At 59.9% G+C, this 57671-nt stretch carries 41 protein-coding genes and 4 tRNA genes (1 of these 45 running past the window's edge); 35 read left to right on the plus strand and 10 right to left on the minus strand.

Annotated elements, in window-relative coordinates; genetic code table 11:
* Positions 1-1358: 1358 nt before the first annotated feature.
* From KGA88_RS03570 to KGA88_RS03645, 15 genes are all read left to right on the plus strand, one after another.
* Complete coding sequence (locus tag KGA88_RS03570) at positions 1359-2543, plus strand: flavin-dependent monooxygenase (RefSeq protein WP_110661850.1); 1185 nt, start codon at positions 1359-1361, stop codon at positions 2541-2543.
* Between the two features lie 124 nt (positions 2544-2667).
* Complete coding sequence (locus KGA88_RS03575) at positions 2668-3792, plus strand: LLM class flavin-dependent oxidoreductase (protein WP_110661851.1); 1125 nt, start codon at positions 2668-2670, stop codon at positions 3790-3792.
* A gap of 442 nt (positions 3793-4234) precedes the next feature.
* Entirely contained in the window at positions 4235-4735 is a 501-nt protein-coding gene (locus tag KGA88_RS03580) for a DUF4822 domain-containing protein (protein WP_110661852.1), read from the plus strand.
* Between the two features lie 106 nt (positions 4736-4841).
* On the plus strand, positions 4842-5282 hold the full coding sequence (locus tag KGA88_RS03585; protein ID WP_110661853.1) for a hypothetical protein: 441 nt from the start codon (positions 4842-4844) through the stop codon (positions 5280-5282).
* 662 nt (positions 5283-5944) lie between these two features.
* On the plus strand, positions 5945-6835 hold the full coding sequence (locus KGA88_RS03595; RefSeq protein ID WP_223589020.1) for a VOC family protein: 891 nt from the start codon (positions 5945-5947) through the stop codon (positions 6833-6835).
* A gap of 11 nt (positions 6836-6846) precedes the next feature.
* Positions 6847-7728 (plus strand): CoA transferase subunit A, encoded by an 882-nt coding sequence (locus KGA88_RS03600; RefSeq protein ID WP_223589023.1) that lies wholly within the window; start codon positions 6847-6849, stop codon positions 7726-7728.
* Positions 7729-7739: 11 nt separating this feature from the next.
* On the plus strand, positions 7740-8528 hold the full coding sequence (locus KGA88_RS03605) for a CoA-transferase subunit beta (RefSeq protein ID WP_223589025.1): 789 nt from the start codon (positions 7740-7742) through the stop codon (positions 8526-8528).
* A 23-nt stretch (positions 8529-8551) separates the two neighbouring features.
* Complete coding sequence (locus KGA88_RS03610) at positions 8552-9424, plus strand: enoyl-CoA hydratase (RefSeq protein WP_046043072.1); 873 nt, start codon at positions 8552-8554, stop codon at positions 9422-9424.
* A 2-nt stretch (positions 9425-9426) separates the two neighbouring features.
* Complete coding sequence (locus KGA88_RS03615; protein WP_223589027.1) at positions 9427-10494, plus strand: NAD(P)H-dependent flavin oxidoreductase; 1068 nt, start codon at positions 9427-9429, stop codon at positions 10492-10494.
* Between the two features lie 10 nt (positions 10495-10504).
* Positions 10505-11260 carry an enoyl-CoA hydratase family protein gene (locus KGA88_RS03620; protein WP_223589029.1) on the plus strand — a complete coding sequence of 252 codons (756 nt, stop codon included), beginning with the start codon at positions 10505-10507 and terminating at the stop codon, positions 11258-11260.
* Positions 11261-11270: 10 nt separating this feature from the next.
* On the plus strand, positions 11271-12437 hold the full coding sequence (locus KGA88_RS03625) for an acyl-CoA dehydrogenase family protein (RefSeq protein ID WP_223589132.1): 1167 nt from the start codon (positions 11271-11273) through the stop codon (positions 12435-12437).
* A gap of 10 nt (positions 12438-12447) precedes the next feature.
* Positions 12448-13503 carry an acyl-CoA dehydrogenase family protein gene (locus KGA88_RS03630; protein WP_223589031.1) on the plus strand — a complete coding sequence of 352 codons (1056 nt, stop codon included), beginning with the start codon at positions 12448-12450 and terminating at the stop codon, positions 13501-13503.
* A gap of 71 nt (positions 13504-13574) precedes the next feature.
* Positions 13575-14723 carry an acetyl-CoA C-acetyltransferase gene (locus KGA88_RS03635; protein ID WP_223589033.1) on the plus strand — a complete coding sequence of 383 codons (1149 nt, stop codon included), beginning with the start codon at positions 13575-13577 and terminating at the stop codon, positions 14721-14723.
* Positions 14724-14867: 144 nt separating this feature from the next.
* Positions 14868-15743, plus strand: coding sequence for an SDR family oxidoreductase (locus tag KGA88_RS03640; protein ID WP_223589035.1), 876 nt, complete (start codon positions 14868-14870; stop codon positions 15741-15743).
* 239 nt (positions 15744-15982) lie between these two features.
* Positions 15983-16492 (plus strand): DUF1993 family protein, encoded by a 510-nt coding sequence (locus KGA88_RS03645; protein ID WP_110659938.1) that lies wholly within the window; start codon positions 15983-15985, stop codon positions 16490-16492.
* Between the two features lie 172 nt (positions 16493-16664).
* Here the strand turns inward: KGA88_RS03645 and sstT are convergent, their stop codons facing one another.
* Positions 16665-17897 carry a serine/threonine transporter SstT gene (sstT, locus tag KGA88_RS03650; protein ID WP_223589038.1) on the minus strand — a complete coding sequence of 411 codons (1233 nt, stop codon included), beginning with the start codon at positions 17895-17897 and terminating at the stop codon, positions 16665-16667.
* Between the two features lie 465 nt (positions 17898-18362).
* Between sstT and KGA88_RS03655 the strand changes: the two genes are divergently transcribed.
* Entirely contained in the window at positions 18363-19523 is a 1161-nt protein-coding gene (locus KGA88_RS03655; RefSeq protein ID WP_223589040.1) for an MFS transporter, read from the plus strand.
* On the opposite strand, the gene nhaR is transcribed toward KGA88_RS03655, so the two are convergent.
* Entirely contained in the window at positions 19510-20409 is a 900-nt protein-coding gene (gene nhaR / locus KGA88_RS03660) for a transcriptional activator NhaR (protein ID WP_223589042.1), read from the minus strand. The genes KGA88_RS03655 and nhaR overlap by 14 nt on opposite strands.
* 135 nt (positions 20410-20544) lie before the next feature.
* On the opposite strand from nhaR, the gene KGA88_RS03665 reads away from it, so the two are divergent.
* Positions 20545-20781: a hypothetical protein gene (locus tag KGA88_RS03665; RefSeq protein ID WP_223589045.1), complete on the plus strand. Its 237-nt coding sequence runs from the start codon at positions 20545-20547 to the stop codon at positions 20779-20781.
* A 29-nt stretch (positions 20782-20810) separates the two neighbouring features.
* Complete coding sequence (locus KGA88_RS03670; protein ID WP_110659932.1) at positions 20811-21560, plus strand: TerC family protein; 750 nt, start codon at positions 20811-20813, stop codon at positions 21558-21560.
* 70 nt (positions 21561-21630) lie between these two features.
* Here the strand turns inward: KGA88_RS03670 and KGA88_RS03675 are convergent, their stop codons facing one another.
* Entirely contained in the window at positions 21631-21792 is a 162-nt protein-coding gene (locus tag KGA88_RS03675) for a hypothetical protein (protein ID WP_181432046.1), read from the minus strand.
* Between the two features lie 177 nt (positions 21793-21969).
* Here KGA88_RS03675 and KGA88_RS03680 point away from each other — a divergent pair, with 177 nt between their 5' ends.
* The 3 genes from KGA88_RS03680 (at position 21970) to KGA88_RS03690 (ending at position 23238) form a co-directional block, all read left to right on the plus strand.
* On the plus strand, positions 21970-22704 hold the full coding sequence (locus KGA88_RS03680) for a peptidase C39 family protein (RefSeq protein WP_110659931.1): 735 nt from the start codon (positions 21970-21972) through the stop codon (positions 22702-22704).
* A gap of 94 nt (positions 22705-22798) precedes the next feature.
* Positions 22799-23005, plus strand: a complete 207-nt coding sequence (locus KGA88_RS03685; protein WP_015094297.1) for a DUF6021 family protein — start codon at positions 22799-22801, stop codon at positions 23003-23005.
* Between the two features lie 17 nt (positions 23006-23022).
* On the plus strand, positions 23023-23238 hold the full coding sequence (locus tag KGA88_RS03690; RefSeq protein WP_223589048.1) for a hypothetical protein: 216 nt from the start codon (positions 23023-23025) through the stop codon (positions 23236-23238).
* A 238-nt stretch (positions 23239-23476) separates the two neighbouring features.
* Here the strand turns inward: KGA88_RS03690 and pbpG are convergent, their stop codons facing one another.
* Positions 23477-24412: a D-alanyl-D-alanine endopeptidase gene (gene pbpG / locus KGA88_RS03695; RefSeq protein WP_110659928.1), complete on the minus strand. Its 936-nt coding sequence runs from the start codon at positions 24410-24412 to the stop codon at positions 23477-23479.
* A gap of 236 nt (positions 24413-24648) precedes the next feature.
* Positions 24649-25503, minus strand: a complete 855-nt coding sequence (gene folD / locus KGA88_RS03700; protein ID WP_223589051.1) for a bifunctional methylenetetrahydrofolate dehydrogenase/methenyltetrahydrofolate cyclohydrolase FolD — start codon at positions 25501-25503, stop codon at positions 24649-24651.
* 273 nt (positions 25504-25776) lie between these two features.
* On the opposite strand from folD, the gene KGA88_RS03705 reads away from it, so the two are divergent.
* The 11 genes from KGA88_RS03705 (at position 25777) to KGA88_RS03755 (ending at position 36210) form a co-directional block, all read left to right on the plus strand.
* Positions 25777-25853, plus strand: a tRNA-Arg gene (locus KGA88_RS03705).
* 32 nt (positions 25854-25885) lie between these two features.
* A tRNA-His gene (locus KGA88_RS03710) sits at positions 25886-25961 on the plus strand.
* Between the two features lie 57 nt (positions 25962-26018).
* Positions 26019-26103: transfer RNA gene (locus KGA88_RS03715), tRNA-Leu, on the plus strand.
* A 77-nt stretch (positions 26104-26180) separates the two neighbouring features.
* Positions 26181-26256 (plus strand) — tRNA-His (locus tag KGA88_RS03720).
* Positions 26257-26641: 385 nt separating this feature from the next.
* Positions 26642-27952, plus strand: coding sequence for a trigger factor (gene tig, locus KGA88_RS03725; protein ID WP_223589054.1), 1311 nt, complete (start codon positions 26642-26644; stop codon positions 27950-27952).
* 93 nt (positions 27953-28045) lie between these two features.
* Positions 28046-28681 (plus strand): ATP-dependent Clp endopeptidase proteolytic subunit ClpP, encoded by a 636-nt coding sequence (gene clpP, locus KGA88_RS03730; RefSeq protein WP_015094302.1) that lies wholly within the window; start codon positions 28046-28048, stop codon positions 28679-28681.
* A gap of 111 nt (positions 28682-28792) precedes the next feature.
* Positions 28793-30076, plus strand: coding sequence for an ATP-dependent Clp protease ATP-binding subunit ClpX (gene clpX, locus KGA88_RS03735; protein ID WP_007982210.1), 1284 nt, complete (start codon positions 28793-28795; stop codon positions 30074-30076).
* A 160-nt stretch (positions 30077-30236) separates the two neighbouring features.
* Positions 30237-32633, plus strand: coding sequence for an endopeptidase La (gene lon / locus KGA88_RS03740; protein WP_110657419.1), 2397 nt, complete (start codon positions 30237-30239; stop codon positions 32631-32633).
* A 150-nt stretch (positions 32634-32783) separates the two neighbouring features.
* Positions 32784-33056 carry an HU family DNA-binding protein gene (locus KGA88_RS03745; protein WP_002552737.1) on the plus strand — a complete coding sequence of 91 codons (273 nt, stop codon included), beginning with the start codon at positions 32784-32786 and terminating at the stop codon, positions 33054-33056.
* A gap of 233 nt (positions 33057-33289) precedes the next feature.
* Positions 33290-35161: a SurA N-terminal domain-containing protein gene (locus KGA88_RS03750; protein WP_110657417.1), complete on the plus strand. Its 1872-nt coding sequence runs from the start codon at positions 33290-33292 to the stop codon at positions 35159-35161.
* Positions 35162-35364: 203 nt separating this feature from the next.
* Positions 35365-36210 carry a DUF2242 domain-containing protein gene (locus tag KGA88_RS03755; RefSeq protein ID WP_223589056.1) on the plus strand — a complete coding sequence of 282 codons (846 nt, stop codon included), beginning with the start codon at positions 35365-35367 and terminating at the stop codon, positions 36208-36210.
* Positions 36211-36572: 362 nt separating this feature from the next.
* Here KGA88_RS03755 and KGA88_RS03760 read toward each other — a convergent pair whose 3' ends face one another.
* From KGA88_RS03760 to KGA88_RS03780, 5 genes are all read right to left on the minus strand, one after another.
* On the minus strand, positions 36573-37622 hold the full coding sequence (locus KGA88_RS03760; RefSeq protein ID WP_223589058.1) for an AraC family transcriptional regulator: 1050 nt from the start codon (positions 37620-37622) through the stop codon (positions 36573-36575).
* 3 nt (positions 37623-37625) lie between these two features.
* On the minus strand, positions 37626-38756 hold the full coding sequence (locus tag KGA88_RS03765) for a nitrilase-related carbon-nitrogen hydrolase (protein WP_110657411.1): 1131 nt from the start codon (positions 38754-38756) through the stop codon (positions 37626-37628).
* Positions 38757-39001: 245 nt separating this feature from the next.
* Complete coding sequence (locus KGA88_RS03770; protein WP_223589060.1) at positions 39002-40330, minus strand: TolC family outer membrane protein; 1329 nt, start codon at positions 40328-40330, stop codon at positions 39002-39004.
* Position 40331: 1 nt separating this feature from the next.
* Entirely contained in the window at positions 40332-41672 is a 1341-nt protein-coding gene (locus KGA88_RS03775; RefSeq protein ID WP_110657407.1) for an HlyD family type I secretion periplasmic adaptor subunit, read from the minus strand.
* Between the two features lie 6 nt (positions 41673-41678).
* Complete coding sequence (locus KGA88_RS03780) at positions 41679-43415, minus strand: type I secretion system permease/ATPase (protein WP_223589062.1); 1737 nt, start codon at positions 43413-43415, stop codon at positions 41679-41681.
* Positions 43416-44086: 671 nt separating this feature from the next.
* Here KGA88_RS03780 and KGA88_RS03785 point away from each other — a divergent pair.
* The 3 genes from KGA88_RS03785 to KGA88_RS03795 all read left to right on the plus strand — a co-directional run.
* The gene (locus tag KGA88_RS03785) at positions 44087-55348 is read left to right on the plus strand and encodes a peroxidase family protein (protein WP_223589064.1); all 11262 of its coding nucleotides are present in this window, start codon (positions 44087-44089) and stop codon (positions 55346-55348) included.
* A 171-nt stretch (positions 55349-55519) separates the two neighbouring features.
* Complete coding sequence (locus KGA88_RS03790) at positions 55520-56095, plus strand: hypothetical protein (RefSeq protein WP_110662393.1); 576 nt, start codon at positions 55520-55522, stop codon at positions 56093-56095.
* Between the two features lie 168 nt (positions 56096-56263).
* Positions 56264-57671 carry the 5' portion of an FAD-dependent oxidoreductase gene (locus KGA88_RS03795; RefSeq protein WP_223589066.1) on the plus strand. It continues 632 nt past the right edge of the window, so the window shows 1408 of its 2040 coding nt (coding positions 1-1408); its start codon is at positions 56264-56266; its stop codon lies off the right edge, out of view.

Consider the following 57671-nt stretch of genomic DNA (forward strand, 5'->3'; position numbering starts at 1 on the left):
CAATCTCTTTCAGACGCACTCAATCCTTGTAGGAGCTGGCTTGCCAGCGATGGCGGCCTACCAGCCGCCCAATCTCTTTCAGACGCACTCAATCCTTGTAGGAGCTGGCTTGCCAGCGATGGCGGCCTACCAGCCGCCCAATCTCTTTCAGACGCACTCAATCCTTGTAGGAGCTGGCTTGCCAGCGATGGCGGCCCACCAGCCGCCCAATCTCTTTCAGACGCACTCAATCCTTGTAGGAGCTGGCTTGCCAGCGATGGCGGCCCACCAGCCGCCCAATCTCTTTCAGACGCACTCAATCCTTGTAGGAGCTGGCTTGCCAGCGATGGCGGCCCACCAGCCGCCCAATCTCTTTCAGACGCACTCAATCCTTGTAGGAGCTGGCTTGCCAGCGATGGCGGCCCACCAGCCGCCCAATCTCTTTCAGACGCACTCAATCCTTGTAGGAGCTGGCTTGCCAGCGATGGCGGCCCACCAGCCGCCCAATCTCCTTCAGACGCACTCAATCCTTGTAGGAGCTGGCTTGCCAGCGATGGCGGCCTACCAGCCGCCCAATCTCCTTCAGACGCACTCAATCCTTGTAGGAGCTGGCTTGCCAGCGATGGCGGCCTACCAGCCGCCCAATCTCTTTCAGACGCACTCAATCCTTGTAGGAGCTGGCTTGCCAGCGATGGCGGTGTTTCAGGTGCAGCAGGGTTGGCTGGTGTGGCGTCATCGCCGGCAAGCCAGGCTCCTACAGGGAGCCGTGTACAACCTCACGATCAGGCCGGCCGGTAGGCCGCCTCGGTTTGGCTTTTGCGGTGCGCGCCCCCTCGAGAGGCCGAGTGCAGGTTCTGCGCAGTGGGCAACCCGGCATGGATGCCGGGTTAGCCACCCCCCGGCCATGGATGGCCGATGGCGGCGGGCCCACGGAGCAGGACCGGAGCGAGGGTATGCCGAGCCACAGCGAGGCACCGAACGAAAGGGGCAAAGCGCTTTGGTTACTTTCGCGCTCTTCGAAAGTGACCCGCCGTAAGGGCGGAGCCTTATTTGGCCGTTACCGCAGCAACGGATATGTACACCTACAAAATAATCATCACCTGATGCAAAGCCTTCGCGAGCAAGCCCGCTCACACAGGGATCTTCAGTTGCCACAAGTCCCGAGTAAAACCCAGGGCCCAATGCGCGAGCGAAGACAGCCTGTCACCCAACACATCCCTCTCAGATGCCCCCCTGATACCTGTTCCCCAAAACCACATGGTCCGTTTGAGGGATGTCCCCTGCGTTGCGCATTGTTTGAATGCCAGTGTAGGGGCGCTACACCCGCCCCGCTGCACGCGCGCCCCGGCGGATGGGGTGAACAAAGGAGAACAATAAAAATGCTCAACCAAGACCTGATTCGCCAGCGTCTGAGCCAACGTGCCCGCGAGCTGGTGCCGATCCTGCGTGAACGCGCCCTGAACGCCGCGCAAGCCGGCCAGTTGCCTGAAGAAACCCTGAAGGATTTCCAGGACGCCGGGTTCTTTCGCATCCTGCAACCGTCCCGTTGGGAAGGCTATGAGCTCGAGCCCAAGGATTTTTTCGACGTACAGATGACCCTCGCCGAGGGCTGCATGTCCTCGGCCTGGGTGCTGGGAGTGGTGGCGATCCACAACTGGCAGTTGGCGCTGTTCGACGATCGCGCGGCCCAGGATGTCTGGGGTAGTGATTCCAGTGTGCTGATTTCCTCTTCCTATATGCCAGTGGGTAAGGTCGAGCGGGTCGACGGTGGCTTCAAATTGAGTGGACGCTGGGGTTTTTCTTCCGGCAGCAAGCATTGCGACTGGGCGTTCCTCGGTGCGTTGGTACCGCCGGCAGAGGCGGGCGGGGCGCCGGATTACCGGACGTTCCTGGTGCCGCGCAGTGACTATCAGATTCTCGACAACTGGAACGTCATGGGCCTGGAAGCCACTGGCTCCCACGACATTCTGGTGGAAAACGCCTTCGTTCCCGAGTACCGCACCCATCGCGCGTTCGACGGTTTCATGCAGAACAGTCCGGGCAATGCGGTGAACACAGCACCGTTGTTCCGCCTGCCGTTCGGGCAGATTTTCGTGCGTGCGGTGTCGTCGTCCGCCATCGGTGCCCTGCAAGGCGCGGTGGATCAGTTTGTCGAGCACAACCGCGCCCGGGTCGGGGTCAATGACGGTCGCAAGATGGTCCAGGACCCGGCTGCGCAAACGTCACTGGCCAACGCCATGGTTTGCGTCGACGAGTGCAAGACCGTGCTGCATCGCAACTTCGCCCTGATGCTGGAGCGTGCGCAGAAGGGCGAGCCGTTGAGCATGCCCGAGCGAGTGAAGATGCGTTACGACTCGGCTCTGGTGGCTGACAAGTGCGCCAAGGCCGCTGGCGATCTGATGTTCAACAGCGGCGCCTCGACGATCTTCCGCAGCCATCCGATCAACCGTGCGTTCCGCGACATTCACACCGGTCGCGCCCACGTCGCCAACAGTCCGGCCAAGTACGCCTGGAACCTCGGCGGGGTGAGCATGGGCCAGGACAGCAGCGACTTTTTCCTCTGACCCTTCAGTACAAATCGGCTAGTCCGTTTGCGTGATTCGAGCGCCCCGCCGATGCACGAGCATTGGCGGTAAGGCGAAGGTCTACGGCGCCGACTGCGCATCCAAATAAGCACAAGGATCAACCATGAAATTTTCCCTGATTTACGAAGCCCAGACGGTGGACTCCAGTCGCGAAGGCGACCGCAAGATTTTTGAAGACACCGTCGAGCAGGCTGTACTCGCCGACAAGCTTGGCTTCGACACCTTCTGGTGTGTTGAGCACACGGCGCTGAGCAACTATTCGCACATGTCCGCACCGGAAACCATGCTGGCTTTCGTTGCCGGTAAAACCGAACGCATCGGCATCGGCCACGGCGTGGTCTGCCTGCCACCGGCGATGAACCACCCGGTGAAAGTCGCCGAGCGCATCGCTACCCTCGACCTGCTGTCCAAGGGCCGTGTGCACTTTGGTGTGGGCAAGGGCGGCACCCAGCAGGAAGCCGGCACTTTCGGCTACGACCTGGCGACCTTGCAGCCGCAAATCGACGAGATGATGTACCTGATCCCGAAAATGTTCGTGCAGGACGAGATCGAGCACAACGGCGACTTCGTGCAGATCCCCAAGCGTCCGATCCATCCGAAGCCTTACCAGGATCCGCACCCGCCGATGTACCTGGCATGCACCAACACCGAGTCGCTGAAAAATGCCGGCGGTCGTGGCATGGGCGCCCTGGTACTGGGCTTCGGTGGCCCGGAAGAAATCGCCAAGAAGGTCGAGGTGTATCACACCGCCTACGACAATCGCGATGAGAAGAAGCAAGTGGGCTTCCGTCCTAACCGTCACATCGCCGCGCTGTGCCCGGCCATCGTGCTTGACGACAACGAAGAGGCGCGCCGCATCGGTATCCGTGGTCAGCGTTATTTCATGGAATCCCTGGGCTACTGGTACGGCGGTGGCGAGCGTCCGGACCCGGAGAAGTGGAAGGACGACACCTTCGTCGATGGCAATGGCCAGAGCGTGATCAAGTCGCGCTTCGCTTCCGAAGAAGTCAGTGTCGACTTCTCCGACCCGACCATGGCGATGATGAACCCGAACCACGCCTACGGCACCGTCGAGGATTGCATCGGCTACGTGCAGCGCCTGATCGATGCCGGCGCCGACGAAATCCTGTTCATCTGCCAGATGGGCACCGTGCCGCAGTGGGCACAGCTGGAGACCCTGAAGAACATTGGCGAGAAAGTGATTCCGCACTTCCGCAAATCCAAGTGATTGGTACGCCCCTGTAGGAGCCGGCTTGCTGGCGAAAGCTGCGACTCGGTGTGCCTGACGTGCCGCCATCGCTGGCAAGCCAGTTCCTACAGGGCTGCCAGTGGGACAAGCAAGGCGTTTTTCAGGCCAGGCACGGACGTCAGGCCAACTTTCCAACGGGTCCCCAAGGCCCGTTTTTTTATGCCTGCCGATTTCTCCCCGGTCGATTGACCTGTGCATAGTTGTCACCCCTTGTTTAACTCCGAGAACATCGCGGTCAGCGATAATTCCTACGGGGGATTCCGAGCCTTCTTGAACACGTCTGCGGCAATTGTTGCAAATATATGCCAGGTATTGTTAGTGGCTGATATCGGTCCTATATTCCATCCGCTGATCGCAGTGATCAATTTCCACGACAACAAAAAAACAAGCGTCACCTCTAAACTCATCGAGGAATTATTCCATGCGAAAATACAACTCAATGTTTATAGGTTTACTCTTCGCCGGATTACTCAGTCCACTTGCCAGTCATGGAAAGCAGATGGAGGCTAAGTCTGATATTCAAGCATTGGCCTCATCTCCTCAATGGCTGACAACCAAGGTTTATATAGAGGGAGCCCCTGAAGTAGATGTGAAGGAAAAGTATCCAGGTGTTGTCGGGATTTCAATGTGGGATCCCGGTCGCAATCGTTATGAGTTTTTCTATACCGATACCGGGTTATCAAAGTATGACAATGGTGGTGGCGGTTACTTCCTTGTCACCGGTGACAAAACAACACATATCCTGGTGCCTGATCAAGGAGCGGTCAGGACTGTGGTCAGAAGACTGGAAAAACTGGATAACGAAGAGTTCACCTATTCACGAGAGGTGCCTCGCGACATGGTCGATGCCAATGCGCCTGTCCGGATTTATGTGGTCCATGCGCCCTACAAAGGCCCTCTGAAGACCTCGATGTCGCACTAAAAACTTCCTGCAGTATTTTATCAGTTCATTGTTTCGATATACCAAGGCGTCGATTTTATTGATGCTGTCCTGAAATAACATCCGTAGAAAATAAAAAAGGCACAACATGAATATTGAATTCAGACCGCTATTAATGTCTATGTTACTGCTGGCTGGAATGTACTCGGCTGGCGCCAATGCACAGCCGACAACGCCTGCGGTCTCAAAAGAGGCTGTCGCCACGCCAGATAATGCAATCATGCTGACTGTTTTCCTGAAACACGATCAGTCACGGCCATTGGGGGAGTTGAGAGAGCAATTCACCAAGCTGGGGTTTTACAAGGTGTTCCCTCCTGCCGGGGTGGAGGTTGTCAGCTGGAATATAACCATGGGTATTGGACATGTCATCGTTCTGCGCTTGCCTGCCTCGCGTCTCGCAGCGGTAAATCTCGCACTCGAAAACACCGCATGGGGAAGTTACCGGACAGAATTCTTTCCTACCTATGATTACAAGGAAATAGCACTGGCAGAGCAGAAGAAAGTGCGAGAAGCCAAATCCAACCAATAACTACAGAGCAGGCGTGCAACGCCATAACGGGTCTCCCAGGCCCGTTTTATATGCCTGCCGGATAGGGTATTGGCCACTGCATACCCCTTGTGGGAGCGAGCTTGCTTGCGATAAACCGGACTACGCCGCGGGGTGTCAGGCTTTCAGCGTTATCGTTGACGACCATCGCGAGCAGGCTCGCTCCTACAGGTTGTTGCGCAAGCTCGCGCCACCGATTGTGCCTGCATTTTGATGGTAGCTGTACGCAGGGCGCCCTTGGGCGCGCCGGCTTCTTGGATTCCCCGGTCTACTAACCGGTGATCGCAATGCCCTGCTGGGCATTTCCAACAGCGTCATGCTTGCCGAAATCACCGCTAACCGCGTGCTCGATCAAATCGAACCACCTGCATAAACCCGCAACACCACTGACCCCTGTGGGAGCGGGCTTGCTCGCGAAGAGGCCGGCACATTCAACATCAATGGCGCCTGACACGCCGCCTTCGCGAGCAAGCCCGCTCCCACAGTTTTTTATGCGCGTACCCCATCAAATCCGCTAGTCCCATTGGACGATGTTGCCCCTCCCCGAACCCGTTTGAATAGCTCCTACATATGGCCCCTACATAAAGTCTCCCCCGGCACCAGCCGAAGGGCGGCATGGCCTGAGAAAAACGAGGAGTGCATCCATGGATATCCGCGGTCTGGGTTACGTCACCCTGTTATCCAGCGACCTGGCGCAATGGCGCCACTACGCAAGCCAGGTGTTGGGCATGATGGTCAGCGGCGACGATGAGCAGCTGTACCTGAAAATGGACGAGCGTCATTACCGCATCCTCGTGCAGAAGAATGCCGAGAACAGCTTCGGTGCTTGCGGCTGGGAAGTCGCCGGCAAAGCAGCCCTGGAACAGGCAGTCAGCGAACTGCAACAGGCCGACGTGCAAGTCACTCGCGGTACAGCCGCCGAAACCGAGCTGCGCAAGGTCCAGGAACTGGTGCATTTCAGCGACCCGGACGGCAATCGTCACGAAATCTTCTGGGGCCCGCTGCAGGACTTCGCCCGTTTCGTTTCGCCGGTAGGGGTCAAAGGTTTCGTCACCAACGACCTCGGCATGGGCCACGTCGTACTGCCAGCCCCGGCCTTCGAGCGCTGCCGCGACTTCTACGAGCAAGTGATGGGCTTCGGCCTGTCGGACCTGATGAAAGTCCGCTTCACCCCGGACCCGGCCGAACCGCAAAAGCGCATTCACTTCCTGCACTGCAACAACGGCCGCCACCACTCGCTGGCGATTTTCGAGTGCCCGATGCCCCACGGTTGCGTGCACATGATGGTCGAGGTCAACGCGCTGGACGAAGTCGGTCGTGCGCTGGATCGCGTCCACGCCAACGGCGTGAAGATGTCGGCCACCCTCGGCCAGCACACCAATGACCAGATGATTTCTTTCTATATCAAGACCCCGTCCGGGTTTGACCTGGAGTACGGCTGCGATGGCCTGGTGGTCGACTGGGACCGCCACACGCCGTTCGAAAGCACCGTGGTCAGCCACTGGGGCCACGACTTCAGTGTCGGTCGCCAATGAGGAACAAGACGATGGACAAGCAAATGACCACCGCCGAGATTGTCGGCCAACTGCGTGACGGCATGACCATCGGTATCGGTGGCTGGGGCCCGCGCCGCAAGCCGATGGCGCTGGTACGCGAGATCCTGCGCTCGGACCTCAAGGAGCTGACTGTTGTTGCATACGGGGGGGCGGACGTCGGCATGCTTTGCGCAGCCGGGAAGATCAAGAAGCTGGTGTTCGCCTTCGTATCCCTGGACTTCATTCCACTGGAGCCGTACTTCCGCAAGGCACGCCAGGAAGCGGCACTGGAAGTGATGGAAATCGATGAAGGGATGCTGCTGCTCGGCCTGCGCGCTGCGGCGATGAATGTACCGTTCATTCCGACGGCCGTGGGCCTGGGCACCGATGTGCTGCGCCACAACCGCCAGATCAAGTTGATCGCCTCGCCCTATGCCGATGGCAAGGACTGGGTTGCCATGCCGGCGCTCAAGCTCGACGCGGCGCTGGTCCACGTTGACCGTGCCGATAAACGTGGCGTGTGCCAGATCAGCGGTCCGGATCACTACATGGACGACCTGTTCGTGCGGGCCGCGACCCACAGCTACGTGACCTGCGATGAGCTGGTCGACAGCGAGTATTTCCATCGGGACGCCGCCCATGCGCATCAGGTGTTCTGGGAACGCAACCTGACCACCGCCGTGGCCCACGTGCCGGGCGGGGCGCATCCGTCTTCCTGTACGCCGCTGTACGGTTTCGACGTCGCTCACTTCAAGGCCTACAACGCCACGGTGCAGGCGGCCGATGGCTGGGAAGGCTACGTGCGCGACTACGTCGACTGCACCCACGAACAATATCTGGAAAAGGTCGGCGGCCTGGCTGCGATCCGTGAACTGCCGTTGCCGATTTTCTAAGGAACCTTCCGATGAGCACTACTACTTACAGCCTCGCCGAACTGATGATCTGCGCGGCCGCCGAAGCCTGGTGTGAAGACGGCGAGGTTCTGGCCAGCGGCATCGGCGTGATCCCGCGCCTGGCCGCTTCGCTGGCCATGCTGACCAGCAACCCGCAGCTGCTGATGACCGACTCCGAAGCCTACATGGTTGCCGAACCGGTGCCGTTGGGCGCGCGAAAAGGCTATGAACCCAAGCGCGACAGCTGGATGGGTTTCTCGCGGATTTTCGACAACGTCTGGGGCGGCAAGCGCCATGCACTGGTCGGCCCGACCCAGATCGACCGTTACGGTCAGGCGAACATTTCCTGCATCGGCGACTACGCCAAACCCAAGGCACAGATGCTCGGTGTGCGCGGTTTCCCCGGCAACTCGATCAGCCACGCCAACTCGTTTTGCGTGCCGAGCCATAACCGTCGGGTGTTCGTCGAAGGCGAGGTCGATATGGTCGCCTCGGTCGGCTACAACCCGGCGCGTCTGGCGCGGGGCTGGTCGCTGGACGACATCGACATCCGCCTGATCATCACCGACCTCTGCGTCCTGGATTTCCAGGGTCCGCAGCGGCAGATGCGCATCCGTTCGCTGCACTCCGGCGTGACGGCAGCGCAAGTCCAGGACAACACCGGTTTCGAATTGCACGTGCCGGACGACTGCCCGACCACGGCGGCCCCGACTGTCGAGCAATTGCAACTGATCCAGCGTCTGGACCCGCACAACCTGCGCGCCCTGCAACTCAAAGACAACCCGCCAGGCCAACGCTGAGCAACGCGTTGCGGAGAAAAGTGATGGCTGAACATAACGATAACAATCAGGCCGAGGTGGTGCTGTACGAGGTGCGTGGCGCGGTGGCCCTGGTCACCATGAACCGCCCCGAGTTCCACAACGCGCAGAACTCGCAGATGACCTATGCGCTGGACGCGGCGTTTCGCCGGGCCTGCGATGACGATGAAGTGAAGGTCATTGTGTTGCGTGGCGCCGGCAAGCACTTCTCCGCCGGGCACGACATCGGCACCCCGGGCCGCGACGTCGACAAGACCTTCGACCGCGCCAGCCTGTGGTACGACCATGTGAACAAACCGGGCGGCGAGTTTCTCTATGCCCGCGAGCAGGAAGTCTATCTGGGCATGTGCCGCCGCTGGCGCGAGATGCCCAAGCCGACCATCGCCATGGTCCAGGGTGCGTGCATTGCCGGTGGCTTGATGCTGGCCTGGGTCTGCGACCTGATCGTCGCCAGCGAGGATGCCTACTTCGCCGATCCGGTGGTGCGCATGGGCATTCCCGGGGTTGAGTACTTTGCGCACGTGCATGAGCTCAATCCGCGCATCGCCAAGGAGTTCCTCTTCCTCGGCGAACGCATGCCGGCACCCCGTGCCTATCAGATGGGCATGCTCAATCGGGTGGTGGCTCGCGACGAGCTGGAACAACAGACCCTCGACATCGCCGGGCGCATCGCACAAATGCCGCGCCTGGGCCTGCAACTGAGCAAGCAAGCGGTGAACAACGCCGAGGACCTGATGGGCAAGCGCGCGACCATGGACATGGTGTTCGGCCTGCATCACTTCGCCCATGCCCACAACGAACTGGTGTCCGGCGACCGCCTCGGCGGCTACGACGCCAAGGCCATGGCCAGTTCCCAGCGCAAAACGGGCGAGGCGTGAACATGGCGATCTCGTTGAATACCCGTTTGACTGAACTGCTCGGTTGCCGCTATCCGATCATCCAGACCGCCATGGGCTGGGTCGCCGACCCGAAACTGGTGGCGGCCACGGGCAATGCTGGCGGTTTCGGTTTTCTCGCCGGGGCGACCATCGAGCCGCAACAGATGGAAGCGGCGATCATCGAAACCCGGCGCCTGACCGATCAGCCGTTCGGGGTGAATTTCCATATGTACCAGGCCAATGCCGGCGAGATCGTCGAGTTGGTGTTGCGTCATAAAGTCCGCGCGGTCAGCTACAGCCGTTCGCCGGGCAAGCAAATGATCAGCCGCCTGAAGGATGCCGGCGTGGTGTGCATTCCCACGGTCGGCGCGCTCAAGCATGCGCAGAAAGCCGTGGAAATGGGCGCCGATGCGGTGACCGTACAGGGTGGCGAGGGCGGTGGGCATACCGGTTCCGTGCCGACGTCGATGCTGCTGGATCAGGTGGTCAATGCCGTGTCGGTGCCCGTGGTGGCGGCCGGCGGTTTCAAGGATGGCAAGGGCTTGGTCTCGGCCCTGGCCTACGGCGCCGAAGGCATCGCCATGGGCACGCGTTTCCTGATGTGCGCCGACAGCCCGGTGCCCCAGGCGACCCTGGCCCGCTACCTGGCGGTCAAGGACCCGGCAGCGATCATCATCAGCCGCGCCATCGACGGCATGCCGCAACGGATGATCCGCAACGAATTGCTCAACCAGCTGGAAAACAGCGGCGGCCTCAAGCGCCTGTTGCTGGCGTTGCAGAGTGGCCTGGCTTACCGCCGCCACACCGGCATGAGCCTGACGCAACTGCTGAGCAGCGCGCTGAAGATGCGCGGTAGCGGTGAGCTGACCGCCGCGCAAAGCATCATGGCCGCCAACGCGCCGATGGTGATCCAGAAAGCCATGGTCGACGGGCAACCGGCCGCGGGCGTGTTGCCCGCCGGGCAGATCGCTGCATCCATCGACAGCTTGCCCAGCTGCGCCCAATTGATTGAACAGATCGTCCGCGACGCCGAAGCGCGCCTGGGCGAGCTGTGTCGCCGTGTGTCGTAAGGGGAAAGACATGAAACCATTTAGCGTGAGTATCGATAACGGCATCGCCGAACTGGTGTTCGACCGGCCACCGGTCAACGCCTTCAACAACCAGGGCTGGGCCGATATCGCCAGCGAGATCGAAAGCCTGGGCCGCGACAGCGACGTGCGGGTGATCGTGATTCGTGCAGAAGGCCGCGGCTTCTGCGCCGGGGTCGATATCAAGGAACTGGCCGCCGACGGCAGCCTGATCGTCGCCGTGAACAAGGGTAACTACGACAGCTTCAAGGCCATCCACCGCAACCCGAAACCGGTGATCGTCGCCGTGCACGGCTTCGTACTGGGCGGCGGCATCGGCATCTGTGGCGCCGCCGACATCATCGTCGCTTCCGAATGCGCCACCTTCGGCGTGCCGGAAGTGGATCGCGGGGCCATGGGTGGCGGCGCGCATTTGCAGCGCCTGTTCCCGGTGCAGAAAGTCCGCCACATGTACTTCACCGGCGAGGCCATCGACGCCGCCGAGGCTTATCGCCTGGGCGCGGTGGAACGGGTGGTCAAGCGCGAAGACTTGCGCGAAGCCGCGTTGCAGACCGCCCGCACCATCGCCGCCAAGAGCCCGGGCATGATCAGCCTGGCCAAGGAAGCGCTGACCGGCATCGAAGACGGCAATCTCGAAGACAAATACCGCTGGGAACAAGGCTTCACCCTCGAAGCCTACCGCTCACTGGACTCTCAGGAAGCACGCGACTCGTTCGTCGAGAAACGCGATGCCCGATTCAACGGCTGAAGGCATATCCATGGACCTGACCTATACCCCGGCCCAGCAGGCCTTTCGTGCCGAGGCACGGACCTGGCTGGCGGCCAATGTACCGAGTGAACCGCTGCAATCGTTCGACACCGAACAGGGCTTTGCCGAGCACCGCGCCTGGGAAGCCAGGCTCAATGAAGGCCGTTGGGGCATGGTCACTTGGCCGACCGAACTCGGCGGGCGCGGCTGCGACCTGATCGAATGGCTGATTTTCGAAGAGGAATACTACCGTTCCGGGGCGCCGGCACGGGTCAACCAGAACGGCATTTTCCTGCTCGGCCCGACCCTGATGGAATACGGCAGCGAAGAACAGAAAGCGCGTTTCCTGCCGCGCATGGCCACCGGCGAAGACATCTGGGCCCAGGCCTGGTCCGAGCCGGGTGCCGGTTCCGACATGGCGGCGATCCGCTCCAAGGCTGAACGGGTGGGCGACCACTACGTGATCAATGGCCAGAAGACCTGGTCGACCCGCGCGGTGTGGGCCGATTGGGCGTTTGGTATTTTCCGTACCGACGCGCAGTCCCAGCGTCATCACGGCCTGACCTTCATCCTGCTGCCGCTGGACACGCCGGGCATCACCGTGCGGCCGATCCCGCAGCTCAATGGCTTGCCGGGCTTTGCCGAGATCTTCTTCGACGACGTCAAGGTGCCGGTGGAAAACGCCCTCGGTGGCGAAGGCATGGGCTGGCACGTGGCGATGTCCACCGCCGGTTTCGAGCGTGGTTTGTTGCTGCGTTCACCTGCGCGCTTCCAGGAAACCGCCAAGCGCCTGGTGCAGTTGTACCTGGCCAACCGTGAACAGGCCGACCGCGACCCGGCCATTGGCGAAGCGGTGATGCGCGCCTGGCTCGATGCCGAGGCCTACACCCTGAGCACCTACATGACCGCCTCGCAACTGGTGCAGGGCGGCAAGATCGGGCCGGAATCGTCGACCAACAAGATCTTCTGGTCCGAACTCGACCAGCGCATGCACGACACCGCCATGAGCATTCTCGGCCTGCGCGGCGAACTATTGCCTGAAGCTCCGGCTGCCGGTGACGTCGGTCATTGGCTGGAAGGTTTCCTGTTTGCCCAGGCCGGGCCGATCTACGCCGGCACCAACGAGATCCAGCGCAACATCATTGCCGAACGCATGCTCGGCATGCCGCGAGCCTGAGGAATAGACCATGGACTTTAGTTTCAGCCGCGACCAACTGCTGTTTCAGGACAACGTCCGCAGCTTCCTGATCAACGAAGTCACCCCGGAACGCATTCGCGAACTGTGGCAGAGCGACAGCGGGCGCAGTGAGCGACTCTGGGCGCAGCTGGTGGAACTGGGCCTGACCGCGCTGACCGTGCCCGAGGCGCAGGACGGCATGGGCATGAACGAACTGGACTTCGTGCTGATCGCTCAGGAATGCGGGTATGCCGGGCTGCCCGAACCGTTGGTGGACACCATGCTGGTCGGCGTGCCGTTGCTTGCCGCCCTTGATGAGCAACACGCGCCGCTCAAACAAAAATGGCTGTCGCGAGTGGCCGAGGGGCGTGCACGCCTGGCCGTTTCGGAACCGGGTAATCCGCTGGTCAGCGATGCCCATGTTGCCGACTTGCTGTTGCTGGCCCATGGCGACGAGGTGCATACGCTGGAGCGTGATGCCGTGGGCCTGACCCGCAACGAGTCGGTCGACCCGAGCCGTCAACTGTTCCAGGTCGAGTGGACGCCAACACCCGCTACTTGCGTGGCCAGCGGCGAACAAGGACGGCGTTTGTGGGCAGCCACCTTCAACCGTGGCGCCCTCGCCAGTGCCGCGCAACTGTTGGGGCTGGCCAAGCGCATGGTTGACCTGGCGGTGGACTACACCTTCGAGCGCAAACAGTTCGGCAAGCCGGTCGGCTCGTTCCAGGCCGTCAAGCATTTGATGGCCAACGTCGCGGTGCAGATCGAGTTCGCCAAGGGGCCGTTGTATCGCGCCGCCTATGCCGTCGTCGAGCAGCAAGCGGGGCAGGACGTGCTGGTGTCCCACGCCAAGCTGGCAACGGCGGAAGCGGCGATGCTCGCGGCGAAGAACACCATCCAGGCCCACGGCGCCATGGGTTACACCTGGGAAGTCGACTTGCATCTGTTCATGAAGCGCGCCTGGGCGCTGGACAAGGTCTGGGGTGATCGCGGATTGCACAAAGGGCGGGTTCGTACCGCGTTGTTTGACGGCAAGCCAGCACTGGGTGCGGGCAGTACGTTCTAACCAGTCAGTAAGGGTGACGACATTCCACAAGTTTTCGGCGCCTGATTTTAATTTTTTCACCGAGGTACACCATGCCTGAAGCCTATATCGTCGATGCCCTGCGCACGCCCACCGGGCGGCGCAAGGGTGGTCTGAGCCAGATCCACGCCGCCGACCTGGGCGCCCATGTTTTGCGCGCGTTGGTCGAACGTAACGACATTCCCGACGAGGATTACGACGATGTGATCTTCGGTTGCGTCGACACCATCGGCCCACTGGCCGGTGATATCGCTCGCACCAGCTGGCTGGCGGCCGGTCTGTCGCAATCGGTGCCGGGTACCACCATCGACCGTCAGTGCGGTTCGTCCCAGCAAGCGGTGCACTTCGCCGCCCAGGCGGTGATGAGTGGCACCCAGGACGTGGTCATCGCCGGTGGCGTGCAGACCATGACGCAGATCCCGATTTCCTCGGCGATGATCGCTGCCGAGCCGTTGGGCTTCACCGATCCGTTCAGTGGCTCCGAAGGCTGGGTGCGGCGCTATGGCGCGCAACCACCGACGCAGTTCCGTTCGGCGCAGATGATCGCGCAAAAGTGGGACCTGTCCCGGGCGCAGCTTGAAGCCTATTCCCTGGAGTCCCATCGACGTGCCTTGCAGGCCATCGAACAGGGCCGCTTCAACCGCGAGATCGTGCCGCTCGCCGGCGTACTGCATGACGAAACGCCGCGCCAGACCAGCCTGGAAAAAATGGCCGAGCTGGAATTCCTGTTCGGCTGCGATCGGGTGACGGCGGCGGTGTCGAGCCAGACCTGCGACGCGGCCAGCGCGATGCTGATCGTCTCGGAGGCGGCGCTCAAGCGCTACGGCCTGACGCCACGGGCACGCATCCACCACCTGAGCGTACGCGCCGAGGACCCGATCTGGATGCTCACCGCGCCGATCCCGGCCACCGCCTACGCACTCAAGCGCGCCGGCATGAAGCTCGAAGACATTGACCGGGTGGAGATTAACGAGGCCTTCGCTTCGGTGGCCATGGCCTGGTTGAAAGAGACCGGTTATCCCCATGAACAGACCAACGTCAACGGCGGCGCGATTGCCCTCGGCCATCCGCTGGGCGCCACCGGCACCCGCTTGATGTGCACCTTGTTGCATGAACTGGAACGCAGCGGCGGACGCTTCGGCATGCAGACCATGTGCGAAGGCGGTGGGCAGGCCAACGTGACGATCATCGAACGCTTGTAAACCAGGATGCACACCGATCCTGTAGGAGCCGGCTTGCTGGCGATGGGATCACCGCGGTGTACCAGGCGCACCGCAGTGACCCTATCGCCAGCAAGCCGGCTCCTACAGCGATTTGTGCTGTGATGAATTTTAAGGAATAACCCTATGAAAATCTGTGAAAACCGCGTCGTGATCATCACCGGTGCCGGCGCAGGCCTGGGCCGTGCCTACGCACTGGCCTTCGCCGCTGAAGGCGCGAAGGTGGTGGTCAACGACATCAACCGCGAAGCGGCGCTCGCCGTGGTGGGTGAAATCCTCGGCCAGGGCGGCAGTGCCGTGGCCAACAGCGACGACATCACCCGCTACGACTCGGCGGAGCTGATCGTGCGCCAGGCCATCGAAACCTTCGGCGACCTGAACGTGGTGGTCAACAACGCCGGCATCTGCCGCGACCGCATGTTCGCCAGCCTCAGCGAGTCCGACTGGGACGCCGTGGTGGCCGTGCACCTGAAGGGCCACTTCTGCATTTCCAGCCACGCCGTGAAGTACTGGCGCGAGCAGGCCAAGGGCGGCGCCAAGGTCGATGCGCGGATCATCAACACCAGCTCCGGTGCCGGTTTGCAGGGCTCCATCGGCCAGTCCAACTACGCGGCGGCTAAGGGCGGCATTGCTTCGCTGACGCTGGTGCAGGCCGCTGAACTGCGCCGCTACGGCATCACCGCCAACGCCCTGGCACCGGCCGCGCGCACTGGGATGACCGAGCAGGTGTTCGCCGACACCATGAAAAAACCGGAAGAGGGCTTCGATTACTTCGCTCCGGAAAACGTCGCACCGCTGGTGGTGTGGCTGGGCTCCGAGGCGTCCGCTGACGTCACGGGGCAGATGTTCGAAGTCGAGGGCGGCAAGTTGTCGATCGCCGATGGCTGGCGCCGTGGTCCGCAACTGGATCGCCAGGGCCGCTGGGCGGTCGACGAGATGGGCGAGGCCGTCGCACAGTTGGTGGCTCAGGCAATTCCGGCGGCCAAAGTGTACGGCAGCTGAAAAAGACCGGTCTCGGGAGGGGCGTGCATGGCTATAATCGGCCCCTGATACCGATTGGTTAACTCAATGCGGACCTTTGTAGGAGCGAGCCTGCTCGCGATGAACTCAAATGCAACGCGTCAATTCAGACTGGGCGCGTTATCGTTAACGTCCATCGCGAGCAGGCTCGCTCCTACAAAAGCGCTCACATATTCATCGTTGACCGACATGACCCACGTTCCCTCCAGACGAGACCTGCCATGACCATTTCCCTGTACGACGCTTCCGTGCCTGTTTTCCAGCAAATGCTCAACGCCCTGAGCGATGTGCTGAAAAAGGCCGAGGCTCACGCCACCGAAAAAAACATCGACCCTAACGCTTTCCTGCAAGCGCGCCTGTTCCCGGACATGTTCCCGCTGGTGCGTCAGGTGCAGATCGCCGTTGATTTCAGCAAGGGCGTTAGCGGTCGCCTGGCCGAAGTCGAATTGCCGAAGTACGACGACACGGAAACCACCTTCGCCGATCTTCAAGCATTGATCGCCAAGGCCCTGGCCTTCATCGGCAGCATCAAGCCTGAGCAGATCAACGGCAAGGAAGGCATCGAGATCGTCACCCGCCCGGGCACGCCTAAAGAAAAACGCTTCACTGGCCAGTCCTACCTGCTGACCTACGGCCTGCCGCAGTTCTTCTTCCACGTCACCACCACTTACGCACTGCTGCGCCACAACGGCGTGGAAGTGGGCAAGCGCGACTACATGGGCGCGTTCTAAACCGTCCAGGTACAAAAAAGCCCCCGGAGCCTTTGGCTGCGGGGGCTTTTTCATGTGTACGCGGTTTCCTGTGGGAGCGGGCTTGCTCGCGAAAGCGGTGTGTCAGCCAACGCTAATGTTGAAACTGACGGCCCCTTCGCGAGCAAGCCCGCTCCCACATGGGGTGGCGGCGTTACGCCAGACGCTGGGCTTTCTGCTCTTCACCCAGGCAAGCCGCCGCGGTGAACAGCACGTCGGTGGAGGAGTTCAACGCTGTCTCCGCCGAATCCTGCAACACACCAATGATGAAACCGACCGCCACCACCTGCATGGCGATTTCGCTCGGGATGCCGAACAGGCTGCACGCCAGTGGAATCAGCAACAGCGAACCACCCGCCACGCCCGAAGCACCGCAGGCGCAGATTGCTGCGACGACGCTGAGCAGGATCGCGGTCGGAATGTCCACGGCGATGCCCAGGGTGTGCACGGCCGCCAGGGACAGCACGGTGATGGTGATCGCAGCGCCGGCCATGTTGATGGTCGCGCCCAACGGGATCGATACCGAGTAGGTGTCTTCGTGCAGGCCCAGGCGCTTGCTCAACTCCAGGTTGACCGGGATGTTCGCCGCCGAGCTACGGGTGAAGAACGCCGTGATGCCGCTCTCGCGCAGGCAGGTCAGCACCAGCGGGTACGGGTTGCGGCGCAGTTTCCAGAACACGATGAGCGGGTTCATCACCAGCGCGACAAACAACATGCAGCCGAGCAGCACGGCCAGCAAGTGCGCGTAGCCGATCAAGGCGCCGAAGCCGGAGGTGGCGAGCGTCGAGGCCACCAGGCCGAAGATGCCCAGCGGGGCGAAGCTGATCACCAGGCGCACGATCACCGTCACGCCGTTGGACAGGTCGCCCAGCACTTCACGGGTCGTGTCGCCGGCATGGCGAATGGCGATGCCCATGCCGATGGCCCAGGCCAGAATGCCGATGAAGTTGGCGTTCATCAGGGCGCTGACCGGGTTATCGACCACGCTCAGCAACAGGCTTTGCAACACTTCGCCAATTCCGCCCGGCGCCGTGACCGCGACGTCCTGGGTCGACAGCACCAGGCTCGACGGGAACATCATGCTGGCAACCACCGCGACCACGGCGGCGGCGAAAGTGCCCAGCAGATACAGGAACAGAATCGGCCGGATGTGGGTTTCCTGACCGTGCTTGTGGTTGGCAATCGACGCCATGACCAGCACGAACACCAGAATCGGCGCGACCGCTTTCAGCGCCGAGACAAACACTTTGCCGATGAACGCGGTGGACTTCGCCACGTCAGGGGCAAACAGGGCCAGGGCAATACCGGCGATCAGGCCGATCACGATTTGCGTGACCAGGCTCAAGCGTTTAAGGCGTTGCAATAGAGAAGGGGATGAAGCTGTCATAAAACGGCATCTCTGATTTTTTAGGTGCAGGGTTTCGCAGGTGCGCAGCAACAAACAGGGCAGGCCGCAGGCAGGAAACCGAGAAGGAAACACGGGGCTAATGCCAGCGCTGATTCCTGTGGCGAGGGAGCTTGCTCGCGCTGGACTGCGCAGCAGGCCCATTTGTTGGGGCCGCTTCGCTGCCCAGCGCGAGCAAGCTCCCTCGCCACGGGTTCAGTGTCTCGGTTTAACCGATCGGCATTAACCACAGGGTGTACGTTTTTCAGGGCGCGGACTTTATCACAGCCCAGCGTGGGCACGATCTTTCAGACCTGTGACGAACTGCCACCATGGTATTCAACGAGATAGGCAGGTTCGTGCAACCGCGTGCGGAAACACTCTGTTAAGATTCGCCATCCTCATTTTCATGTCTGCCAGTGGGCCTTCGGGCTATCGCTGGTGTCGTCGTTTTTTCTGGAGTTCTGCATGCTGTTGCCCATTCTTCTGTTGTCTGCCGCCGGTTTCACGGTGCTGACCACGGAATTCATCATCGTCGGCCTGTTACCGGCCATCGCCCGGGACCTGGACGTCAGCATCCCGCAGGCCGGTTTGCTGGTGACGTTGTTCGCTTTCACCGTGGCCGCGTTCGGGCCGTTCCTGACGGCATACTTCGCCCGCTTCGAACGGCGCAAGCTGTTCATCTCGGTGCTGATCATGTTTGGCCTGGCCAACACGCTGGCGGCACTGGCGCCGAACATCTGGGTGATGGCCTTTGCCCGGTTGATCCCGGCGCTGGGGCTGCCGGTGTTCTGGGCACTGGCCAGCGAGACGGCGGTGGACATCGTCGGGCCGGATTACGCCGGGCGCGCCATCGCCAAGATCGGCTTCGGCATTGTCTGCGCCACGGTGTTCGGCATTCCGGTGGGCACGCTGATTTCCGATGCGTTCGGCTGGCGCAGCGCCTTCGCGATTCTGGCAGTCATCGCCTTTGCCAAGGCGTTGCTGCTGTTTATCTACCTGCCGAAAACCAATCTGCATCAGCATCAGGTGAGCTTCCGGTCGCAGTTCAAGATCCTGCGCAGTCCGCTGATGCTGGGGCATGTGCTGCTGTCGGTGATTGTGTTCAGCGGCATGTTCACCGCCTACACCTATCTGGCGGACATTCTTGAGCGCCTGGCCGGTTTCAACGGTACGGTGGTCGGCTGGTGTCTCATGGGCTTCGGCGCGGTCGGGCTGATCGGCAACTCCCTGGGCGGCCGGGCGGTGGATCGTCATCCGCTGATGGCGTCGATGATGTTCTGCGCGTTCATGATTGCCGGCCTGGTGGCACTGGTGCCGAACATTCATTCGCCGCTCGGCCTGGCGGCGGCCATGGGCATCTGGGGCGTAACCCAGGCAGCGTTGTTCCTGGTCAGCCATGTGCGCCTGATGAAAGCCGCGCCCGAGGCGCCGGCGTTCGCCGCGTCGCTGAACATCGCCGGGGCCAACCTCGGTATCGGCCTGGGCGCGATGATCGGTGGCCGGGTGATCGACAGCGTCGGCCTGCAAGGCCTTGGTTTTGCGGCGGCCGCTTTCATTCTGGCTTCGATCCTGCTGGCCATCGCGCTGATGACCTTCAAGCCGCGTGAAGAGGTTACAGCGCTGTAAACAGCTCGCGTCGGGCACCTTCGGTAATGGCAACAATGCCGGGGTGCTTGACCTTGCGCTCCACTGAAATGGCATAGAACGACTCGCTCACCGCGTCGGTCTGGCCAATCACCTCTACGCCACATTGGCGTTTCACTTCATCGGCGATCACGCTCGGACCGATGAAAATCCCGCTGCCGGATTGGCCAAAGGCCTGCATCAGGGCGCTGTCGTCGAACTCACCGACAATCTGCGGCTGGATCTGCTGCTCGGCGAACCAGCGCTGCAAGCGACTGCGCACCACGGTTTCCGGGCCGGGAATCAGCAGCGGCGCACCGTGCAGATTGCGCGGGAAGTCGTGTCCATAACGTGCCGCCAGCTCCGGGGTGGCGAAGAAGCTGATCCCGCACTCACCGAGTTTCTGGCTGTAGCCCTTGATGTCCAGGTGCGACGGCATCGGGCTGTCGGATATCACCAGGTCCAGGCGCTGGATCGCCAGGTCGGCCAACAAACGCTCAAGCTTGTCTTCGCGGCACGTGATGCGCAGCGGTTCGCTCAGCTCCATGGTCGGTGCGATCAGGCGATAGACGATGGATTTGGGCACCACGTCGGCCACACCGACACGAAACAGAATCTGCTGCTCATTGGGTTGTGCCCGCAGCATCAGTTCCAGTTCACCCCCCAGCTGAAACATTTGCTCGGCGTAGGGCAGGGCCTGGCGTCCGGCCTCGGTCAGTTCGAGTTGCCGTCCGACGCGCCGAAACAATTCGATGCCAAAGGTCTGTTCCAGTAATGAAATCTGCCCGCTGATGGTTTGTGGCGTGAGATTGAGCTGCTCGCAGGCACGCACGATGCTGCCGGTCTTGGCCACCACCCAGAAGTAATGCAATTGCCGGTAGTTGAGCATGGCGATCTACAGTTCGTAAAAACCGAAGTATAACCGCTAAAAATACGAATTTTCCTGAAGTATTCAGTTCCCTAGAATGCATCGCTATCAACGGGCCATCGTTTCGGTCCCGTTCGTTCTATCGAGGAATGCATCATGAAGCTGAAAACCACGGCACTGCTAATCACGTCTTTACTCGTACTGGCCGGTTGCGACCAGGCCGAGAAAAGCGCGCAGCAGTTGATGGGCAAGGCTGCCGAAAGCGCCAAACAGGCGATTGACGATACTCACAAGGCCGCCGAACAGGCGCTCAGCGATGCCACCGGCAGTGGCAAAAAAGAATCATCGGATAAAGATGCGGAAAAATCCGAATCTTCTTCCCAGGAAATCTAAACCGCATTACAACGAGTCAGGACTGACCCATGGACTACCTTTTACAACTTGCCGCCAGCCCCACCGCCTGGGTCGCCCTCGCCACCCTGATCGTGATGGAAATCGTGCTCGGCATCGACAACCTGATCTTCATCTCGATCCTGACCAACAAGCTGCCTTTGCACAATCGACAGCGGGCACGGCGCATTGGTATCGGCATGGCGTTGATCCTGCGCCTGGGCTTGCTGAGCACCATCGCGTTCATCGTCCAGTTGACTGCGCCGGTGATCGAGATTCTCGGCCACGCGTTCTCCTGGAAAGACATGATCCTGATCGCCGGTGGCCTGTTCCTGTTGTGGAAGGCGACCACCGAGATCCATCACAGCATGGACCCGGCACCGGAAGATCCGAAGACGGCGACCTCGACCGTGACCCTGGGCTTCGCTGCCGCGATCGGTCAGATCCTGATGCTGGACATGGTGTTCTCCATCGACAGCATCATTACCGCTGTCGGCATGACCGAGCATTTGCCGATCATGGTCATTGCGGTGGTGGTGTCGGTACTGGTGATGTTGTTGGCGGCTGATCCGTTGGCCAAGTTCATCAACGACAACCCGACGGTGGTGATGCTGGCCCTGGGCTTCCTGATCATGATCGGCATGACGCTGATTGCCGAAGGTTTCGGCGCCCACGTACCGAAAGGCTACGTCTATGCGGCCATGGCATTCTCGGCTTCGATCGAGGTGTTGAACATGATGTCCCGCCGGGCCCGGCAGAAGCAGGTAAACGCTGACGCTTGACGCTGGATAAATACGAAACGGCCGCCTGAACCCAGGCGGCCGTTTTCGTTTGTGTGAGGCAAAAAACTGATCAGTGAGCGTTGGCGTGTGGGCTGCGCGTCTCTTCTGGCGCAGTGGCTGGCGGGGCAGGGTGATGGTGGCGACGAGTAATGCGCAGCACGCCCCACAGCATGGCGGCGGCTACCGCCAGCCATCCGCCAATCAACATCACAATGATCATGGTCAGGCTCATCTGTGCCTCCTCTTTGCCCTGCTGCGGGCACACGCTTCGCTGTCGTCTCTTTAGGGAACAGTCTAGCCGTTGCTGTATTTCAGGCTATTGACCGAAAGTCGACAGACACTAACCAGTTTGCTCTATCGACAGCGCTCGACTGCCGTTTAAAGCTATACCGTTGCGGCGCGGCGCCCTATGATCGACGACCAAGCCGGGAATGGGATTGCCCGGCGTCTGAACCTGAACAAGAGAGCGATGATGGTGCGGGTATTTTCTCGAATTTTGTCGACCATGCTGATCGCCGGTTGCGTGGCAAGCCTGGCGGGCTGTGCCGGCAGCGTTGCGCCCGAGATCAAGCGTTTGCCGGAGCGTGTCGAACTCAGCGGCCGGTTCTATCGGGGCGATGCCTATCAAAGCGGGCCCCAGGTACTGGCCAGCATGCTGTCCCAGCAGGGCATCGTGATCACCCCGGGTTTGCTCGACAAGCCCTTGCATCTGCCGGGGGGCGAAGCTCAGTTGCAACAGAACATGCAGAACCTGGCCCGCGAGTACGGGATGGTCGTTTATCCCCTCGACAGCAACCTTGCGGCCTTGTTGACGCAAGTCGCCGCCGGTTATCCGGTAATGGTGCGTTTTACTGAAGGCTCGGCGATGTGGGCCGAACCGCGTTACGCCATTCTGGCCGGCTACAATCGCCAGAAACAGACGGTCCTGTTGCGCGCCGGGATGAATCGCCGCGAACTGATGAGCTTCAGTTCCTTCGAGTCCGCGTTCAAGGACGCCGGTGGTTGGGCCGTGCTGATTCAGAATCCGACGCAAATCCCGGCTCAGGTCGATCAGCAGCGTTGGCTCAAGGCCGCCAACGATGTGGCTCAGGCCGGCCAGGAACAAGCGGCCGCGAAGGCGAAAAAAGCCTTGGCCGCACACTAAGTCCGTTGGTCACCCGGCGGGCACCATCGCTCGTCGCCAGCCTCTGATCTTTAACGGCCCGGACCATTCTTCGGGCCGAGATCAGGAGGCGCCCATGGCTCATTCCACCACGCCCGTCGGTCCGCACTCGTCTGAACATTCTTCCGGCGATGAGCTGGGTTTCGATCCCGATTCCCCGGACCTTGCCGATCCACAGGTCGACCCGATCGGACCCGCCAAGGCGCCGAGGGATGTGAAGCCGGGTGACAACCCCAAGGCTCCGGCCAAGCCCTACGATCCACTGGGTGATCTGAAACCTTAGGTCCAATGGAGGTGCGTATGTCCAATGATTCCAGTTTCGACGATAAACGTCCGGAAACTGTCCCAACTACGCCGCAAGAGGACATTGACCCGGTGCTGGATCCGGACAGCCCGCTGCGCGATCCACTGGCGCGGCCGACAGTGGTGCCAATCGAGCATCCGCAGGGCTGGCGAGACCCTAGCAAAGGGGATGGCATTCCGGATGACGACCAGATGCCGCTGCCTAACGATTGATTCTGCGATGGAAAAAAGCCCCGAATGTTCGGGGCTTTTTTCGGGCCTTTCACTGGTTTGGAGGCCCCCTCATTGTCAACTCGGACGCGGTCTCTTGTAGGAGCTGGCTTGCCAGCGATGGTCGTGAACGATAACGCGTATGAACTGGATAAACGCGGTGCACTTGAGTCCATCGCCGGCAAGCCGGCTCCTACAGTTTCCCGGGAATGCGTGAAGATCCTTTTTTATTCGTCGTTGCTTACTTCGACGCTTCAACCACGCCGGTCTGGCGCTGCTTGAGGTTCTTGTCTGCCTTGTACTGCAAGGCTACGGAAGGCACGTCTGCGCTCTTTCCGCTTTCTACCCAATTACGCATGCGCGTGGCATCGGCAAAATGGGTGTACTTGCCATAGGCGTCAAGGATCACCAGGGCCACCGGGCGGTTACCCATTCGGGTCACCAGCACCAGGCAGTGACCGGCTTCGTTGGTGAAACCGGTTTTTGTCAGTTGGATGTCCCAGTCCGGCTTGCGGACCAAATGGTCGGTGTTGCGAAAGCCCAGGCTGTAGTTGGGTTTACGGAACGAGACGGTTTTTTCCTTGGTCGTGCTCAGCTCGGTCAGCAGCGGGTACTTGTGCGCGGCAATCAACAATTTGCTCAAGTCGCGAGCGGTCGACACGTTGCGCGGCGAGAGACCCGTCGGTTCGACGAAGTGTGTGTTGGTCATGCCCAGGGCCCTTGCCTTGGCGTTCATCGCGGCAATGAACGCGGCATAGCCGCCCGGATAGTGGTGCGCCAGAGTGGCGGCGGCGCGGTTTTCCGAGGACATCAGGGCAATCAGCAGCATTTCCCGGCGCGGCAGTTCGCTGCGCAGCTTGACCCGGGAGAACACGCCTTTCATTTCCGGTGTATCGCTGATGTTGACGTCGATGTATTCGTCCATGTTCTGCCGGGATTCAACCACGACCAGGCCAGTCATCAACTTGCTGACGGAGGCGATCGGCACCACTACGTCAGGATTGCTGGCATAGATGACTTTGTTGGTCTGCATGTCCAACAGCAAGGAGCTGCCGGAAGCGAGCTTGAGTGTGGTATCTCGCGGCGCAGCGGTGGTTTCGCCAGCGCTGGCGATTGGCGTGATGAAAGTCCCTGCAACTGCAATAAATAGGCTCAGGATGGAAAGACGGATTTTCACGCTGGCAGACTCGTAAAGTGTTGATAAGCCGTTTTGTAACGGGCTGTTTCCTGAAAAGCGCGACATTCTGGAGTATGGCTGAATAACTGTCGATGGTTGTTCAAGTAACAGGTGAAAGTCCTGAGAAACATGAAAAAAATGTCATTTTCCGGCGGATGGTCGAGATGTTTCGCAGGCAAAAAAAACCCCGCCAGGGGCGGGGTTCCTTGTTTCGCTGTCAGCGTCTGCGTTGAAACTCAGCTGTGCAAGGTTTCAGCGGCATACAGGGTGTTTTCCAGCAGGCAGGCACGGGTCATCGGACCTACGCCGCCCGGTACCGGAGTAATCCAGCCGGCGCGGGGCAGGGCGGTTTCGTAGATCACGTCACCGACCAGCTTGCCGTCGTCCTGACGGTTGATGCCGACATCGATCACGATCGCGCCTTCCTTGATCCATTCGCCCTTGACCAGGCCCGGCTTGCCGGCGGCGACGACAACCAGGTCCGCACGGCCGACATGGCCGGCCAGGTCCTTGGTAAAGCGGTGGGTCACGGTTACGGTGCAACCGGCCAGCAGCAGTTCCATGGCCATCGGGCGGCCAACGATATTGGACGCACCGACAACCACGGCATCCATCCCGTAGAGATCGGCCCCGGTGCTTTCCAGCAGGGTCATGATGCCTTTGGGGGTGCATGGGCGCAGCAGCGGAATGCGCTGGGCCAGGCGACCGACGTTATAAGGATGGAAACCGTCGACGTCTTTATCCGGGCGAATGCGCTCCAGCAGTTTGGAGGCGTCCAGGTGTTCAGGTAGCGGAAGCTGCAGCAGAACGCCGTCGATTGCAGGATCGTCGTTCAGGCGATCGATCAGATCGGTCAGCGCTTCTTGAGTGGTTTCGGAAGGCAGGTCATAAGCTTGGGATAGAAAGCCGACCTCTTCACAGTCTTTACGCTTGTGCGAGACATAAACCTGAGAGGCAGGATCGCTGCCGACCAGGATCACCGCAAGGCCGGGCGTGCGCAGGCCTTGCTGGCGACGCTCGGTGACACGTTGGGCGATCTGCTGGCGCAGGCTGGCGGCGATCGATTTGCCGTCGATTAGTTGTGCAGTCATTGCGCGTGATTAACCATCGAGAGGGGAAAAAAGAGAACGCATTCTCGCATGTCATGCGGTGAGGGCAAAGGCGCTTGGTCTGCAAATTCCCCTAACTCCTTTAATTAAATGAATTTTTTTTAAAAATGATTTGACGACCTTCAGGGGGCTCTATACTATTCGTCGCACTTGTCGGGCACAGCCTAGCACTGGTTAAGAAGGTTGAGCGGGATTACGGTTCTGCGAGACTGGAAAGCACTTAGTTTGTAGTCCTCCAAGGTTACAGCTAACAAGGCGCCCGTAGCTCAGCTGGATAGAGCATCCGCCTTCTAAGCGGATGGTCGCAGGTTCGAGTCCTGCCGGGTGCGCCATTAGGCAACTTTGGCACAAGTAGCGCGATATGGTGGGCGTAGCTCAGTTGGTAGAGCACGGGATTGTGACTCCCGTTGTCGTGGGTTCGATCCCCATCGTCCACCCCATATTTCGAAAGGCGCCAGATTAACAGTCTGGCGCCTTTGCTTTAAAAGGCTTCATCCGCGGATGTGGTGGAATTGGTAGACACACTGGATTTAGGTTCCAGCGCCGCGAGGCGTAAGAGTTCGAGTCTCTTCATCCGCACCAAATAAAGCTTCACTCAGGCTGTCGGCCTGGCTGGAGCTTCATAAAGAAGTTGTTTGGCTTCTTTAACAGGCAATATGGTGGGCGTAGCTCAGTTGGTAGAGCACGGGATTGTGACTCCCGTTGTCGTGGGTTCGATCCCCATCGTCCACCCCATATTTCGAAAGGCGCCAGATTGAAAAGTCTGGCGCCTTTTTTGTTTCAGCGGCCGCAGGTTCCGGGTCGCAGGGGTAGGGCGTTTCGTCGTATTTATGTTTCTCGATGATGCCGTCCTGTCCGCCGGCCTTGCTTGCGAGATCGGCTGTCAGGGAGATGATTGGCGACCTCTTCTATATAGGAAGGGTTGGCGCAGAGCCCTGGCGTGATTGGTTGTATTTGCCATCGGGGCGAGGTGCATTCGTGCATTCGCACCTATAAATTGCCTGCTGCTTTTTTACCCGTTTTCAGTAGGGTGACTTCTTGAGTTTGACCCACTAGAATGCATGCCCTTGATTCTGGGGTCGGAAACGGCCGGCTAACGTCTGTGCAACGAGGAATATCCATGCAAGTTTCTGTTGAAAATACTACTGCTCTTGAGCGCCGCATGAGCGTCACCGTGCCGGCTGAGCGCATCGAGAGCCAGGTCAACAAGCGTCTGCAGCAGACCGCCCAAAAGGCCAAGATTGCTGGCTTCCGTCCAGGCAAAGTGCCAATGAGCGAAATCAAGCGCCGTTTCGGTGCTGACGCTCGTCAGGAAGCTGTAGGCGACGTGATCCAGTCTTCCTTCTACGAAGCTGTGGTTGAGCAGAAGCTGAACCCGGCTGGTCAGCCTTCGATCGAGCCTAAGTCCCTGGAAGCGGGCAAGGACCTGGAATACGTAGCCGTATTCGAAGTGTTCCCTGAGTTCACCGTTGCCGGTTTCGAAGGTATCACCGTCGAGCGCCTGAGCGCTGACGTGGCTGACGCCGATCTGGACAAGATGCTGGACATCCTGCGCAAGCAGAACACCCGTTTCGAAGTGGCCGATCGCGCTGCCCAGAACGAAGACCAGCTGAACATCGATTTCGTCGGCAAAGTCGACGGTGAAGTGTTCGCTGGCGGTTCTGCCAAGGGTACTCAGCTGGTTCTGGGTTCCGGCCGCATGATCCCTGGTTTCGAAGATGGCCTGGTTGGCGCAAAAGCCGGTGAAGAACGCGTTCTGAACCTGACTTTCCCTGAGGACTACCAGAACCTGGACCTGGCTGGTAAAACCGCCGAGTTCACCGTGACCGTCAACACCGTTTCCGAGCCAAAGCTGCCAGAGCTGACCGAAGAATTCTTCGCTCAATTCGGCATCAAGGAAACCGGTCTGGAAGGCTTCCGTGCCGAAGTTCGCAAGAACATGGAGCGCGAGCTGCGTCAGGCGATCAAATCCAAGGTCAAGAATCAGGTAATGGATGGTCTGCTGGCCACCAACCCGATCGAAGTGCCAAAGGCTCTGCTGTCCAATGAAGTTGACCGTCTGCGCGTGCAGGCTGTTCAGCAGTTCGGCGGCAACATCAAGCCTGACCAACTGCCGGCCGAGCTGTTCGAAGAGCAAGCCAAGCGTCGCGTAGTGCTGGGTCTGATCGTGGCTGAAGTGGTCAAGCAGTTCGACCTGAAGCCTGACGAAGCCCGCGTTCGCGAGATGATTCAGGAAATGGCTTCGGCCTACCAGGAGCCTGAGCAAGTTGTGTCCTGGTACTACAAAAACGACCAGCAACTGAACGAAGTTCGTTCGGTTGTGCTGGAAGAGCAAGTTGTGGATACTGTTCTGCAGAAGGCTAGCGTGACCGACAAGTCGGTCTCTTACGAAGAAGCAGTCAAGCCGGTAGAAGCACCACAAGCCGACTGATCACTTTTGCGGTAAGAAGCAAACACCATAAGCCAGCCTTCGTGCTGGCTTATGCGTATTCAAGACATAACTATTTGGGAGTGACTGCAGAGCATGTTCCGTAATTCGTATATTCAGCAGAACTCTGATATCCAGGCCGCAGGCGGCCTGGTCCCGATGGTTGTCGAGCAGTCCGCTCGTGGCGAGCGCGCCTACGACATCTACTCGCGCCTGCTCAAGGAGCGAGTGATCTTTCTGGTTGGTCCGGTAGAGGACTACATGGCCAACCTGATCTGTGCGCAACTGCTGTTCCTTGAAGCGGAAAACCCGGACAAGGACATCCATCTCTATATCAACTCCCCGGGCGGTTCGGTGACGGCGGGCATGTCGATCTACGACACCATGCAGTTCATCAAACCCAACGTGTCGACCACTTGTATCGGTCAGGCGTGCAGCATGGGCGCATTCCTGCTGACGGCCGGTGCCCAAGGCAAGCGTTACTGCCTGCCGAACTCGCGTGTGATGATTCACCAGCCACTGGGCGGTTTCCAGGGCCAGGCGTCGGATATCGAAATCCATGCCAAGGAAATCCTCTTTATTCGTGAGCGTCTCAACACGCTGATGGCCAAGCACAGCGGGCGCACTCTTGAAGAAATCGAGCGCGACACCAACCGTGACAATTTCATGAGTGCGGACGCCGCGCGTGAGTACGGGTTGATCGACGAAGTGATCAGCCAGCGCCCTGCTTAAAATAAGCAGCTCAAAATAGGGTTGGTCGGCAGGTCCGACACCTGCGGGCTTGAAAAAGCCCGCAATAGCCTTCATCTTGTGTTGCAAGCCTATCGGATTTGGATCGAACGAATGACTGACACCCGCAACGGCGAGGACAACGGCAAGCTGCTCTATTGCTCCTTCTGTGGCAAAAGCCAGCATGAAGTGCGCAAATTGATTGCCGGCCCCTCGGTCTTTATCTGCGACGAGTGCGTCGACCTGTGCAACGACATCATCCGCGAGGAGGTGCAGGAAGCACAGGCCGAAAGCAGCGCGCATAAATTGCCTTCGCCTAAAGAAATCAGCGGCATCCTTGATCAGTATGTGATTGGTCAGGAGCGTGCGAAAAAGGTTCTGGCCGTAGCGGTGTACAACCACTACAAGCGCCTTAATCAGCGTGACAAAAAGAATGACGACGTCGAACTCGGCAAGAGCAACATCCTGCTGATCGGCCCGACAGGCTCGGGTAAGACCTTGCTTGCCGAAACACTGGCCCGCTTGCTGAACGTTCCGTTCACCATCGCTGACGCAACCACCCTCACCGAGGCAGGTTACGTGGGTGAGGATGTCGAGAACATCATTCAGAAGCTGCTGCAGAAGTGCGATTACGACGTAGAAAAAGCCCAGATGGGCATTGTCTATATCGATGAAATCGACAAGATTTCGCGCAAGTCTGACAACCCGTCGATCACCCGGGACGTTTCCGGTGAAGGCGTGCAGCAGGCCCTGCTCAAGTTGATCGAAGGCACGGTTGCTTCCGTTCCGCCTCAAGGTGGTCGCAAGCATCCGCAGCAGGAATTCCTGCAGGTCGACACCCGTAACATCCTGTTCATCTGCGGTGGTGCGTTCTCTGGTCTGGAAAAGGTTATTCAAAACCGTTCCACCAAGGGCGGCATCGGCTTCAACGCAGAAGTGCGCAGCAAGGAAGAGGGCAAGAAAGTCGGTGAGTCCCTGCGTGAAGTCGAGCCTGACGATCTGGTCAAGTTCGGTCTGATCCCGGAATTCGTCGGTCGTCTGCCAGTCCTCGCGACGCTGGACGAGCTTGACGAGGCTGCATTGATGCAGATCCTCACCGAGCCGAAAAATGCTCTGACCAAGCAGTATGCCAAGCTGTTCGAGATGGAAGGCGTTGATCTGGAATTCCGTTCCGATGCTCTGAAATCGGTCGCCAAGCGTGCCCTGGAGCGTAAAACCGGTGCCCGTGGCCTGCGTTCGATTCTCGAAGGTGTATTGCTCGATACTATGTATGAAATCCCCTCGCAATCTGAGGTGAGCAAAGTAGTGATCGATGAAAGCGTGATAGAAGGCAAGTCCAAGCCACTGTATATCTACGAAAACAGTGAGCCGACCGCCAAGGCCGCGCCAGACGCTTAAGCGTCACGCAGCCGGTACAAAGAAGGGGCCTTCGGGCCCCTTTGCTTTTTGCGCGTTTTACACAGTCTTTGTGCTTGTTTTTTTTGAAGGCTACCCCCATCTTGGTTTCAAGCTTACTTCCATCTGTTTCCGGCCTTATGGCCGCCGTAGAGGCGAAATCATGAAGACAACCATCGAATTGCCTCTCCTGCCATTGCGTGATGTCGTTGTGTATCCGCACATGGTTATCCCGCTGTTCGTGGGGCGCGAGAAATCCATCGAAGCCCTCGAGGCTGCGATGACGGGCGACAAGCAGATTTTGCTGCTGGCCCAGAGAAACCCGGCTGACGATGATCCCGGTGAAGATGCCCTGTATCGCGTTGGTACAATTGCCACCGTTCTGCAGCTGCTGAAGCTGCCTGACGGCACGGTCAAGGTTCTGGTCGAGGGTGAGCAGCGGGGCGCCGTGGAGCGCTTCAGCGAAGTGGACGGCCACTGCCGTGCCGAAGTCTCCCTGATCGACGAAGTCGACGCGCCAGAGCGCGAGTCGGAAGTGTTCGTTCGCAGCCTGCTGTCGCAGTTCGAACAATACGTGCAGTTGGGCAAGAAAGTCCCGGCTGAAGTCCTGTCGTCGCTCAACAGCATCGATGAGCCAGGCCGCCTGGTCGACACCATGGCCGCACACATGGCCCTGAAGATCGAGCAGAAGCAGGAAATCCTCGAAATCATCGATCTGTCGGCCCGGGTCGAGCACGTCCTGGCGTTGCTGGATGCCGAAATCGATCTGCTGCAAGTTGAAAAGCGCATTCGTGGGCGCGTCAAGAAACAAATGGAGCGCAGTCAGCGCGAGTACTACCTGAATGAGCAGATGAAGGCCATTCAGAAAGAGCTCGGCGACAGCGACGAGGGTCACAACGAAGTCGAAGACCTGAAAAAGCGTATCGATGCCGCTGGCCTGCCGAAAGACGCGCTGGCCAAGGCGACGGCCGAACTGAACAAGCTCAAGCAGATGTCGCCGATGTCCGCGGAAGCGACCGTGGTGCGTTCGTATATCGACTGGCTGGTTCAGGTGCCGTGGAAGGCCCAGAGCAAGGTGCGCCTGGACCTCGCACGGGCAGAAGACATTCTGGATGCCGACCACTACGGCCTGGAAGAGGTCAAGGAGCGCATCCTCGAATACCTCGCCGTGCAAAAACGCGTGAAGAAAATTCGTGGTCCGGTGTTGTGCCTGGTCGGTCCTCCGGGGGTGGGTAAAACGTCCCTGGCGGAGTCGATCGCTCACGCCACCAACCGCAAATTCGTGCGCATGGCCCTCGGTGGCGTGCGTGATGAAGCGGAAATTCGTGGTCATCGCCGTACTTACATCGGTTCGATGCCAGGAAGATTGATTCAAAAGATGACAAAAGTGGGTGTCCGCAACCCGCTGTTCCTGCTCGATGAAATCGACAAGATGGGCAGCGACATGCGTGGCGATCCGGCATCGGCGTTGCTGGAAGTGCTCGATCCCGAGCAGAACCACAACTTCAACGATCACTATCTGGAAGTCGATTACGACCTGTCCGATGTGATGTTCCTGTGCACCTCGAACTCGATGAACATCCCGCCGGCGTTGCTGGACCGGATGGAAGTGATCCGTCTGCCGGGCTACACCGAAGACGAGAAGATCAACATTGCCGTCAAATACCTTTCGCCGAAGCAGATCACTGCCAACGGTTTGAAGAAAGGCGAGCTGGAATTCGACGCCGAAGCGATCCGCGATATCATCCGTTACTACACCCGCGAAGCCGGTGTGCGTGGGCTGGAGCGCCAGATTGCCAAGGTTTGCCGCAAGGCGGTTAAAGAGCATGCACTGGAAAAACGCTTCTCGGTGAAGGTCACTGTGGACGATCTGGAGCATTACCTCGGCGTGCGTAAATTCCGCTACGGCCTGGCCGAGCAGCAGGATCAGATCGGTCAGGTGACCGGCCTGGCGTGGACTCAGGTGGGCGGCGAGTTGCTGACCATTGAAGCCGCTGTGGTACCGGGCAAGGGCCAGTTGATCAAGACCGGTTCCCTGGGGGACGTGATGGTCGAGTCGATCACCGCTGCCTTGACCGTTGTTCGCAGCCGGGCGAAGAGCCTGGGCATTCCCCTGGACTTCCACGAGAAGCGCGACACGCACATCCATATGCCGGAAGGGGCGACCCCTAAAGACGGCCCTAGCGCTGGTGTAGGCATGTGCACGGCCCTGGTTTCGGCATTGACCGGCATTCCGGTACGCGCGGATGTGGCCATGACCGGCGAAATCACTTTGCGTGGTCAGGTACTGGCGATTGGCGGTTTGAAAGAAAAACTGCTTGCAGCGCACCGTGGCGGAATCAAGACGGTGATCATTCCTGAAGAGAATGTGCGCGATCTCAAAGAGATTCCGGACAATATCAAGCAGGATCTACAGATTAAACCGGTTAAATGGATTGACGAGGTCCTGCAAATTGCGTTGCAATACGCGCCGGAGCCCTTGCCGGACGTGGCTCCGGAGATAGTCGCGAAGGATGAGAAACGCGACGCAGATTCTAAGGAAAGAATTAGCACGCATTAGTACGTATTTACCTGGGGGGGCTTTCTTGACAGCTTTTTAGAGCCCTTGTTATAAAGCGGCTCTTAAGTGTCTGTAGGCCATTCAGCACTCGTTTTTGCTTTCACCAAAAAAACTTAGAATCATACTCAAATAGATATAAGGGGACTTAGAGTGAACAAGTCGGAACTGATTGATGCTATCGCTGCATCCGCTGATATCCCGAAAGCTGCTGCTGGCCGTGCGCTGGACGCTGTAATCGAATCCGTCACTGGCGCTCTCAAGGCTGGCGACTCTGTTGTTCTGGTTGGTTTCGGTACTTTCTCCGTAACTGATCGCCCAGCTCGCATTGGTCGTAACCCACAGACCGGTAAGACGCTGGAAATCGCAGCAGCCAAAAAACCAGGTTTCAAAGCCGGTAAAGCACTGAAAGAAGCTGTCAACTAAGTTCGATTCAGGTTTTTACCCATCCGGGTCGGGGTCATGCCTGACTTGGCAGCGGAGCGGCAGTCCTGACTGCAGGTCGCCGGTTCAAGACACCGAGGGTCGCCAGTTCGAGCCCTCGATCCGCTCCGCCAGTTACGAGAAGGCGCATCCTCGGATGCGCCTTTCTTCTATCCGGATTCTACCCACGCTCCACGGTTGCCTAATTTTGAAGTTCAACCGTTTCTGGGGGACGCATGCTGCAGAATATCAGGGACAATTCACAAGGCTGGATTGCCAAGACTATTATCGGGGTCATCGTTGTTCTGATGGCCTTGACCGGTTTCGACGCCATTTTCAAAGCCACGTCGCACAGTAATGATGCGGCCAAGGTCAACGGCGATGAAATCAGCCAGAACGAGCTGAGCCAGGCGGTCGATATGCAACGCCGCCAGCTCATGCAACAGCTGGGCAAGGATTTCGATGCTTCCTTGCTGGATGAAAAAATGTTGCGTGAATCGGCTCTCAAGGGCCTGATCGATCGCAAGCTGCTGCTGCAAGGCGCAGAAAAATCGAAGTTCGCTTTTTCCGAAGCAGCGCTGGATCAGGTCATCCTGCAAACACCAGAGTTTCAGGTTGATGGCAAATTCAGTTCCGATCGTTTCGATCAGGTGATTCGCCAACTCGGCTATACCCGCATGCAATTCCGCCAGATGCTGGCTCAGGAAATGCTGATTGGTCAGCTGCGTGCCGGCCTGGCAGGTAGCGGTTTCGTGACCGATGCACAGGTACTGGCGTTTGCCCGTCTGGAAAAACAGACCCGCGATTTCGCCTCCCTGAACATCAAGGCCGACCCGGCAGCCGTGAAGCTGACCGACGATGAGGTCAAGGCCTATTACGACGAACACGCCAAGGAATTCATGACGCCGGATCAGGTGGTCATCGATTACCTCGAGCTGAAGAAGGCTTCCTTCTTCGACCAGGTCAGCGTCAACGACGAAGACCTGCAGGCGGCCTATCAGAAAGAAATCGCCAACCTGTCCGAGCAACGCCGGGCTGCGCATATTCTGATTGAAGTGAACGACAAGACCACCGAGGCGCAAGCCAAGGCGAAGATCGAAGAGATCCAGGCCCGTCTGGCCAAGGGTGAGCAATTCGAGGCGCTGGCCAAGGAATTCTCCCAGGATCCTGGTTCGGCGAACAACGGCGGCGACCTGGGTTATGCCGGTCCTGGCGTCTACGACCCGGCGTTCGAAAAAGCCCTGTATTCGTTGACCAAGGACCAGGTCTCTGCACCGGTTCGCACTGACTTCGGTTTCCACCTGATCAAGCTGTTGGGTGTGGAAGCACCAGAAGTGCCAACGTTCGCCAGCCTGAAAGACAAGCTGACCCGTGGCCTGAAAACCCAACAGGTCGAGCAGCGTTTCGTTGAGGCGAGCAAGCAACTGGAAGACGCCTCGTTCGAAGCGTCCGATCTGGCTCAGCCGGCGCAGGACCTGAAACTGACCGTGCACACGTCCAAGCCGTTCGGCCGTGAAGGCGGTGAGGGTATTGCCGCCAACCGTGCCGTGATCACTGCCGCGTTCAGCCCGGAAGTCCTGGATGAGGGCGCGAACAGCACCGCCATCGAGCTCGATCCGGAAACCGTGGTCGTGTTGCGTGCCAAGGAGCACCTGAAGCCTTCGCAATTGCCGCTGGAAAGCGTTTCTGCCGCGATCCGCGTGCAACTGGCCAAGGAACACGCCAGCGCCGATGCCAAGACCAAGGCTGAAGCCCTGATCGCCGGCCTGCGCGATGGCAAGACCCCGTTGGATCAAGCGGTCGACGGTCAGGCCTGGAAAGTCACTGAAGCGGCGACCCGCGCTCAGGAAGGGGTTGACCCTGCTGTGCTGCAAGCGCTGTTCCGCATGGCGAAGCCTGCGGCCAAGGACAAGCCGACCTTCACCAGCGTGACGCTGGCGGACGGCAGCCTGATGATCGTGCGCCTCAATGGCGTGAACGAAGCAGCGGCGCCGACCGAAGAAGAGAAAGCGCAGTACCGTCGCTACCTCGCTTCGCGTATCGGCCAGCAAGACTTTGCGGCGTATCGCAAGCAGCTGGAAAGCCAGGCAGACATCAAGAAATACTGATGCCTGAACAGGTTTAGCGCAGCACAGGAGACCCCGGCCGAAAAGCCGGGGTCTTTTTGTTTGGCCGTACGTCATTTGCCGCGGTGACGTTTGTGCAAAACCGGGGTCAATCAGCCTGTAACTGTTTTAAGACACGATCGATGCTCCGCTAAGCATCGATCTGTTGCACAATACGCCCCGTACCGTTTTCCTCAGGATGTTCAATGTTTAAATCATTTCCCATGCGGGTTGTCGGGCTGGCTGCCGTGCTTGCCACTGCGGCCGGTTGTTCATCGAACAAAACCGCCATCTATGAGCATGAGAACTTCGATGATTCCGGGACCTTTTCCCGCAACTATCCGGTCACCGATACCCAGAGCTGTGAAGCGGCCCGTCGCGCCTTGCTGAGCCAGGGTTACATCATCACCAGCAACGATTCGAAGCTGGTCAGCGGTCACAAGAGCTTCCAGCAGACCGGCGAGAACCACATGGAGATCAGCTTCAGTGTGGTCTGTACCGATGACGGCAGCGAAGGGCATCACGCGACGGTGTTCGCCAACGCCCTGCAGGATCGTTATGCGCTGAAGAAGACCAACAACTCCGCCAGTCTCGGTGTGGGTGTATTGGGCTCGGTATCGATGCCGATCGGCTCTTCTGATGACTCGATGGTCAAGGTCGCCAGCGAAACCGTATCGTCTGCCAAGTTCTACGAGCGCTTCTTCGCGCTGGTCGAACTGTTCCTGCCGCCGGAAGCGAAAAAGGCTGCGCACATCACCGAAAAGCCGAAGACGGACCTGGGCATGCCTGAACCCAAGGCCGCTCCGGCACCACTGGCGCCAGCCCCGGCGGCGGCACCCGCTGTAGAGCCGGCAGTGTCTGCACCTGCGCCGGCCGAAGCGATGCCTGTCTCCTCCGAGCCGGTTGCCCCGCCTCCTGACGCAGCACCGATCACACCGGTCGAGAGTATCGCGCCCGTACTGTCCCCGGAAATCGTCACGCCACCGCCGAACCCGACTGACTTGCCACCGCCGAGCGAATCCATTCCGGCGATGCCTGTCTCTGGCCAGTGAGGGTGTCTGCACAGGATCGGCTCAGATGACCCGATCCTGTGGCCACTCCAATGATTGACCCGCATCAGGCAAGTCCGCAGTTCTGCGATTTCCCGCGAAAAAACCAATGATAAATTCCTGACCAACTGCTACGTTTTATTCAGTAGCGACGGAGTGTCGTGTCCGCGTCATTTTTCTTTCACGCGGGCACTTTATGCTCAAGGGGCTGGTCATTTATTCAAGCGTTTTCAATGTATGTCGGGGGGATCCAAAAATGGACGATTATCAAGAAGAGCTGCTCGAGTACCAGGCTTTCGAACTGGACCCACTGGAGCCGGCGGAAGACGCTACAGAGCTTTAAAGCTTCAACTTGTCGCTTGCAGCTAGACGCTTGAGGCTGTTTCTCTATGGCTTCGGCGAAATTCGCCGGGTGTCTGCCCGTTCCAGCGTTTGAATGCGCGTTGAAACGCTTCGGCTGAGGCAAAGCCCAGCAGGTAGGCGATCTCTCCGAACGCCAGCTCTGTGTCGCGTATGTAAGTCATGGCCAGGTCGCGGCGGGTGTCGTTGAGAATCGCGCGAAATTGCGTGCCTTCTTCGACGAGCTTGCGGCGCAAGGTCCAGGTCGGCAGCTTCAGGCGTGCCGCCACCTCCTGCAGGTCGGGTTCCCGGCCGCCATTAAGTAACGGTCCCAGCAGCGCGATGATGCGCTCCCGCAGGCTGCGGGTGCGTGTCAGTTGCTCCAACTCCTGCTCACACAGTTGCAGCAAATGTCGCCAGGTGCTCGGGCAATGCTCGGGGTTGCGCTGGGCGAGGCTTGCCAGGCCCAAGCGCAGTTGATTGCGTTCACTGCCAAACTGAATCGGACAGTCACCCAAAACGTCATAGGCCGCACGGTAACCGGGTTCTTCGAATTCGATCTCGATGCGTTCGGCGCGCAGTGGGGCCGGGCTGACACTGGATAACTGCTGTAACCAGCCGGCGATGATCGAATCGACCACGAAACGGTTGTAGGCGTTATAGGGGCTGATCGAATAGAAACGCAGCCAGGCGCCCTGGGCGTCTTCGTGAAAACTGGATTGACCCCGATAATTTGAACCATACAAGGCTTCGAAGCGAATCAGGCAGCGCGCGGCTTCACGCACTGTCGGCGCCTGGGCGGCGGTGACCCCGGCCAGGCCTGCCTGGCTCAGGCGACTGAGCTGCCCCATGCGCAGGCCAAGGGCCGGGTTGTCGGTCAGTTGAATGGCGCTGTGGCCCAGGCGCATGTAGCGCGGTATCGACAGGCGGGCACCGGCTTCGCTCAGGCGCGCGGCATCGAGGCCATATTGATCGAGCAGGGGCTGCGGATCGACGCCATGACTGCGCACGGCATCGGCCAGGCTATGAACAAAGCCCACCGACAGATTGCCGAGGCGCATCGGTTGCGGTTTCATGGCTTACAACCAGAGGTTCAGCAAACGCGCGCCCTGGGCATTGCCGTCGGCAAAGTGCTGGCCGTTGCGGCTGAGGAAACTGTGCCCGGCGCTGCCCTGATCCCAGAATTGACCCCGCAGGAACACACTCATGCCCGCGACAGCCTGACTGGCCGGAATCCGGGTCGAGAGGGTCAGGCGCTGCCAGGCCTGGCCTTCACTGACTTCTCCAGGCTTCAAGTCAACCGTGGCTGGCTCTGATGACCCCCTGTAGCCACGCCACGGCTGATCCCAAGTGCCACGGCCGGCAACAAAGGCCGGTACCGCCACCAGTTGAACGCTCTGGTCGTTGAGCCTGAGGTAGTTTTCCGGGTACCAGCTGTCGTGGCCGATCAATACACCCAGCCTTCCTGCGGGAGTATCAACGACATTGAGCGCGTGCTCGCCGTTCGCCTTGATCCCGTTCTGTTGTGCGAAGAACGGGTGCATCTGGCGCTGGGGCTGGCCGATTGGCTGGCCATCGTTGTTGAACACTACACTGCTGTTGTACAGCGCACCGCGGCCGATTTTCAGGGTGCCGTCGATGATGCTCGGTTCGGGCAGCACAATGGAGCCTGCGACCAGTGTCACGTGGAATTCCCTGGCCAATCCTCCGAACAGTGCCTGGTAGTCTCTGGCCATCGCCTTGGCTTTCATGCGCAGATGGGCATCGTCCAGGCGGTTGCCACCTTCGGCGCTGATCAACGCCTTGGCGAACTTCAGGGGATTGCTCACCGCCAGCCAGTTCATGGCCTCCTTGAGGGTGCTGGCCTGATACAACTCATCCTTCTCGCCGCTGACCATCAGCCAGGTCCCGACGTGTTCCGGCAGCACGACGACGGTCTTGCCGTTCAACAAACCCTGGTCCTGGGCAGCTTGCAGATAGGCCGCGAGCTTGCGATGCAAGCGCTCGGGGCTTTGATAATCGGTAGGAAACAGTTCGGGCTGAATGCCCAGCAAATTGCCACGATCGGCAGGCGTACCCTGGTCGACAGCCAGATTGATCCGCAGGTCCGAAAGGTAATGGGCCACCGGCCGGTCCGCAGCCCACATCGCGTAGGTCGTGAGGGCGGCGAGCAATGCCATGGAGAATGTCAGGTACAAAAGTTTGCGCATGGGGAAACAGTTTACAGCCTGGAGCCGGGCGTGGCTTTTCATTTGAAACCGGATCGAGCATAAAGGGAATCAAGGGCTTGGTGGGCAAATTTCAACGCTGACGTATTTTTTGGCTGGAGGTCACACGGACCCTTGTAGGAGCGAGCTTGCTCGCGAGGGACGTCAACGATAACGCGTGTGAACTGGATAAACGCTGCGCACTTGAGTCCATCGCCGGCAAGCCGGCTCCTACAGGTATTGCGTTACTACTTGGTGACCAAGAGTTCCGGGCCGAGGTAGTTGTTGATCTGGTCGATGTCGTCGTCGCCCAGGCTGCCCACCGAAGAGGCCAGGCGCAGGCGCGACATCAGATAGCGCACCTTGGCATCGAACAGATCGTGACGTGCAACGAAGAGCAGCTCTTCGGCATTGAGGACGTCGGAGTTGGTGCTGGTGCCACCTTCCTTGAAGCCCTTGCGTGTCGAAGCCAGTGAGCGCTCGTTGGACGCTACGGCCGTCTCCAGTGCGCGAATGCGTTTGGCGCCGCTCAGTATGCCTTGATACTCACGGGTGGTTCCGGTGATGACTTCCTGTCGCGCGGCGTCAAGTTCATCCATAGCCTTGTCGCTATTGGCACTGGCCTGGCGAGTCAGAGCGCTGACGCCGCCACCGCTGTACAACGGAATATTGACTTCCAGCCCGACCGAGCCGTAGTGGTTGCGTTGATTCAACTCGGAAAGCGATTGGCTCTCACCCGCGGTGTAGCCGGCGATGAAATCCAGTGTTGGCCAGTGGCCTGCGCTGTTGCGCTTGACTTCTTCTTCGGCGAGGTCGCGGCTGTAACGGCGTGCATGGATCAGCGGGCTATCGGCCTGGGCCCTGACCAGCCAGTCCTGCAGGTTGCTTGGTAGCAGCGGTGGTGTATCGAAGGTCGGACGCAAGGTGGTCAACGATTCAGGGGTTTCACCGATGTATTCCTCGAGTTTGCGACGCGCGTTGACCAGATTGTCCTGTGCTTCGATCAGTTCAGCTTCGGCGAGGTCGCGGCGAGCGGTCGACTCGTCGATGTCGGTGACGGTGCCAGCCCCCAGTTCCATGCGCCGTTTCGCCGAGGCGAGTTGCTCATCGAAGGCGGTCAGCTTGGACTTGGCCAGGGTGATGGTTTCGCTGGCCAGGAGCACGTCGAAATAGCTTTCGGCCAGGCGCACTGCGGCGTCCTGGCTCTTGGCATCGAACACCGCGTCGCTGTAGTCGGCGCGCTGCTGACCCTGGCGGTACTCGGCCATTTTCTGTTTGTTGAACAGCGGTTGGCGCAGGCGCACGTTGGCGCCCTTGGAGTCGTAGTGCAGATCGTTGTCGATTTTGTTCTGGGTTTGGGAGCCATTGACCTTGTTGTGGTAGCCCGAGGCATTGATCTGCGGTAGCAGGCCGGCCTTGCCGATGGCGCGGTTTTCGCCGCCGGCCTCTTTTTCATGCACGGCGGCTTTGTAGATAGGGCCCTGGTACTGCAACAGATCCCAGGCTTGCTTGAGGTCCATGGCGTTGGCCGGCAGGGCCAACCCCAGCAGGCAGAAAAGCAGGCAATGACGGTCCATTTCATTGTTCCTTGAATGAGCTGTCCACACGTTCGAGCATTGGTTTAAGAAGATAGCTCATCATGTTGCGTTCGCCGGTCTTGATGGTGACGCTGGCGGGCATGCCGGGGCGAATGTGATTGCTGCCAAGCAGGCTCATGCCGTCGGGCGTGACTTCCACCTGGGCCAGATAGAACGGTTGCTTGCTTTCCTCGTCCATCAGGCGGTCGGCGGAGATGGTCATCACGCGGCCGGGGATGTTGGGCGTCTTGGCATGGCTGAAGGCCGGGAAAGAAATGTCCACGGGCAGGCCGGGGACCATCTTGTCGATGGCCTGCACGGGAATCATCGCGTCGACCTGCAGCGGTTGGTCGAGTGGAACGATTTCCATGATCTTGAAGCCAGGCTGAATGACCCCGCCGACGGTGGCAATGCTCAGGCCCTGGACCATGCCGTCGATTGGCGAGCGAATCACCGTGTGGGTCACTTCATAGTCGAGTGAGCGCAAGCGGTCGGCCAGTGTGGTGTTTTCCTTGGCGGTTTCAGTCAGCTGCGATTCGACTTCCTTCAGGTAATCGTGCTGGCGCTGCAGGATGCGCAGCTTGATTTCGGTGGTCTGGCTACGTATGCGGGCGATGTTGTTGAGGTTCTCGGCCTGGCCGGCGGAGAGGTCGGCATTGCTGCGTTCCAGTTCGAGCAGGCGGTTGCGTGGCACATAGCCTTCGGCCGACAGCACGCGGGTGCCTTGCAGTTCCTGATTGAGGAAGTTGATCTGCGAGGCGCGGGCGGCATAGACCTGCTGCAGGCCCTTTTGTTGCACTGCCGATGCCGCCAGGTTCTCCTGCAGGATGCTGATTTCGCCAGCGAGACCGATACGGCGAGTGTCCAGCAGGCGCTGTTGCAGGTCCATGGCGGCCTCAAGGCGGTAATCACCCTTGAAGCGCTTGAGCAGTTCGGGATCGAAGGTCACCACATCGCGACCGTCACGTTCCGCTTCCAGGCGGTTTTCCACGGTCTTGCTGACGATGTACTGGGCGCTGATTGCACCCTCCTCGGCAAGAGCACGCAACGAGTCGAGACGGACCACTTCCTGTCCTTTTTTCACCAGGTCGCCTTCGCGAACGAGAATGGCCTCCACGGTCCCGCCGCTCAGATGCTGCACGGCTTTGCGATTGTTGGTGACTTTGACCGTGCCTGTCGCAACCACGCCAGCATCCAGCGGCGCCAGCCAGGACCACAGGAGGAAACCGCCGAAGCCGGCGAGCACCAGCCACACGCCCCAGCGCGCGGGTTTACCGACGTCCAGATCGACTACGCTGCGGGGATCGGCAGGAATCATTTCGGTGTGTTGGCTCATTTGCATGATCGATCACTCCCGTGCTTTGACGGAGGCCAGCGGAGTCGACGCGCCTGCAGGCATCACACTGGCCTTGCGCAGCGCTGCGAATACTTCATCGCGCGTGCCAAGCATCTGCACGCCGCCGTCACGCAGCATCAGCACCTTGTCGACGGCGCAGAGTACGTTGGGACGGTGGGAAATCAGGATGACGGTGGCGCCACGAGCCTTGAGTTCGGCCAGCGCATCGACCAGGGCTTTTTCGCCGATATCATCAAGGTTGGCGTTCGGCTCATCCAGCACGATCAGGTTGGGCTCGCCATATAGGGCGCGGGCCAAGGCGATACGTTGCTTCTGGCCACCGGAAAGCGGGCTGCCATCGGTGCCCAGGCGGGTGTCATAACCCTGTGGAAAACGCAGGATCATTTCGTGCACGCCAGTGATCTTGGCGGCGCGGATGACCGCTTCGCTGTCCACTTCGCCAAATCGCGCAATGTTGTCGGCAATGTTGCCCTCGAACAGCTCCACATCCTGTGGCAGGTAGCCGATCCAGGGGCCAAGTTCGGCCTTGTTCCAGGTGAATATGTCCGCGCCGTCCAGGCGTACCTTGCCGGCCTGCGTCGGCCAGACGCCAACCAGCAGGCGGGCGAGGGTGGATTTGCCCGAGGCGGATGGGCCGATGATGCCCAGGCTTTCGCCGGGGACCAGGCTGAAGCCCACACCGCGCAGAATCGTGTTGTTGGTACCGGGGGCACCTGCATACACATTCTCCACCGCCAGCATGCCCTGTGGCCGCTGCAGCGACATGCTCGGTGGCCGGCGCGGGTAATCAGCCAACATCTCATTGAGCCGGCCCCAGGCCGAACGGCAGCCCAGCAGTTGCTTCCAGGACGCGATGACCTGTTCCACCGGGCCCAGTGCACGGCCGGTGAGGATCGAGCAGGCAATCATCATCCCCGGGGTGATCTTGCCTTCGATCGCCAGCAGCGCGCCGGCGCCAAGGATCAGGGATTGCAGCGTGATCCGCACGAAACGCCCGGTGCTGCTGATCAAGGCAGCGCGGTCGGAGGCCAGGGTCTGCATTTCCAGAATGCGCAAATGGCTCAGGTACCAGCGCTTGCTGATCGACGGCAGCATGCCCATGGCCTCGATGACCTCGGCATTGCGCAGGTTGTTGTTGGCGTATTGGGCGGAGGACATGGCGGCCTGGTTGGCTTCGGCCAGCGGCCTTTGCGTCGCCTTTTCAGTGAGGTACGCCAGGCCCATCAGGATCAGCGAGCCGACCAGGGTGAGCAGTCCGAGCAGTGGGTGGATCAGATAGGCGACCAGCAGGTAGATCGGCGTCCACGGTGCATCGAAGAACGCGAACAGGGAATTGCCGGTGACGAACTGACGAACCTGGGCGAGGTCTTGCAGGGCCTGGGCCGGATTACCGCCGGCGCGGCTCAGGTTGCGCTCGAATGCTGCGTTGAAAATGCGCCGGTTGAGGTCCATGTCGAGGCAGTTGCCGACCCGGATCAGAACCCGGGTGCGGACCATCTCCAGCGTGGACATCAGCAAGAACAGACCCACTACCAGCACAGTCAACATCGTCAGCGTCGTGACGTTGCGACTGACCAGGGCTCGATCATAGACCTGCAACATATAAATAGCTGGCGTCAACATCATGACGTTTATGACGCCGCTGAACCCCGCCAGAGAGTAAAAGCTGCGGCGCATGCGAAAAAGGGCGTCGGCCAATTCGGAACGGATGCTCGACTGCTTGGGCATGGTGATCCTCCCACTGCGAAAAGCCGGTTGCCCTTGCGGCGCAACAGCTAACAGTAAATGTAGTTCCTTTAAGCGCTTATGCACACGCAGGCTGGTCGCTCTGTGGATGGCGAGTCTTCCGAAATCGCTGCGGTGCTCCCTTATGCAGGAGCGTAGGTGGCGGCGAAACACTCCGAAATAACATTTCGCTCTATACCTGCACTCAACTTTCTATATGTCTTTTAAAAACAGCTAGTTGTGCGCCTCAAACACCAGTCGTCTGTTTTAGCGACGTAATATTGACAAAGGTTTGCTATGGAACTTTAGTCTTAGTTATCGGGGGGCCCGCCCGCCTGAAGCTTGCCATCGTTTTGGCAACGCAAGGCGCGGTGATTTTCCCGGGAGGAGCAGAACATGTTGATCATTTCGTTGTTTTGCGGAGTGAAAGGGCTTACCAGCAAGTTTGCCTTTACCTCCTGTTTCCATGGCCCGCCCAGGGCACGAACCCGCTCTGCCTGATCGCGCGGCGAGCAATCCATTACGCGAATTCCAGGCGCGTATCCCGAGTTCCGGGTAACGCCAGCTCTCGCTAAAAAACAAAACCAACAAACTGCACAAGCCAGCACTTGACTTGGCGCGGAAGGACTTTCTCGTCCCGCGCCTTTACCCAGACAGATCGAGGGCAATCCAAAATGGCCAATTTCAACAAGTCGGACCTGGAGTTCATCCTCAAACAAATCTTTATCGCCGAAGCGCAAGCCGACGGCGCCAGCCTCAGTGATTTGCTACCCAACACTCAGGTGCCATTCGGTCTGCGTACCGTTGATGGCAGCCTCAACAACCTGGTCACCGGCCAGAGCGAGTTTGGCGCCGCGGACAATGCTTTCCCGCGCCTGCTTGAACCCTCGTTCCTGCCTGATTATGTCGGGACAGGGACGGTGATCGACCCGCAACCACGGATTATCAGTAACCTGGTAGTCGACCAGACCGCCAACAACCCGGCGGCCTATGCCTCGGCTTTTGATCCCGGCCTGGACGGAGTGCTCAACTTCGGCGTGGTAGGCGCGGGTAATGACGACGTCCTCAAGGATGGCGTAGAGATAGTCTCCAGCCCCGGTCTGGATGGGGTATTCGGCACGGCCGATGACAAAGATGTGTTCTTCTTTCCCAACCAGTCAGCGGACGCCGGCCTGACCGCCAGCTTCAACTCGTGGATGACTTTCTTCGGCCAGTTCTTCGACCACGGTCTTGACCTGGTCACCAAGAGCGCCACTGACATCGTATTCATCCCGCTGCAACCGGACGATCCGTTGTTCGTACCGGGCAGCCCGACCAACTTCATGGTGCTGTCACGTGCGGTGCGTACCGCCGGCGCGGACGGAGTAGTCGGCACGGCCGATGATGGCCAGACCAATACCACCTCGCCGTTCGTCGACCAAAGCCAGACCTACAGCTCGCACCCTTCGCATCAGGTGTTCCTGCGCGAGTACGTTCTCAACGCGGCAGGCGACCCTGTTGCAACGGGGAACCTGATTTCCAACCGCGATCTCGGTGCCGATGGCATCTTCGGCACTGCGGATGATGGCGTCGGTGATGGCATGGCGACCTGGGCAGTGGTCAAGGCCCAGGCCCGTGACATTCTCGGTATCAACCTGACCGACGCCGATGTGCACAACGTGCCGTTACTGGCAACCGATGCCTACGGCAACTTCATCCGCGGGCCTAACGGCATGCCGCAGGTGGTGATTCGCGTCAGCAACGGTGCCGACGGCATCGCCGGCACGGCTGATGACGTCACTCAACTGGTCGAAGGCAACCGGGCAGCTCCAATCAGCCTGGCCAATGCCGTGAGCACCGGGCATGCCTTCCTCGACGACATCGCGCACAATGCCGCGCCGGTCGTCGTTGGCGGGGTTCTGCAGGCGGATGGCGACGCCCTGGTCGGTAACGCGCAGCCCACTGGCCCGACCGGCAACAACCTGACCTATGACAACGAACTGCTCGACGCCCACTACATTGCCGGCGACGGCCGGGCCAACGAGAACATCGGCCTGACCACCGTGCACCATGTGTTCCACTCCGAGCACAACCGTCTGGTCCAGCAGTCCAAGGACACCATCCTGGCCTCCGGCGACCTGGCCTTCCTCAATCAGTGGCTGGCTGACGACGTGACCGCAATACCGACTACACCTGCCGGGATCGCGGCGTTGGTGTGGGACGGCGAACGCCTGTTCCAGGCCGCCAAGTTCGGTACCGAGATGCAGTACCAGCACCTGGTGTTCGAAGAGTTCGCGCGGACCGTGCAGCCGCAGGTCGACGAGTTCCTCGCGCCCAACGGCTACGACACCTCGATCAACCCGGCGATCCTCGCCGAGTTCGCCCACGTGGTGTACCGCTTCGGTCACTCGATGTTGACCGAGACCGTCGATCGCTTCGACCCTGCGTTCAATCCGCTGCTCACTGACCCGACCAATCCGGACTCGCAAATGGGGCTGATCGCGGCCTTCCTCAACCCGCTGGCGTTCGCCGGCAGCGGCGCGACCGCGGACGCAGCGGCAGGGGCGATCATTCGTGGTGTGACCCGTCAGGTCGGCAACGAGATCGACGAGTTCGTCACTGAAGCCTTGCGCAACAACCTGCTCGGTCTGCCGCTCGATTTGCCGGCCCTGAACCTGGCGCGTGGTCGCGACACTGGCATCCCTACATTGAATGAAGCGCGTCGTGATATGTACGGAGCGACCGGCGACAGCCAACTGAAACCGTACATCAGTTGGGCTGACCTGGTGGACCACCTCAAGCACCCCGAGTCGCTGGTCAACTTCATCGCGGCCTATGGCACACATAGCTCGATCACGTCGGCGACCACCCTGGCAGACAAACGCGCTGCCGCACTGGCGCTGGTATTCGGTGGCGCGGGTTCGCCAGCCGACCGCCTGGACTTCCTCAATAGCACTGGTGCCTGGGCCAACGTAACGCAGGCCGGCGCGGATGGGGTACTGGGTACCGCAGACGACGTGACGGGTGTGACGATCACCGGGCTAGACGATGTCGACTTCTGGGTCGGTGGCCTCGCCGAACAGAAAATGCCGTTCGGCGGCATGCTCGGCTCGACGTTCAACTTCGTGTTTGAAACCCAGATGGAGGCGTTGCAGAACGGCGACCGCTTCTACTACCTGTCGCGTACCGCGGGCCTGAACTTCGGCACTGAGCTTGAAAACAACTCGTTTGCCAAGTTGATCATGCTCAACAGCGATGTCACCCACCTGTCGAACACCGTGTTCCTGACACCGACCTTCACCCTCGAGGTGAATCAGGCCAATCAGTTCACCGGCCTTGGCGTGGGTGGCCACGACGATCCGACCGGCGGCATCATGATCAACGGCGTGGAAGTCGTGCCGCTGGTGATTCGCGACAACCCCGACACCCCAGGTGCGGACACCAATTACCTGCAGTACACCGGTGAAGATCATGTCGTCATGGGCGGCACCGCCGGCAATGACATCATCATTTCCGGTGATGGCGATGACACTGTTTACGGCGACGGCGGCAACGACCGTCTCGAAGGCGGTGCGGGGAACGATGCGGTGCTGGGCGGCGATGGCGATGACATCATCAGCGACTCGTTCGGCGACAACCGTCTGGAAGGTAATGCCGGTAACGATGTGATCGTGGCGGGCAGCATGTTTGCCTTAGGCAACCTGATCCTGGGTGGCGATGGCCAGGACTTCATCATCACCACCGAAGACATCACCACCACCTTCGGTGGCCAGGGTGACGACTTCATCCTCGGTGCCAAGACCAACCTGCCACCGACCGGTAACGAAGGTGATGACTGGATCGAGAAAGGCACCCAGGACGGTGCGCCAGGCGATAACTTCTCGCCGCTGCTCAATGACGACATCATCGGCAACGATATCTTTGTCGGTGGCGGTGGCTTCGACGAAATGATCGGCGAGGGTGGCGATGACATCTTTGTCGGCAGCGATGCCCAGGACAAGATGGACGGCATGTCCGGCTTCGACTGGATCACCTACAAGAATGACAAGGTTGGCGTGACCGCTGACCTGAGCCTGGCCGCGCTGGCGCAGCCACACGGCAACGCGCCAAACCAGAACGCCGGGGCATTCAATCCGGTCGGCGCCTCGCCGGCCTCGATTCTCGACCGTTTTGCCGAGGTCGAGGGTTTGTCCGGTTCGAGCTTCGGCGACGTGCTCAAAGGCGATGATGTCGATGCTGACACCATCATCAACCACGGTGGTGCCACGGGCAGTGCACTGACCAATGTCGCGTTGATCCGCGGACTGGATCAGTTCCTGGCCGATGCCGGCTTGCCGGTTACCGGCTTTGCCACCGGCAACATCATCCTCGGCGGTGATGGCAGTGACCTGATCGAAGGCCGCGGTGGTGACGACCTGATCGACGGTGACAAATGGATCAACGTCAGGATTGCCGTTTATGCCCCTGGCGACGTCAACCATACGGGCCCTGAGGTCGCCTCCTTCGACAGCATGGTCGATATGATCCCGTTCATGATCGACGGTACCATTAACCCCGGTCAGCTCAAGGCCGTGCGGGAAATCATGCCGGGTACCTCGACGGGCGGGGCGGCCTTCGACACCGCCATTTACTCCGGGGTTGCCTCCGAGTATACGGTTACCGTTGATGACCGCGGCACGGTCGATCTGGCGGACGATGTCTATACGGTGACAGATAGCGTAGCGGGCCGCGACGGCACCGATACCCTGCTGCATATCGAACGCCTGCAGTTCTCCGATGAACAGCAAGTGCTGGTACCGGGGCTCAATGCCCAGCCGACTGGCAGTCCGGCGGTCATCGATGGCAACGGCGGTGCGATAGTCGTGGGCGACACGCTGACGGTCAACGTGAACGCGTTGCGCGATGCCGACAACATCACGGCGGGTAATCCGCTGGGCTTGATCAATAGCTCGGTGTCCTACTACTGGCAGTTCGAGTCAACGCCAGGCAGCGGCGTTTTCGAGGACATCATCCTCTTGCCGGCCGGCGACCTGGCGTTCCAGAGTGCCGACGGCACCACGTTCAAGGTCTCTCCCGACCTTGCCGGGTTGTCGCTGCGGGTCAAGGCGATCTACCAGGATGCTCACGGCACGACTGAAATCATGTTCTCGCAGCCGACTGGCGTAGTGGCTCCCGGCACACCGGTGGTACCGACGGCGCCGACACCGGTAGTCGATGCCACCGAGGGTGGCGCGGGCCTGCACATGGTTCGCTCCGACCTCAACTTCATTCTTGACCAGATCAAGATTGCCGAGGCTGAAGCGTCCGGTCAGGACATCCTTTCGCTGATCCCGAACATTCGCGCGCCGTTGGGCCTGCGTGCGGTCGACGGGTCGAACAACAACCTGATGAACCTCAATGGCCACAACAACACCGAGTTTGGTGCCGCCGACAACGTCTTTCCGCGCTTGAGCGATCCGGTCTTCAATCCGGCGGAAGGTGTGCCTGCCGGCTTCTTCGGCCCCGGTTCGCCGGCCGTCCCTGGATCGTCGTATGCGCAGACCAGCGGCAATGTGTTTGACTCACAGCCACGCACTATCAGTAACCTGATCTCCGACCAGACGTCGAATAACCCGGCGGCCTATGCCGCGGCCCACGACGTTGGCGCGGACGGCGTGCTCAACTTCGGCGCGGTGGGCAACGACGACGTGCTCAAGGATGGCGTGCGGGTAGTCGCCAGCCCTGGCCTGGACGGTCAGTTCGGTACTGCCGACGACCACGAAGTGTATATGTTCGAGAACACCGCGGCGGATGCGGGGCTGTCCGCACCGTTCAACTCCTGGATGACGTTCTTCGGGCAGTTCTTCGACCATGGCCTGGACCTGGTGACCAAAGGCGGTTCGGGCACCATCTTCATCCCGCTGCAACCGGATGATCCGCTGTTTGTGCCAGGCGGCAACACCAACTTCATGGTGGTGACCCGCGCGACCAACCTGCCAGGGGCGGATGGCATTCTCGGCACGGCCGATGACATCCATGAGCAAAGCAACACCACCACGCCGTTCGTGGACCAGAACCAGACCTATAGCTCGCATCCGTCGCACCAGGTGTTCCTGCGCGCTTATGAACTTACCGCTGACGGCCCCGTCGCCAACGGCAGGTTGATCACTAACCGTGACCTGGGCGCGGATGGCACATTTGGTACCGCGGACGACGTCGAAATCGGTGGCATGGCGACCTGGAAGGTGGTCAAGGCTCAAGCCCGTGACATTTTGGGCATCAACCTGACCGATGCCGACGTCGATAACGCCCCACTGTTGGCGACAGACGCCTATGGCAACTTCATCAAGGGGCCGAACGGCTTCCCGATGGTTGTGATGAGGGGGGCTGACGGCATTGGTGGTACGGCGGATGACGTTCTTGTCGAAGGCGATCCGACTTCCCCCATTAGCCTGACCACTGCTGTGCGTACCGGTCACCAGTTCCTCGTCGACATCAACAACAATGCCGCACCGGTAATCGTCGGTGGGGTTCTGCAGGCGGATACCGACTCCCTGGTCGGTAATGCGCAGCCCACTGGCCCGGCCGGCAACAACCTGACCTATGACAACGAACTGCTCGACGCTCACTACATCGCTGGCGACGGCCGGGTCAACGAGAACATCGGCCTGACCGCGGTGCATGCGATCTTCCACTCCGAGCACAACCGTCTGGTCCAGCAGACCAAGGACACCGTGCTCGATTCGGGTGACGTGACCTTCCTCAACGAGTGGCTGCTCAATCCGGTGGCAGCATTGCCAACCACCCAGGCCGAGTTCGATGCGTTGCAGTGGAATGGCGAGCGCTTGTTCCAGGCTGCCAAGTTCGGTACCGAGATGCAGTATCAACACCTGGTGTTCGAGGAGTTTGCGCGGACCATCCAGCCTAATGTTGACCTGTTCTTCGCACCGACCCAGGTCTATGACGTCGACCTCGATCCCTCGATCGTCGCCGAGTTCGCCCACACCGTGTACCGGTTTGGTCACTCGATGCTGACCGAGACTGTCGATCGCTACGACATCGACTTCAACGTGGTGGGCGATCCGGCCAGCGCCAATCCCGATCAGCAACTGGGCTTGATCGCGGCGTTCCTCAACCCGTTGGCGTACGCCGCCAGTGGCGTGTCGCCAGAGGATGCGACCAGTGCGATCGTGCGTGGGGTGACCCGTCAAGCCGGTAACGAAATCGACGAGTTCGTTACCGAGGCTTTGCGCAATAACCTGTTGGGCTTGCCGCTCGACCTGCCGGCGATCAACATCGCCCGTGGCCGCGACGTGGGGATTCCTTCACTCAACGCGTTCCGCCGCGACATCTACAGCCAAACCGGTGACACCCAACTCAAGCCGTACAACAGCTGGGTCGATCTGGTGCAGCACCTCAAGCATCCAGAGTCGTTGATCAACTTCATCGCGGCCTACGGTACGCACGCCTCGATCACGTCGGCGATCACGATGGATGCCAAACGCGATGCAGCCCTGGCGCTGGTGTTCGGTGGTGCCGGTGCGCCGGCTGACCGCCTGGACTTCCTCAACGGCACGGGTGCCTTTGCCAACGTGACGCTGCCCGGCAGGGATGGAGTGCTGGGTACTGCCGACGACCTGAAGGGGGTGACGGTCACGGGCGTCGATGCCATTGATATGTGGATTGGCGGTCTTGCCGAACAGAAAACGCCGTTCGGCGGCATGCTCGGCTCGACCTTCAACTTCGTGTTCGAGAACCAGATGGAAAAACTGCAGGACGGCGATCGCTTCTACTACCTGGAGCGTACCTCTGGCCTGTCGATGAACGCCGAGCTTGAAAGCAACTCCTTCGCCAAGCTGATCATGGCCAACACCTCGGCCACGCACTTGCCTGGCCTGGTGTTCTCGGACCCTGGCTTCTACCTGGAAGTGGATCAGGGCAAGCAATTCAACGAAGGCCTGGTCGCCGTCGATCCGCTCGGCCCGAACGGCGAGCAGGTGGTGTTCCGCGACAACCCGCTGACCGTGGGCGCTGACACCAACTACATCCGCTACAGCGGTGCCGAGCACATCGTGCTGGGTGGTACCGACGGCGTCGACATCCTTATCTCCAGTGAAGGCGACGACACGGTCTGGGGCGATGGCGGCAACGATCGCATCGACGGCGGTGACGGCAACGACCAGCTGCGTGGCGGCACTGGCGACGACATCATCACCGACACCGGTGGCGACGATAACATCCAGGGTGGCGACGGCAACGACGTGCTGCACGGAGGCAATGGCGTCAACCTGATCATTGGCGGGTTCGGCAGTGACTTCATCGTGACCGGTGAGGACGCCTCCGAGGCCATTGGTGGCCAGGGCAACGACTTCATCCTGGGCAGCAAGGCCAACGAACAGGACATGGGTAACGAAGGCGATGACTGGATCGAGAAGGGCACCTCGGACGGTGCACCTGGCGACAACTTCGATCCGCTCGGCAACGACCCTGTGATTGGCAACGATGTATTCGTCGGCGGTAACGAGAACGATAAGTTCAACGGCGAAGGCGGTGACGACATCATGGTCGGCAGTCTCGGCTTTGGTGACCGCTATATCGGCGGCTCGGGCTATGACTGGGCGACCTTCAAGGATCTCGCCCAGGGTGTGACCATCGATTACAGCGACCGCTTCTTCGATGTGCCACCGATGCCGGGTTCGGGAGCCTCGGCGCTGGTGCGCTTCGACATCATGGAAGGCCTGTCGGGTTCGACACACGGTGACTTCCTGCGCGGTGATAACGAAGATGCGACATCGCTACCTACCGCGGGTGCAACCGGCAGTGTGCTGACCAACATCAGCCTGATCAACGGCCTGTCCGATCTGCTGGCAGCCGGAGCGACGTTCTACGACGGCGGCAACATCATCCTCGGCGGCAGCGGCAGCGACCTCATCGAAGGTCGCGGCGGTGACGACATCATCGATGGTGACAAGTGGCTGAACGTACGCATCAGCGTACGGGCAAACGCTGATGGTACCGGCGCGGAAATCGCCAGTTTCAACAGCATGGAGCCGCTGGTGCCGTTTATGCTCAACGGTACCTACAATCCGGGCCAACTGGTCGTCGTGCGGGAGATTCTGGCCGGCACTGACAACTTCGACACCGCGGTGTATTCCGGTAATGCGTCGGAGTACACAGTCACGCTCGACGGCAATGCCGTCGTCGTGACCGACCTGGTGGCGGGCCGTGATGGTGTCGATCGTCTGACGGGCATCGAGCGTCTGCAGTTCTCTGACCAGGCGCAGGCGACCGGAGTCGGCACCGCTGTGAACAGTGGACCTGTGGGGCGTCTGGCAATTCTCGACGCTACTACCGGTGTGCGTGACGATACGCCTGTCGCCGGTCAGTTGCTGCGGGTCAGCAGTCAGTCGATCCGCGACCTGGACAGCGTGAGTGCAACCAATGCGACCGGTGCGGTTACCGGTCCCGTGTCTTACTACTGGCAAGTCGAAAACGTTGCTGGCTCGGGTGTCTATGAAGACATCACCTTCGTCGCCGCCGGCGAGGTATCGCGGGCGATCGGCGCCACCTACCGGGTGGCGGATGATGTCGCCGGTCTGAACATCCGTGTTCGGGCGGTGTATCAGGATGGCAATGGCACGCTGGAGTTTGTCTCCTCGTCGGCGAACAACACACCGACGGCAGGGCCAACCGTCACCGGGCTTGCAACACAGAACCAGGTGCTGACCGCCGACCCGTCGACCATCATTGACGTCGATGGCCTCAGCAATCCGCAGTTCACCTTCCAGTGGCAGGTGACCAACGGGGTTACCTTCGTCAACATCGCCGGTGCCACCGGCAGCACGCTTACGCTTGGCCAGGCTCAGGTCGGCAACCAGGTGCGCGTGGTGGTCAGTTACGTGGATGACTTCGGTGTCGCTGAAAGCGTGCCGTCCGATGCCACGGCGCCGGTGGTCAACGTCAACGATGCACCGACAGGTGCGTTGCTGATCAGCGATACCACACCGACTCAAGGGCAGGTGCTGACCGCACAGACGGCCGCGATTGTCGATCCGGACGGCGTGGGCGCATTCAGCTACCAATGGCAGCAAGGTACCGGGACTACCTTCACCAATATCGCTGGCGCAACGGGCGTGAACTTCACGCCTGGCGCGGCGCAGATCAACCAGCAAATCCGGGTGATCGCGCGCTACACCGATGGCTTCGGCACGCTGGAGTCGGTGACCTCGGCGGCGACGGCGCTGGTCGTGCTGCTGGGTGCGGTGCAAACGGGTGACGCTTTGGCGAACACCCTCGTCGGTACCGCAGGTAGCGATGTGCTGTTCGGCCTGGGCGGCAACGATACGCTCATTGGCCTGGGCGGTGTCGACCAGTTGTTTGGTGGCATCGGTGACGACAATCTCAGTGGCGGAGACGGCAACGACTTCCTCAATGGCGAGGACGGCAATGACTTCCTCAATGGCGGTGCGGGTAATGACCAGATGCTGGGCGGAGTCGGTAACGACACCTACCGCGTCGACTCAGCCGGGGATGTACTGATCGAGTTGACCGGCGAGGGTGCGGATTCCGTGCAGACCACGCTGGCCAGCTTCACACTGGGCGCCAATATGGAGCACCTGCTCTACCTCGGCGCCGCCAACTTCACCGGTAACGGCAACGCGCTGAACAACGTCATTACTGGTGGGGCGGCTAATGACACCCTCAACGGCGGTGACGGCAACGACACACTGATGGGTGGCGCCGGCAACGACGTCCTCACCGGCGGTGCGGGCAATGACGCGATGGTCGGTGGAGCCGGCAACGATACCTTCCGCGTCGATTCAACCGGGGACCTGGTGGTCGAGACGGCGGGTGAGGGTTCCGATTCCGTGCAGACGACGCTGGCCAGTTACACACTGGGCGCCAATGTCGAGAACCTGCTCTACACCGGAACCGGCAACTTCACCGGCAACGGCAACGCGTTGAATAACGTCATGACCGGTGGGGTGGGTAATGACACCCTCAACGGCGGTGACGGTAACGACACCTTGCTCGGTGGCGCCGGCAACGACGTCATCACTGGCGGTGCGGGCAATGACCGGATGGTCGGTGGCGTCGGCAACGACACCTTCCGCGTCGATTCGAGCGGAGACCTGGTGGTCGAGGTGACAGGTGAGGGTGCGGACTCCGTACAGACGACGACGATCAGCTACACGCTAGGCACCAATGTCGAGCATCTGCTCTACCTCGGAGCCGGCAACTTCGTCGGCACCGGCAACGCGTTGAACAACATCATGACCGGTGGGGTGGGTAATGACACCCTCAACGGTGGTGATGGCAACGACACATTGCTCGGTGGCATCGGCAACGACGTCATCAATGGCGGTGCGGGGGCTGACCGGCTGGAAGGCGGAGTCGGCAATGATACCTACATCGTCGATTCTGCCGCGGACGGGGTGATCGAGTTGGCGGGTAACGGTGAGGACTCCATCCAGACCTCGCTGTCCAGTTACACACTGGGCGCCGATGCCGAGCATCTGCTCTACACCGGAGTTGGCAACTTCAGCGGTACCGGCAACGCGTCGAACAACGTCATCACCGGTGGGGCGGGTAACGACAACCTCAACGGCGCTGGCGGTAACGACACAATGCTGGGCGGTGCAGGCAACGACATCATCGATGGCGGTGCCGGCAACGACAGTATTGCGGGTGGTGCCGGCAACGACACGATGAATGCCGGCAGTGGCGACGATGTCTTCGTGTTCGGACTGGCCTTCGGCAACGATCGGATCCTCAACTTTGATGCCAACGCGGCTGGAGGACAGGATTTGCTCAATTTTGCCGCGCTCAACATCACGGCAGCGACATTCAACACGAGTGTCAACATCGTTGATCAGGGAGCGGATTTGTTGCTGAACTTCGGCGCCGGTTCCATCACCCTGGTAGGTGTGGGCGACCCGAACACCATCTCGGCCTCGGACTTCATTCTGGCCTCTTGATGTTCTGACAGGCACTGTCGCAAGGAGCGTGGACCACGGAAGGGAGGGCAATGGATGCCCTCCCTTTCTTCTTCCACCTGGTTTTCCGGGTGCCAGCAGCGTACTGGAGCTCGACAAAGCAGGCTGGAACCGAGCTGCGAAATCAAAAAATGAAAAAGGGGGAATTCGGCCGTGAACATTTCAGCCACCTGCCTCTTGATCAGCCTGTTGGCTTCGGTAACGGCTTCTGCCCTCGGAGCTGCTTCGGTGTTCGATCTGGACTTCACCCGATCGGCCAAGGAAACCCTGAAAAAACTGGATATCAACGACGCTTGCATCATCTCCGTTTCAAATCCTGCCGCGTTTACCTTCTGCCGAAAAGGATCGTCGACGCTTTGGAAGTATCAGGCGCTGGATCTGGAACAACAGGCGGCGATCCAGATTGGGCATAAGCGGTCTTCGACCGACTATCAACGAATTACCATCGTGCAACTCAACAGCGTTGCTTGCGAGCAGGAACACCTTGCAGCATTGGCTAAACCGGCTATCAGGCGTGGACTTGTGCTTGGCCTGATCACTCTGTTTTTGTTGGTCAGTCTTGGATATACCTACCGGGCAATCCGGTATGGCTACTATGACCAGGCTGGTCATTCGAAGCCCGATGTACAGCAATCCAGCGAATTTCAGTTACCGCAAAACTCAACTGTCATGGCGTTGGTCGCGTGGGGTATGGCGGCCATTACGGCATTTATCTACTTCGGCTTTTGAGTTTGACCGCAGATAGCGGACATGCCGTCAGGGGCTGCACATTTTGATCAATAAGTTGTCATTTACGGTCATTGAGCCATGGCGTCACGGCTCTTAGTCTGTCGAACATGAATGATGGGGGCCGTAGAGCTCCTGCACTTTCCGTGATCGATCGATGTGGAGTTACCGATGACCGCCGCTCAATACCCGCACCTGCTGGCTCCGCTGGACCTGGGTTTCACCACGCTGCGCAATCGCACCCTGATGGGCTCGATGCACACTGGCCTTGAAGAGAAGCCGGGTGGTTTCGAGCGCATGGCGGCGTACTTTGCCGAACGTGCCCGTGGCGGTGTCGGCCTGATGGTCACCGGCGGTATCGGCCCGAACGATGAAGGCGGCGTGTATTCCGGCGCGGCCAAGCTGACGACTGAAGAGGAAGCGCTGAAACACCGCATCGTCACTCGTGCCGTGCATGATGCAGGCGGCAAGATCTGCATGCAGATCCTCCACGCCGGTCGTTATGCCTACAGCCCGAAACAGGTCGCGCCGAGTGCGATCCAGGCGCCGATCAACCCGTTCAAACCCAAGGAGCTGGACGAGGAGGGCATCGAAAAGCAGATCAGCGATTTCGTCACCTGCTCGGTACTGGCACAAACCGCCGAGTACGACGGCGTGGAAATCATGGGCTCCGAAGGTTATTTCATTAACCAGTTCCTCGCCGCCCACACCAACCACCGTACCGACCGCTGGGGCGGCAGCTACGAAAACCGCATGCGCCTGCCAGTGGAAATCGTTCGCCGGGTGCGTGAAGCGGTCGGCCCGAACTTCATCATCATTTTCCGTCTGTCGATGCTCGACCTGGTCGAAGGCGGCAGCAGCTGGGAAGAAATCGTCCAGTTGGCCAAGGCCATCGAGCAGGCCGGCGCGACCATCATCAACACCGGTATCGGCTGGCACGAAGCGCGGATTCCGACGATCGCCACCAAAGTGCCGCGCGCGGCGTTCAGCAAGGTCACGGCCAAGCTGCGTGGTTCGGTCAATATTCCGCTGATCACCACCAACCGCATCAACACGCCGGAAGTGGCCGAGCAGATCCTCGCCGAGGGCGATGCCGACATGGTGTCCATGGCGCGGCCGTTCCTCGCCGACCCGGATTTCGTCAACAAGGCCGCTGCAGGCCGCGCCGATGAGATCAACACCTGCATCGGTTGCAACCAGGCCTGCCTCGATCACACCTTCGGCGGCAAGCTGACCAGTTGCCTGGTCAACCCACGTGCCTGCCACGAAACGGAACTCAACTACCTGCCTGTGCAGCAGTTGAAGAAAATCGCCGTGGTCGGTGCCGGCCCGGCCGGTCTGTCCGCCGCGACCGTGGCCGCCGAGCGTGGCCATCAGGTGACGTTGTTCGATTCGGCCAGTGAAATCGGCGGTCAGTTCAACATTGCCAAGCGGGTGCCGGGCAAGGAAGAGTTCTTCGAGACCATTCGCTACTTCAACCGCAAGCTGCAGACCACCCATGTCGAGGTGTGCCTGAACACCCGCGTCGATGTGGCGCAACTGGTCGAGGGCGGCTACGACGAGATCATTCTGGCCACCG

The sequence above is a fragment of the Pseudomonas sp. A-R-19 genome (assembly GCF_019956575.1).
GTDB lineage: Bacteria > Pseudomonadota > Gammaproteobacteria > Pseudomonadales > Pseudomonadaceae > Aquipseudomonas.

What these genes read in the sequence shown, in the direction of transcription:
- clpP (WP_015094302.1), top strand. Translation starts at nt 28,046, where the DNA reads ATGTTCCGTAATTCGTATATTCAGCAGAACTCTGATATCCAGGCCGCA.
- KGA88_RS03685 (WP_015094297.1), top strand. Translation starts at nt 22,799, where the DNA reads ATGGCTCATTCCACCACGCCCGTCGGTCCGCACTCGTCTGAACATTCT.
- clpX (WP_007982210.1), top strand. Translation starts at nt 28,793, where the DNA reads ATGACTGACACCCGCAACGGCGAGGACAACGGCAAGCTGCTCTATTGC.
- nhaR (WP_223589042.1), bottom strand. Translation starts at nt 20,409, where the DNA reads ATGCTCAACTACCGGCAATTGCATTACTTCTGGGTGGTGGCCAAGACC.
- KGA88_RS03645 (WP_110659938.1), top strand. Translation starts at nt 15,983, where the DNA reads ATGACCATTTCCCTGTACGACGCTTCCGTGCCTGTTTTCCAGCAAATG.
- KGA88_RS03610 (WP_046043072.1), top strand. Translation starts at nt 8,552, where the DNA reads ATGGCTGAACATAACGATAACAATCAGGCCGAGGTGGTGCTGTACGAG.
- KGA88_RS03605 (WP_223589025.1), top strand. Translation starts at nt 7,740, where the DNA reads ATGAGCACTACTACTTACAGCCTCGCCGAACTGATGATCTGCGCGGCC.
- KGA88_RS03640 (WP_223589035.1), top strand. Translation starts at nt 14,868, where the DNA reads ATGAAAATCTGTGAAAACCGCGTCGTGATCATCACCGGTGCCGGCGCA.
- KGA88_RS03775 (WP_110657407.1), bottom strand. Translation starts at nt 41,672, where the DNA reads ATGCAAATGAGCCAACACACCGAAATGATTCCTGCCGATCCCCGCAGC.
- KGA88_RS03595 (WP_223589020.1), top strand. Translation starts at nt 5,945, where the DNA reads ATGGATATCCGCGGTCTGGGTTACGTCACCCTGTTATCCAGCGACCTG.
- KGA88_RS03670 (WP_110659932.1), top strand. Translation starts at nt 20,811, where the DNA reads ATGGACTACCTTTTACAACTTGCCGCCAGCCCCACCGCCTGGGTCGCC.
- KGA88_RS03665 (WP_223589045.1), top strand. Translation starts at nt 20,545, where the DNA reads ATGAAGCTGAAAACCACGGCACTGCTAATCACGTCTTTACTCGTACTG.
- KGA88_RS03630 (WP_223589031.1), top strand. Translation starts at nt 12,448, where the DNA reads ATGGACTTTAGTTTCAGCCGCGACCAACTGCTGTTTCAGGACAACGTC.
- KGA88_RS03570 (WP_110661850.1), top strand. Translation starts at nt 1,359, where the DNA reads ATGCTCAACCAAGACCTGATTCGCCAGCGTCTGAGCCAACGTGCCCGC.
- lon (WP_110657419.1), top strand. Translation starts at nt 30,237, where the DNA reads ATGAAGACAACCATCGAATTGCCTCTCCTGCCATTGCGTGATGTCGTT.
- KGA88_RS03625 (WP_223589132.1), top strand. Translation starts at nt 11,271, where the DNA reads ATGGACCTGACCTATACCCCGGCCCAGCAGGCCTTTCGTGCCGAGGCA.
- KGA88_RS03780 (WP_223589062.1), bottom strand. Translation starts at nt 43,415, where the DNA reads ATGCCCAAGCAGTCGAGCATCCGTTCCGAATTGGCCGACGCCCTTTTT.
- KGA88_RS03680 (WP_110659931.1), top strand. Translation starts at nt 21,970, where the DNA reads ATGATCGACGACCAAGCCGGGAATGGGATTGCCCGGCGTCTGAACCTG.
- KGA88_RS03620 (WP_223589029.1), top strand. Translation starts at nt 10,505, where the DNA reads ATGAAACCATTTAGCGTGAGTATCGATAACGGCATCGCCGAACTGGTG.
- KGA88_RS03750 (WP_110657417.1), top strand. Translation starts at nt 33,290, where the DNA reads ATGCTGCAGAATATCAGGGACAATTCACAAGGCTGGATTGCCAAGACT.
- KGA88_RS03615 (WP_223589027.1), top strand. Translation starts at nt 9,427, where the DNA reads ATGGCGATCTCGTTGAATACCCGTTTGACTGAACTGCTCGGTTGCCGC.
- tig (WP_223589054.1), top strand. Translation starts at nt 26,642, where the DNA reads ATGCAAGTTTCTGTTGAAAATACTACTGCTCTTGAGCGCCGCATGAGC.
- KGA88_RS03580 (WP_110661852.1), top strand. Translation starts at nt 4,235, where the DNA reads ATGCGAAAATACAACTCAATGTTTATAGGTTTACTCTTCGCCGGATTA.
- KGA88_RS03675 (WP_181432046.1), bottom strand. Translation starts at nt 21,792, where the DNA reads ATGAGCCTGACCATGATCATTGTGATGTTGATTGGCGGATGGCTGGCG.
- KGA88_RS03635 (WP_223589033.1), top strand. Translation starts at nt 13,575, where the DNA reads ATGCCTGAAGCCTATATCGTCGATGCCCTGCGCACGCCCACCGGGCGG.
- KGA88_RS03770 (WP_223589060.1), bottom strand. Translation starts at nt 40,330, where the DNA reads ATGGACCGTCATTGCCTGCTTTTCTGCCTGCTGGGGTTGGCCCTGCCG.
- KGA88_RS03600 (WP_223589023.1), top strand. Translation starts at nt 6,847, where the DNA reads ATGGACAAGCAAATGACCACCGCCGAGATTGTCGGCCAACTGCGTGAC.
- sstT (WP_223589038.1), bottom strand. Translation starts at nt 17,897, where the DNA reads ATGACAGCTTCATCCCCTTCTCTATTGCAACGCCTTAAACGCTTGAGC.
- KGA88_RS03585 (WP_110661853.1), top strand. Translation starts at nt 4,842, where the DNA reads ATGAATATTGAATTCAGACCGCTATTAATGTCTATGTTACTGCTGGCT.
- folD (WP_223589051.1), bottom strand. Translation starts at nt 25,503, where the DNA reads ATGACTGCACAACTAATCGACGGCAAATCGATCGCCGCCAGCCTGCGC.
- KGA88_RS03655 (WP_223589040.1), top strand. Translation starts at nt 18,363, where the DNA reads ATGCTGTTGCCCATTCTTCTGTTGTCTGCCGCCGGTTTCACGGTGCTG.
- KGA88_RS03760 (WP_223589058.1), bottom strand. Translation starts at nt 37,622, where the DNA reads ATGAAACCGCAACCGATGCGCCTCGGCAATCTGTCGGTGGGCTTTGTT.
- KGA88_RS03755 (WP_223589056.1), top strand. Translation starts at nt 35,365, where the DNA reads ATGTTTAAATCATTTCCCATGCGGGTTGTCGGGCTGGCTGCCGTGCTT.
- KGA88_RS03690 (WP_223589048.1), top strand. Translation starts at nt 23,023, where the DNA reads ATGTCCAATGATTCCAGTTTCGACGATAAACGTCCGGAAACTGTCCCA.
- KGA88_RS03765 (WP_110657411.1), bottom strand. Translation starts at nt 38,756, where the DNA reads ATGCGCAAACTTTTGTACCTGACATTCTCCATGGCATTGCTCGCCGCC.
- KGA88_RS03785 (WP_223589064.1), top strand. Translation starts at nt 44,087, where the DNA reads ATGGCCAATTTCAACAAGTCGGACCTGGAGTTCATCCTCAAACAAATC.
- KGA88_RS03575 (WP_110661851.1), top strand. Translation starts at nt 2,668, where the DNA reads ATGAAATTTTCCCTGATTTACGAAGCCCAGACGGTGGACTCCAGTCGC.